This window comes from Agrobacterium larrymoorei (genome assembly GCF_037722385.1).
GTDB classification, from domain to species: domain Bacteria; phylum Pseudomonadota; class Alphaproteobacteria; order Rhizobiales; family Rhizobiaceae; genus Agrobacterium; species Agrobacterium larrymoorei_C.
This window is the reverse complement of sequence record NZ_JBBKAQ010000020.1, coordinates 282,816-339,040: the sequence shown is the minus strand read 5'-3', so window position 1 is coordinate 339,040 and position 56,225 is coordinate 282,816. Positions and strand designations below refer to the sequence as shown.

General features: G+C 57.8%; 55 protein-coding genes, 1 tRNA gene and 1 other RNA gene (1 of these 57 only partly in view). 39 read left to right on the top strand and 18 right to left on the bottom strand.

Annotated elements, in window-relative coordinates; genetic code table 11:
* Together WKI41_RS20615 and WKI41_RS20610 are read left to right on the top strand one after the other, a co-directional pair.
* Nucleotides 1-300, top strand: the final stretch of a protein-coding gene (locus WKI41_RS20615; RefSeq protein WP_340195299.1) for an FAD-binding oxidoreductase. 1,110 nt of this gene lie to the left of the window's left edge; 300 of the gene's 1,410 nt are visible here — the last part of the coding sequence; its start codon lies beyond the left edge, outside the window; it ends in the stop codon at nt 298-300.
* Between the two features lie 94 nt (nt 301-394).
* Complete coding sequence (locus tag WKI41_RS20610; RefSeq protein ID WP_340195298.1) at nt 395-4,099, top strand: AsmA-like C-terminal region-containing protein; 3,705 nt, start codon at nt 395-397, stop codon at nt 4,097-4,099.
* A gap of 49 nt (nt 4,100-4,148) precedes the next feature.
* Here the strand turns inward: WKI41_RS20610 and WKI41_RS20605 are convergent, their stop codons facing one another.
* From WKI41_RS20605 to ssrA, 4 genes are all read right to left on the bottom strand, one after another.
* Entirely contained in the window at nt 4,149-4,361 is a 213-nt protein-coding gene (locus WKI41_RS20605; protein WP_340195501.1) for a ribbon-helix-helix domain-containing protein, read from the bottom strand.
* Nucleotides 4,362-4,877: 516 nt separating this feature from the next.
* Nucleotides 4,878-5,075 (bottom strand): DUF4169 family protein, encoded by a 198-nt coding sequence (locus tag WKI41_RS20600; RefSeq protein WP_340195297.1) that lies wholly within the window; start codon nt 5,073-5,075, stop codon nt 4,878-4,880.
* Between the two features lie 48 nt (nt 5,076-5,123).
* Nucleotides 5,124-5,633 carry an SspB family protein gene (locus WKI41_RS20595; protein WP_340195296.1) on the bottom strand — a complete coding sequence of 170 codons (510 nt, stop codon included), beginning with the start codon at nt 5,631-5,633 and terminating at the stop codon, nt 5,124-5,126.
* 189 nt (nt 5,634-5,822) lie between these two features.
* Nucleotides 5,823-6,195: a transfer-messenger RNA gene (ssrA, locus tag WKI41_RS20590) on the bottom strand.
* Nucleotides 6,196-6,329: 134 nt separating this feature from the next.
* Between ssrA and WKI41_RS20585 the strand changes: the two genes are divergently transcribed.
* The 11 genes from WKI41_RS20585 (at nt 6,330) to WKI41_RS20535 (ending at nt 17,266) form a co-directional block, all read left to right on the top strand.
* Nucleotides 6,330-6,638 carry a DUF2853 family protein gene (locus tag WKI41_RS20585; RefSeq protein WP_340195500.1) on the top strand — a complete coding sequence of 103 codons (309 nt, stop codon included), beginning with the start codon at nt 6,330-6,332 and terminating at the stop codon, nt 6,636-6,638.
* A 92-nt stretch (nt 6,639-6,730) separates the two neighbouring features.
* Nucleotides 6,731-7,525 carry a thymidylate synthase gene (locus WKI41_RS20580; protein ID WP_340195295.1) on the top strand — a complete coding sequence of 265 codons (795 nt, stop codon included), beginning with the start codon at nt 6,731-6,733 and terminating at the stop codon, nt 7,523-7,525.
* Nucleotides 7,522-8,049 (top strand): dihydrofolate reductase, encoded by a 528-nt coding sequence (locus WKI41_RS20575; RefSeq protein ID WP_340195294.1) that lies wholly within the window; start codon nt 7,522-7,524, stop codon nt 8,047-8,049. The genes WKI41_RS20580 and WKI41_RS20575 overlap by 4 nt, the downstream gene beginning before the upstream one ends.
* 145 nt (nt 8,050-8,194) lie before the next feature.
* Nucleotides 8,195-9,331, top strand: a complete 1,137-nt coding sequence (hflK, locus tag WKI41_RS20570) for an FtsH protease activity modulator HflK (protein ID WP_340195293.1) — start codon at nt 8,195-8,197, stop codon at nt 9,329-9,331.
* A gap of 1 nt (nt 9,332) precedes the next feature.
* Nucleotides 9,333-10,283: a protease modulator HflC gene (hflC, locus tag WKI41_RS20565; protein WP_340195292.1), complete on the top strand. Its 951-nt coding sequence runs from the start codon at nt 9,333-9,335 to the stop codon at nt 10,281-10,283.
* Nucleotides 10,284-10,502: 219 nt separating this feature from the next.
* Complete coding sequence (locus WKI41_RS20560) at nt 10,503-12,050, top strand: Do family serine endopeptidase (protein WP_340195291.1); 1,548 nt, start codon at nt 10,503-10,505, stop codon at nt 12,048-12,050.
* A gap of 374 nt (nt 12,051-12,424) precedes the next feature.
* On the top strand, nt 12,425-13,777 hold the full coding sequence (locus WKI41_RS20555) for an NtaA/DmoA family FMN-dependent monooxygenase (RefSeq protein WP_340195290.1): 1,353 nt from the start codon (nt 12,425-12,427) through the stop codon (nt 13,775-13,777).
* A gap of 9 nt (nt 13,778-13,786) precedes the next feature.
* Nucleotides 13,787-14,635 (top strand): ABC transporter permease, encoded by an 849-nt coding sequence (locus tag WKI41_RS20550; RefSeq protein ID WP_340195289.1) that lies wholly within the window; start codon nt 13,787-13,789, stop codon nt 14,633-14,635.
* A gap of 44 nt (nt 14,636-14,679) precedes the next feature.
* On the top strand, nt 14,680-15,660 hold the full coding sequence (locus WKI41_RS20545) for an ABC transporter substrate-binding protein (RefSeq protein WP_340195288.1): 981 nt from the start codon (nt 14,680-14,682) through the stop codon (nt 15,658-15,660).
* A 10-nt stretch (nt 15,661-15,670) separates the two neighbouring features.
* The gene (locus WKI41_RS20540; protein ID WP_340195287.1) at nt 15,671-16,438 is read left to right on the top strand and encodes an ABC transporter ATP-binding protein; all 768 of its coding nucleotides are present in this window, start codon (nt 15,671-15,673) and stop codon (nt 16,436-16,438) included.
* 78 nt (nt 16,439-16,516) lie between these two features.
* Nucleotides 16,517-17,266, top strand: a complete 750-nt coding sequence (locus tag WKI41_RS20535) for an SDR family oxidoreductase (protein WP_340195286.1) — start codon at nt 16,517-16,519, stop codon at nt 17,264-17,266.
* A gap of 25 nt (nt 17,267-17,291) precedes the next feature.
* Here WKI41_RS20535 and WKI41_RS20530 read toward each other — a convergent pair whose 3' ends face one another.
* Both WKI41_RS20530 and serB read right to left on the bottom strand, forming a co-directional pair.
* On the bottom strand, nt 17,292-17,852 hold the full coding sequence (locus WKI41_RS20530; protein ID WP_340195285.1) for a GNAT family N-acetyltransferase: 561 nt from the start codon (nt 17,850-17,852) through the stop codon (nt 17,292-17,294).
* Entirely contained in the window at nt 17,849-18,739 is an 891-nt protein-coding gene (gene serB / locus WKI41_RS20525; protein WP_340195284.1) for a phosphoserine phosphatase SerB, read from the bottom strand. Before serB ends, WKI41_RS20530 begins: the two co-directional genes overlap by 4 nt.
* Between serB and miaA the strand changes: the two genes are divergently transcribed.
* Nucleotides 18,738-19,634: a tRNA (adenosine(37)-N6)-dimethylallyltransferase MiaA gene (gene miaA / locus WKI41_RS20520; RefSeq protein WP_340195283.1), complete on the top strand. Its 897-nt coding sequence runs from the start codon at nt 18,738-18,740 to the stop codon at nt 19,632-19,634. The genes serB and miaA overlap by 2 nt on opposite strands.
* Before the next feature lie 5 nt (nt 19,635-19,639).
* Here miaA and WKI41_RS20515 read toward each other — a convergent pair whose 3' ends face one another.
* Entirely contained in the window at nt 19,640-21,598 is a 1,959-nt protein-coding gene (locus WKI41_RS20515) for an ATP-binding protein (protein WP_340195499.1), read from the bottom strand.
* 386 nt (nt 21,599-21,984) lie between these two features.
* On the opposite strand from WKI41_RS20515, the gene WKI41_RS20510 reads away from it, so the two are divergent.
* The 3 genes from WKI41_RS20510 to WKI41_RS20500 all read left to right on the top strand — a co-directional run bounded on the left by WKI41_RS20510 (nt 21,985) and on the right by WKI41_RS20500 (nt 26,647).
* Nucleotides 21,985-23,778 (top strand): acetolactate synthase 3 large subunit, encoded by a 1,794-nt coding sequence (locus WKI41_RS20510; protein WP_340195282.1) that lies wholly within the window; start codon nt 21,985-21,987, stop codon nt 23,776-23,778.
* 21 nt (nt 23,779-23,799) lie between these two features.
* Entirely contained in the window at nt 23,800-24,372 is a 573-nt protein-coding gene (gene ilvN, locus WKI41_RS20505; protein WP_062426570.1) for an acetolactate synthase small subunit, read from the top strand.
* Nucleotides 24,373-24,724: 352 nt separating this feature from the next.
* On the top strand, nt 24,725-26,647 hold the full coding sequence (locus tag WKI41_RS20500; protein ID WP_340195281.1) for a methyl-accepting chemotaxis protein: 1,923 nt from the start codon (nt 24,725-24,727) through the stop codon (nt 26,645-26,647).
* 125 nt (nt 26,648-26,772) lie between these two features.
* Here the strand turns inward: WKI41_RS20500 and WKI41_RS20495 are convergent, their stop codons facing one another.
* Entirely contained in the window at nt 26,773-27,618 is an 846-nt protein-coding gene (locus WKI41_RS20495; RefSeq protein ID WP_340195280.1) for an aldo/keto reductase, read from the bottom strand.
* A gap of 142 nt (nt 27,619-27,760) precedes the next feature.
* Here WKI41_RS20495 and WKI41_RS20490 point away from each other — a divergent pair, with 142 nt between their 5' ends.
* On the top strand, nt 27,761-28,354 hold the full coding sequence (locus tag WKI41_RS20490) for a LysE family translocator (RefSeq protein ID WP_340195279.1): 594 nt from the start codon (nt 27,761-27,763) through the stop codon (nt 28,352-28,354).
* 31 nt (nt 28,355-28,385) lie between these two features.
* Here WKI41_RS20490 and WKI41_RS20485 read toward each other — a convergent pair whose 3' ends face one another.
* Both WKI41_RS20485 and WKI41_RS20480 read right to left on the bottom strand, forming a co-directional pair.
* Nucleotides 28,386-28,868: a DUF2269 family protein gene (locus WKI41_RS20485; RefSeq protein ID WP_340195278.1), complete on the bottom strand. Its 483-nt coding sequence runs from the start codon at nt 28,866-28,868 to the stop codon at nt 28,386-28,388.
* Between the two features lie 8 nt (nt 28,869-28,876).
* Entirely contained in the window at nt 28,877-30,157 is a 1,281-nt protein-coding gene (locus WKI41_RS20480; protein ID WP_340195277.1) for an SDR family oxidoreductase, read from the bottom strand.
* Nucleotides 30,158-30,296: 139 nt separating this feature from the next.
* On the opposite strand from WKI41_RS20480, the gene WKI41_RS20475 reads away from it, so the two are divergent.
* A complete protein-coding gene (locus WKI41_RS20475; protein WP_340195276.1) occupies nt 30,297-31,424 on the top strand; it encodes an ATP-dependent DNA helicase in 1,128 nt (375 codons plus the stop codon).
* Between the two features lie 15 nt (nt 31,425-31,439).
* Here the strand turns inward: WKI41_RS20475 and WKI41_RS20470 are convergent, their stop codons facing one another.
* Nucleotides 31,440-32,204: a MerR family transcriptional regulator gene (locus WKI41_RS20470; protein WP_340195275.1), complete on the bottom strand. Its 765-nt coding sequence runs from the start codon at nt 32,202-32,204 to the stop codon at nt 31,440-31,442.
* 236 nt (nt 32,205-32,440) lie between these two features.
* Between WKI41_RS20470 and WKI41_RS20465 the strand changes: the two genes are divergently transcribed.
* Nucleotides 32,441-33,196, top strand: coding sequence for a pyridoxine 5'-phosphate synthase (locus WKI41_RS20465; RefSeq protein ID WP_340195274.1), 756 nt, complete (start codon nt 32,441-32,443; stop codon nt 33,194-33,196).
* A gap of 82 nt (nt 33,197-33,278) precedes the next feature.
* On the top strand, nt 33,279-34,565 hold the full coding sequence (locus tag WKI41_RS20460) for an NAD(P)/FAD-dependent oxidoreductase (protein ID WP_340195273.1): 1,287 nt from the start codon (nt 33,279-33,281) through the stop codon (nt 34,563-34,565).
* A 63-nt stretch (nt 34,566-34,628) separates the two neighbouring features.
* On the opposite strand, the gene WKI41_RS20455 is transcribed toward WKI41_RS20460, so the two are convergent.
* The gene (locus WKI41_RS20455; protein ID WP_340195272.1) at nt 34,629-35,675 is read right to left on the bottom strand and encodes an NAD(P)-dependent alcohol dehydrogenase; all 1,047 of its coding nucleotides are present in this window, start codon (nt 35,673-35,675) and stop codon (nt 34,629-34,631) included.
* A 187-nt stretch (nt 35,676-35,862) separates the two neighbouring features.
* Between WKI41_RS20455 and WKI41_RS20450 the strand changes: the two genes are divergently transcribed.
* The gene (locus WKI41_RS20450; protein WP_340195271.1) at nt 35,863-36,777 is read left to right on the top strand and encodes an AraC family transcriptional regulator; all 915 of its coding nucleotides are present in this window, start codon (nt 35,863-35,865) and stop codon (nt 36,775-36,777) included.
* Nucleotides 36,778-36,828: 51 nt separating this feature from the next.
* Here the strand turns inward: WKI41_RS20450 and WKI41_RS20445 are convergent, their stop codons facing one another.
* On the bottom strand, nt 36,829-37,716 hold the full coding sequence (locus WKI41_RS20445) for an SDR family oxidoreductase (protein WP_340195498.1): 888 nt from the start codon (nt 37,714-37,716) through the stop codon (nt 36,829-36,831).
* Nucleotides 37,717-37,826: 110 nt separating this feature from the next.
* On the opposite strand from WKI41_RS20445, the gene WKI41_RS20440 reads away from it, so the two are divergent.
* From WKI41_RS20440 to ilvC, 3 genes are all read left to right on the top strand, one after another.
* Nucleotides 37,827-38,255: a winged helix-turn-helix transcriptional regulator gene (locus WKI41_RS20440; protein ID WP_340195270.1), complete on the top strand. Its 429-nt coding sequence runs from the start codon at nt 37,827-37,829 to the stop codon at nt 38,253-38,255.
* Between the two features lie 155 nt (nt 38,256-38,410).
* On the top strand, nt 38,411-39,064 hold the full coding sequence (locus WKI41_RS20435) for a TetR/AcrR family transcriptional regulator (protein WP_340195497.1): 654 nt from the start codon (nt 38,411-38,413) through the stop codon (nt 39,062-39,064).
* Nucleotides 39,065-39,107: 43 nt separating this feature from the next.
* Nucleotides 39,108-40,127 (top strand): ketol-acid reductoisomerase, encoded by a 1,020-nt coding sequence (ilvC, locus tag WKI41_RS20430; protein WP_296014809.1) that lies wholly within the window; start codon nt 39,108-39,110, stop codon nt 40,125-40,127.
* Nucleotides 40,128-40,175: 48 nt separating this feature from the next.
* On the opposite strand, the gene WKI41_RS20425 is transcribed toward ilvC, so the two are convergent.
* Together WKI41_RS20425 and WKI41_RS20420 are read right to left on the bottom strand one after the other, a co-directional pair.
* A complete protein-coding gene (locus WKI41_RS20425) occupies nt 40,176-40,742 on the bottom strand; it encodes a hypothetical protein (protein WP_340195269.1) in 567 nt (188 codons plus the stop codon).
* 8 nt (nt 40,743-40,750) lie between these two features.
* Complete coding sequence (locus tag WKI41_RS20420) at nt 40,751-41,203, bottom strand: RbsD/FucU family protein (RefSeq protein ID WP_340195268.1); 453 nt, start codon at nt 41,201-41,203, stop codon at nt 40,751-40,753.
* 241 nt (nt 41,204-41,444) lie between these two features.
* On the opposite strand from WKI41_RS20420, the gene WKI41_RS20415 reads away from it, so the two are divergent.
* The 6 genes from WKI41_RS20415 (at nt 41,445) to WKI41_RS20390 (ending at nt 48,645) form a co-directional block, all read left to right on the top strand.
* Nucleotides 41,445-42,689 carry a PLP-dependent aminotransferase family protein gene (locus WKI41_RS20415; protein ID WP_340195267.1) on the top strand — a complete coding sequence of 415 codons (1,245 nt, stop codon included), beginning with the start codon at nt 41,445-41,447 and terminating at the stop codon, nt 42,687-42,689.
* A 155-nt stretch (nt 42,690-42,844) separates the two neighbouring features.
* Complete coding sequence (locus tag WKI41_RS20410) at nt 42,845-43,678, top strand: PhzF family phenazine biosynthesis isomerase (protein ID WP_340195266.1); 834 nt, start codon at nt 42,845-42,847, stop codon at nt 43,676-43,678.
* Nucleotides 43,679-43,767: 89 nt separating this feature from the next.
* Nucleotides 43,768-44,754, top strand: coding sequence for an ABC transporter substrate-binding protein (locus WKI41_RS20405; protein WP_340195265.1), 987 nt, complete (start codon nt 43,768-43,770; stop codon nt 44,752-44,754).
* Nucleotides 44,755-44,763: 9 nt separating this feature from the next.
* On the top strand, nt 44,764-46,458 hold the full coding sequence (locus WKI41_RS20400) for an ABC transporter permease (RefSeq protein ID WP_340195264.1): 1,695 nt from the start codon (nt 44,764-44,766) through the stop codon (nt 46,456-46,458).
* Nucleotides 46,446-47,474 carry an ABC transporter ATP-binding protein gene (locus tag WKI41_RS20395; protein ID WP_340195263.1) on the top strand — a complete coding sequence of 343 codons (1,029 nt, stop codon included), beginning with the start codon at nt 46,446-46,448 and terminating at the stop codon, nt 47,472-47,474. The genes WKI41_RS20400 and WKI41_RS20395 overlap by 13 nt, the downstream gene beginning before the upstream one ends.
* Before the next feature lie 61 nt (nt 47,475-47,535).
* Nucleotides 47,536-48,645 carry an endonuclease/exonuclease/phosphatase family protein gene (locus WKI41_RS20390; RefSeq protein WP_340195262.1) on the top strand — a complete coding sequence of 370 codons (1,110 nt, stop codon included), beginning with the start codon at nt 47,536-47,538 and terminating at the stop codon, nt 48,643-48,645.
* 8 nt (nt 48,646-48,653) lie between these two features.
* Here WKI41_RS20390 and WKI41_RS20385 read toward each other — a convergent pair whose 3' ends face one another.
* Nucleotides 48,654-49,259, bottom strand: coding sequence for a DUF4269 domain-containing protein (locus WKI41_RS20385; protein ID WP_340195261.1), 606 nt, complete (start codon nt 49,257-49,259; stop codon nt 48,654-48,656).
* Nucleotides 49,260-49,310: 51 nt separating this feature from the next.
* The gene (locus WKI41_RS20380; RefSeq protein ID WP_340195260.1) at nt 49,311-49,544 is read right to left on the bottom strand and encodes a hypothetical protein; all 234 of its coding nucleotides are present in this window, start codon (nt 49,542-49,544) and stop codon (nt 49,311-49,313) included.
* A 227-nt stretch (nt 49,545-49,771) separates the two neighbouring features.
* Between WKI41_RS20380 and WKI41_RS20375 the strand changes: the two genes are divergently transcribed.
* The 7 genes from WKI41_RS20375 to WKI41_RS20350 all read left to right on the top strand — a co-directional run bounded on the left by WKI41_RS20375 (nt 49,772) and on the right by WKI41_RS20350 (nt 55,136).
* Nucleotides 49,772-49,847, top strand: a tRNA-Thr gene (locus WKI41_RS20375).
* A gap of 940 nt (nt 49,848-50,787) precedes the next feature.
* Nucleotides 50,788-50,919: a helix-turn-helix transcriptional regulator gene (locus WKI41_RS21770; protein ID WP_425341077.1), complete on the top strand. Its 132-nt coding sequence runs from the start codon at nt 50,788-50,790 to the stop codon at nt 50,917-50,919.
* A gap of 1,121 nt (nt 50,920-52,040) precedes the next feature.
* Nucleotides 52,041-52,244 carry a hypothetical protein gene (locus tag WKI41_RS20370; RefSeq protein WP_340195259.1) on the top strand — a complete coding sequence of 68 codons (204 nt, stop codon included), beginning with the start codon at nt 52,041-52,043 and terminating at the stop codon, nt 52,242-52,244.
* Nucleotides 52,219-52,488 carry a hypothetical protein gene (locus WKI41_RS20365; protein ID WP_340195258.1) on the top strand — a complete coding sequence of 90 codons (270 nt, stop codon included), beginning with the start codon at nt 52,219-52,221 and terminating at the stop codon, nt 52,486-52,488. The genes WKI41_RS20370 and WKI41_RS20365 overlap by 26 nt, the downstream gene beginning before the upstream one ends.
* A gap of 652 nt (nt 52,489-53,140) precedes the next feature.
* Nucleotides 53,141-53,542, top strand: a complete 402-nt coding sequence (locus WKI41_RS20360; protein ID WP_340195257.1) for a hypothetical protein — start codon at nt 53,141-53,143, stop codon at nt 53,540-53,542.
* A 377-nt stretch (nt 53,543-53,919) separates the two neighbouring features.
* A complete protein-coding gene (locus WKI41_RS20355; RefSeq protein ID WP_340195256.1) occupies nt 53,920-54,219 on the top strand; it encodes a hypothetical protein in 300 nt (99 codons plus the stop codon).
* Nucleotides 54,220-54,533: 314 nt separating this feature from the next.
* Nucleotides 54,534-55,136: a J domain-containing protein gene (locus tag WKI41_RS20350; RefSeq protein WP_340195496.1), complete on the top strand. Its 603-nt coding sequence runs from the start codon at nt 54,534-54,536 to the stop codon at nt 55,134-55,136.
* A 122-nt stretch (nt 55,137-55,258) separates the two neighbouring features.
* Here the strand turns inward: WKI41_RS20350 and WKI41_RS20345 are convergent, their stop codons facing one another.
* On the bottom strand, nt 55,259-55,888 hold the full coding sequence (locus tag WKI41_RS20345) for a DUF922 domain-containing Zn-dependent protease (protein WP_340195255.1): 630 nt from the start codon (nt 55,886-55,888) through the stop codon (nt 55,259-55,261).
* Here WKI41_RS20345 and WKI41_RS20340 point away from each other — a divergent pair.
* Nucleotides 55,887-56,096 carry a hypothetical protein gene (locus tag WKI41_RS20340; protein ID WP_340195254.1) on the top strand — a complete coding sequence of 70 codons (210 nt, stop codon included), beginning with the start codon at nt 55,887-55,889 and terminating at the stop codon, nt 56,094-56,096. The two genes, WKI41_RS20345 and WKI41_RS20340, sit on opposite strands and share 2 nt — an antisense overlap.
* Nucleotides 56,097-56,225: the final 129 nt, after the last annotated feature.

Genomic DNA, 56,225 nt, shown 5'->3' with positions numbered 1-56,225 from the left:
CAGAAAAACGACATGCTGGCACCGATCGTCGGACACGCTGGCGATGGCAATTTCCACGTTCTCGTGCTCTTCGACGGCAAGAACGCCGACAGTGTTGCGAAGACGGAAGCCTTCGTCGCGCGTCTCAATCGTCGTGCACTTTCCATGGACGGCACCTGCACCGGTGAGCATGGCGTAGGGCAGGGGAAGATGAGTTTTCTGGAAGAAGAGGCGGGTCCCGCACTGGATACGATGCGCGCCATCAAGCGGTCTCTTGATCCAGATAATATTTTCAATCCGGGCAAGCTCTTTCGCCTTTGATCTGGTTAGACGGCAAAAGCTTTCAACCAAATGATGCTTGCCCTAGGGCGAAAAACCGCTAGTTTTCAGCGGTGATTATGGGAGACGACGGGTCGTGCTCGGACGCATACTGGTTTTTCTGGGCGGACTGCTGGTCGTAGCGCTATTTGCAGCGCTTTTGATTCCCTATTTTATCGACTGGACCGACTTCCGCCGAGACTTCGAGGATCAGGCAAGCCGCATTCTCGGCAAGAAGGTCGTGGTCCATGGACCGGTCGAAGCCCGGCTTCTGCCATTCCCGTCTGTCACATTGCATGATGTGCGGGCAGGCACCGATGCCGATGGCTCGCCGCTCATCCAGGTCGCGCGTTTCTCCATGGATGCCGAACTCGCGCCATTTTTGTCTGGAGAAGCGCGCATCTTCGACATGCGCATCGAAGAGCCGAAGGCTAAGATTCGACTGCTGAAGGACGGCACGCTCGACTGGATGCGGGGTGGTCGCGCCGAAATTCCGGCCCGCACCGTGGTGCTCGAAAGCGTCAACATCGAAGACGGGCAGATCGAGTTCATCGATGAGCAGTCCGGGCGCAATCGAACCATCACCGCGCTGAATGCTGCGATGTCGGCCAAATCGCTTGCCGGTCCCTGGCGTGCGGACGGGCGTGCGGCGATCGACGGTCATGCCGGCTCTTTCTCGCTGACCAGCGGCGAGCCGGACCCGACGGTCGGTCGCATGGGCTTGCGCCTTCGCATGCAGCCGGACGAATATCCCGTCGAGATTGATCTGGATGGCGGCATTGGCGCCACGGCTGGCCGTCCGGTGTATAGCGGCTCCTTCGCCTTCAATTTTCGCCGGGACGACAATCAGCAGCAAAAGGGACAGCAGAAGCAGGATCAATCGATCTTTTCTGCGCCCCGCACGCGTGGCAGTTTCGAACTGACCAATGGCCGCGTTCGCATTCCGAGCTACCGTATGGAACTGGGTGCGGTTGATAACCCCTATATCGTCACCGGTGAAGCGACGCTTGATACGGGTGCCGCACCGGAATTTTTGCTGACCGCCGATGGGCAGCAGATTGATTTCAACCGCTTCACGCCGGTACCGACACCGTCCAGCGGCAAGACCTCGCGCGTGCCGACCGTCTCAGTGCGCCAGCGCATCGAAGCTTTTGCCGATCTGATTGCCCGCATTCCGGTGCCGCAGGTGCCGGGCAAGGCCAGCATCAGTCTGCCCGCGCTCGTTTCGGATGACACGACTATTCGTGATATTCGTCTCGACGTGCGGCCGGACGGGGCAGGCTGGCAGGTGGTCAACGCCGTTGCCGTGCTGCCCGGACGCACGCAATTCGAAGCGAAAGGATCGCTGACGCTCACCGACGGGCCAGCCTTCAATGGCGATCTTCTGGTGGCCTCCAACCAGCCGTCGGGTCTTGCCAACTGGCTGACGGGCAGCGTCGATCCGGCCATTCGCCAGCTCAATGCTGCTGGCTTCTCATCCAAGGTGTCGCTAACGACCAAGGCGCAACGCTTCGACAACCTCGAGCTTGCCATCGGTCAGGCTTCGTTGCGCGGCAGCCTGCTGCGTCAGGCTTTGGACAAGGGATCGAGTATCGATATCGACCTCGCAGGGAACGAGATCGATATCGATGCTCTCAAGGCGCTTGGCAGTCTGGTACTCGGCGATCAGAACGGCACATCCGTTTTCGATCATCGCATCAATGCCAAATTCAAGGCTGACAGGTTCAATATGGCGGGCGTAACCGCCAACAAGGTGGAGACGGCCTTCACTGTCTCTCAAGGCGTTCTCTCACTTGAGACGATGACGGCCGGCGATATTGCCGGTGCCGAGGTTCACGCCAAGGGAGAGCTACAGGGCACGCTGCTGAAATACGGCGGCAAGGGAACGATCAATCTGCGTGCGGCAGACATGCAGCCGGTGCTTGAGTTGATCCGCCAGAAGCTGCCGCACCATCCGCTGCTCGATCGTCTCGTAAAAAGCGCCCCCTGGTACGCCAATTCGGATGTCACCGTCGATCTCTCCGTCGATAGCAACAGCGGTGGGGCGAATGCAGCGGTTTCGGGTACCATCAATGGCAGCCGTCTCTCGGCGGTTGCAAAATTGCCGGACTTCTTCTCGATCACCGATGATACGGCGCTGACACTGGAAGCGGTTCTCAAGAACCAGTCCACCGCAATTCTCTTCGGCCAGGCTGGGCTCGATCCGCTGCCGTTCGATGCGGATGGCGAAGGTCTGCTTTCGGTCAAGCTGAATGGCAGCCTAGGCTCGGCAATGCAGACGGATTTCCGCTTCTCGACTGAGCGCACCCACTTCAGCGCCGGTGGCAGCTTTTCTCTTGCGCCTGAGACCTTTGGCGAAGGAAGTGCCGATCTTGCGCTCGAAAGTGCGGATATCGAACCCTATCTCATCATGAACGCCGTTGGCCTTCCGCAGCTTGGTGGCGGCATGTCGACCAAGGTCAACGCCAAGCTTTCTGTCGATAAGGAAAAGGCCACCTTTGCCAATCTCAACGGCCAGGTAGGCGGCAACGCCTTTTCCGGTAATGTCGCAGTATCGCGTGCCGCGCCCTACAAGTTGACGGGTGACGTTTCTCTCGCGAGCGTGGACATGGCTTGGCTTGGTGATGCCATGTACGGCCCGGTGATCGATCCGGAAAATGGCGGATTGAATGCCAAGCCGGTGGCACTTCCATCCTTCCCGAAGATCGAAGCCGCACTTTCCGTCAAGACAGCGAAATTCGAGGCGGGACCTTTTGGTACCGTCACCGGATCATCGTTCGCACTGACGCATGGAAACGGCACGCTGTCGCTCGACGATGTTGCCGGCGACTGGATGGGCGGCAAACTGTCCGGCAGAATGGCGATGGCGACGGGCGAAGGGGCCGGAATCTTCCGCACCAAGCTTTCGATTTCCGGCGCCAATCCGGAAGGCATCATCTGGAAGAGCGGCAACAGCCCGGTGGCCACCGGTCGCTTTGGCGCTGAGCTGACGGCGGAAGCAACCGGTAAGAGCGTTCGCGAATTGCTGACGTCCGCCAGTGGCTCGGGTGAAATTCGCACCAATGATCTGGTCCTGCGCGGGATCAATCCCAATGCCTTCCAGCCTTGGCTTCAAGCGGCCGCGGGCCTTCAGGGCAATATCGACGCGGCGAAAGTTCGCCCGCTGGTGGATCAGCAACTGTGGCAGGGAGATGTGTCGCTCGGCCAAATCTCGATGCCGTTCACTATCGGCGATGGCAGCCTGCATATGCAGAACGTCACGGCATCCACGGATCAGCTCTCCCTCAAAGGTGATCTGTCGCTCAACATTGCAGATGAAACGCTCACCGGTGGTGTCGAGCTCGATTATAAGCCGGGCACCGAGGAGCTCGCCGGCGCTACACCGTCCATCCGGCTGAACTATGTCGGCCCTCTGGCGCAGCCAGCCTTGACGACGGATGTCTCGGGGCTGACAGGCTATCTTTCCCTGCGCGCTTTCGAGAAGGAGCGCCGCCGGGTCGAAGCGCTGCAGGCTAGCGTTCTGGAAAAGCAGCGACTGAGGCGCGAGGTCGCGCTTTATCGATTCCAGGCGGCAGAGCGGCAGGCTGCAAAGGAGCGTGCAGAGGCAGAAGAACGAGCAAGGCAGGCGGAAGAGGAGCGTTTGCGGGCTCTGGCACAGGAGCGCCTGCAGGCCGAGAAGGAGCAGCAGGAACGTTTGCAGCGGGAACAGCAGACACCTGAGGCCACACCGACCCTAAAAGTTCCACCGACGCAGGATGTGATCAGGCAATTCTCCAACCCCTCGAACGATTCTCCGCCGTAAGGCGACCAATCGTTGCTAACTTGGCGGGTGGGCGAAGGCGATCGATCCGCTACTTCTGGCTTTTCATCCAGGTCAGCACATAGACCCTCAGGGCAGAGGACAGGTTGCTGCTTTCCGATCTGTTATCGTCTATCTCCGCCAACAGGGACGCGAAGCTCATTTTGCGCTTTTCCGCTATGGCGCGAAGTTCGTCCCAGAACGCATCCTCTAGTGAGATGCTCGTGCGGTGACCATGAAGAGTCGTGGAGTGCTTGCGTATCAAGGTCGCTGCTTTCCAAGCCGATTCAAGAGGGTGCCAATCTGATTCATTCGGTGCCTGCAAGTCCATGATATGTCTAGGACCTTGCGTTCGATAACGCTGTTATATCCGCTCGGTTCCACCACTTCTTTCCAAGGTTTAGCGATATCGAAAGAGAGGCCGAAAAAGGTCGGTTACAGGTGCCGCCGCTAGCGAGTGTCTGTATTGGAGGCACATCCGAAATTCAGTGGGAATGTTCAGTCCTTGCGCGCCGCTAAAGCCCAAGGGCATACCAAAGCGGCTGCAGTCACGCGGCAGGCGGCAAACGCGGTCCACGATCGAGGTGTCGAGTGGGAAGTTCTAGATCGGAACTGGGCAGAGGCAGTTGAGTGGAAGTAGCTGGGAGAAGGGCTGGGGCAAGTCACCTCGGCAAGTTCTCAAGCATGTCGCGCAAAACTGTGCAGCGGTCTTACATCAGCGACATGCGGCACAAGAAGGAACTAAGGCGTAGGGAGCGAATCTGAAGGACAGCGACAGGCCTTAGTCCGACTTGTCGTCCTGACGATCAAGCCTGCCCTGATCCAGTCGACGCTTAGCCTTGTCGTTCAAGGCTGCCGTCAGAGACTTTTCGGATTTCGTTCTGCCGAAAGACAGGCGGTTTTGCTCCGCCTGTTTGTCCTTGTCGGAGCGCGCCTTCTGCTTGCGGAACTGGCGCAGGTTCACGACATCGCCCGTCATGATGCAATCCCCGTGTTCAGTATAGCGTAGACGACAGAGCCGACCGCCTTACTTGTTCTTGCGGAACGCATCCAGCGATACGACCGAGCCGGCCTTCTTTTCCTCGTCCGTCTTCTTCTCGTCAGAAGGCTGAACCTTGCCTTCAGCGGGTGCAGGATAGGCGGTAATTTCCGCTTCCTGAACCTCTTCTTCTTCGGCCAGAGGCACGTCGAATTCGAGTTCGAAGTTGACCGACGGATCATAGAATCCACGGATGGCGTTGAATGGGATGACCAGCTTTTCAGGCGTGTCGGAGAAAGACAGGCCGATCTCGAAAAGGGTCTCGGTGACCTTCAGGTCCCAGAACTGGTGTTGAATGACGATCGTCATCTGTTCTGCGTACTTCGCCTTGAGGTGCTGTGAAATCCGCACACCCGGCGCGCCCGTCAGGAACGTGATGAAGAAGTGGTGATCGCCCGGAAGCCGGCCGGTGGCCGCAACCTCGCTCAGAACCTTGCGGATAACGCCGCGAAGGGCATCCTGTGCGAGAATGTCGTAACGGATATGATCCTGCCCCATACGGTCCTGTCTTTCCTTATTCGAACGTCTTTTACCTAAGTATACGCAATGTCTTAATGCGCAGCAATGAAAAAGCCTTTGCCGCTTCCAGCATGTTCTACCCATCAACCGCGGCAAATATATGCGCAATGACGAGGAGCCGAAAGCGAGTCAGACGCACCCTATAACGAATTTCAAAAGAGGAGAGAAGGTGGAGGTTTCTGTTGCCAGGTACCTCCGAACCCCGCCTTACGGGGCTAACCGTAAGGACTTAGAGCGGAATTCCCGCACCGCCATTAGGCAGCGAGAGCGTATTCCTTAGCGTTGTTGTCATTTGCAACTACACTTGTGACCCGATAACGGCGGTATCATGCCGAGCAAAAGTTCGATCTTTACGCCCTTGTCGATCCTATTTCGCCCCCATCAAAAGCCGGCCTTATCACAAGAAGCCGCCGGTTTTTGGTGGAGGCGCCGGGTACCGCCCCCGGGTCCAATAGGTTTATTCCATCGACCGTTTATCGCCATAGCCGGATTTGCATCCGGCAAGGGTGATATAGGCATTTCTACGCGCTTAGAAAAGAGGGCTTGTGACATTTCGATAAAGGAATGAACGACGTTCGGTTGGACGAGATTCTTGACGCGGTTGCAGGGTTGGAACATCTTCTTCTTGAAGTGGCCGTGGACACGATCCGGCCGCTTAACATGGAGGATAAGGACATGACGGACTATCTTGCAGATGTGAAGACGTACGATCCCAATGCCGATGAAGCCGTGGTCAATAAGATCGTCAAATATTTGGGCATTGCGCTTCGCAATCGTGACTCGGCGCTCGTGTCGTCGTCTGACCCAGAGGAGCTTGCGAGAGTGAAGAGCGGATGGTGCGCCAAGAAGCTCGGCGTGGATGGCGCTGACGCTGATGCGGCGATTGCCGCGACAGCGAAGGAGATGGCGGCCGACCGCACGAAATCCCGTGTGACTTTCTACTACCTCGTAGCCAAGCATCTCGGGAAGCTGGAGACGGTCTAAGCAAAAGTTTTGGAGAACCAAGTCCATCGATTGGTTCCGCTGCCGGGAAGGGGTATAACACAGACCTCTTAGAGACTCGGTGGCGGAACGACATGAAGCAATATCTCGATCTTCTCAAGCATGTGATGGAAACGGGCAGCGATCGCGGCGATCGCACCGGTACGGGCACGCGCTCCGTCTTCGGCTACCAGATGCGTTTCGACCTGTCCGAAGGCTTCCCGGTGCTGACCACCAAGAAGCTTCATCTGCGCTCGATCATCCATGAGTTGCTGTGGTTTTTGAAGGGCGATACGAACATCGCCTATCTCAAGGAAAACGGCGTTACTATTTGGGACGAGTGGGCCGATGAGAAGGGCGATCTCGGGCCTGTTTATGGCGCGCAGTGGCGCTCCTGGCCCGCACCGGATGGGCGGCACATCGACCAGATCCAACTTCTCATTGAAGGGCTGAAGACCAACCCCAATTCGCGCCGTCACATCGTTTCGGCGTGGAACCCGGCGCTGGTGGACGAGATGGCGCTTCCGCCCTGCCACTGCCTGTTCCAGTTCTATGTGTCGGATGGCAAGCTCTCCTGCCAGCTTTACCAGCGATCCGCCGATATCTTCCTCGGCGTACCCTTCAACATAGCTTCTTACGCCTTGCTGACGCTCATGGTGGCGCAGGTCACCGGTTTGAAGCCCGGCGATTTCGTCCATACGCTTGGTGACGCGCATATCTATGCGAACCATTTTGAGCAGGCCGAGTTGCAGATGACCCGCACGCCGAAGCCTTTGCCGACCATGCGTCTAAACCCGGAGGTGCGCGATCTGTTTTCCTTTAAGTTCGAAGACTTTACGCTGGAGAACTACGAAGCCGATTCAAGCATCAAGGCGCCGATTGCGGTATGAGCGAACCTCGCATCATTCTAATCGCTGCCGTTGCCCGCAACAACGTCATAGGGCGTGACCTGGACATGCCCTGGAAGCTGTCGTCCGATCTCAAGCGGTTCAAGGCGGAGACCATGGGCAAGCCGATGATCATGGGGCGGAAGACGTTTCTCTCGGTGGGCGAGCGCCCATTGCCGGGTCGTCCTCATATCATCGTCAGCCGTGATCCCGATTATCAGCCAGATGGCGTCGAGGTTGTCTCGTCGCTGGAAGATGCTTTTTCGCTGGCAAAAGCGAAGGCTCGAGACCTTGGCGTGGACGCCGTTTATGTGGCTGGTGGCGGTGAGATTTACCGTCAGGCCATGCCCTTCGCCGATCAACTTTCCGTCACCCATGTGGAGGTTGAACTGGATGGCGATACTCATTTTCCGAAAATCGATCCGACCGTTTTTGAGAAAACCGACGAAACTGCCCTGCCAGCCGGGGAAAAGGACGATTACGCCGTGCGCTTCTCAACCTACCAGCGTCGCGCTGCGGCAAAGTGAACTATTTGGGCCGTACGGGTATTAAGTTACCGCCCCCGCGTTGAAACGGACGCTTCGCCTTCTTATAACGAGGACGATATTCCCGCCGGCTGTGCAAAAGCACAATGGAGAGGGAGCGGGAAGTTTTTATAACGAAGAGGTATGAATGCCCTGGAGCAATCAGAACGGCGGCGGCGGCCCTTGGGGCGGCGGCGGTAATAATGGTGGTGGAGGAAACAACAACCAGGGTGGACCTTGGGGACAGGGTCCAAACCGACCACGCGGTGGCGGAGGCGGCGGTAACGGCAATGGCGGCCCGCCCGATCTCGAAGAAATCATCCGTCGTAGTCAGGATCGTTTCAAGCACATGCTCCCCGGCGGCTTCAACGGTGGCGTCGTTGCCATCGTCGCGCTGGTCATTCTTGCCTTTATCGGCATTCAGTCGATCTACACGGTCCAGCCGGATGAGCGCGGCGTCGAGCTTCGCTTCGGCAAGCCGAAGAACGAAGTATCGATGCCGGGCCTGCATTATCACTTCTGGCCAATCGAGACTGTCGAGATCGTCAAGGTGACCGAGCAGCAGCAGAACATCGGCGCGCGTGCGACGTCCTCGTCGGCGGCCACGGGCGTGATGCTGACCGGCGACCAGAACATCGTCAACGTGCAGTTCTCGGTGCTCTACACGGTCTCCGATCCAAAATCCTATCTCTTCAACGTCGATACTCCGGCTGAAACCCTTCAGCAGGTTTCTGAAAGCGCGATGCGCGAAGTCGTTGGTCGCCGCCCGGCGCAGGACATTTTCCGTGACAATCGTCAGGCGATTGCTGCGGATGTTCGCAGCATCATCCAGGCGACGATGGACAGCTACGGCGCTGGCATCTCCATCAACGCGGTTGCGATCGAAGATGCGGCACCGCCGCGCGAAGTCGCCGATGCCTTTGATGAAGTACAGCGCGCCGAGCAGGATGAAGATCGTTTCGTCCAGGAAGCCAACCAGTATGCCAACCAGAAGCTTGGTGCGGCACGCGGTCAGGCGGCACAGATCGTCGAAGAGGCGAATGCTTACAAGAGCCGCGTCGTCAACGAATCTCAGGGTGAAGCGCAGCGCTTCATCTCGATTTACGATCAGTACCGCACGGCACCGGAAGTAACGCGTGAGCGTATGTTCATCGAAACGATGGAGCAGGTGCTCAAGGGTTCGAACAAGATCATCATCGATGAAAAGCAGGGCGTGGTGCCATATTTGCCTCTGAACGAAATGATGCGCGGCAATACCGGCGCAGCACAGCAGGGAGGCAACTGATATGAGCAATCGTCTTACGGCAATTCTCGTCGGCCTCGCGGTCCTGTTCTTCCTCGTCTACTCGTCGGTGTTCGTCGTGAATGAGCGGCAGCAGGCGATCGTCGTTCGCTTCGGTCAGATCCAGGATGTGAAGACGCAGCCAGGCCTGTACTTCAAGCTGCCATTCGCCTTCATGGATGCCGATCGCGTTCAGTATATCGAGAACCGCGCATTGCGCTTCGACCACGACAACATTCGTGTTCAGGTGTCGGGCGGCAAGTTCTATGAAGTCGATGCCTTCGTAGTCTATCGCATCACCGATGCACGCCGCTTCCGTGAAACGGTATCGGGCGATCAGCTCTCGGCGGAATCGCGTCTGCGCACCCGTCTCGATGCGTCGCTTCGCCGTGTCTACGGTCTGCGTGGCTTCGAATCTGCGCTGTCGGATGCTCGCGCTTCCATGATGCAGGAAGTGCGCGACGATCTGCGTCCTGACGCCGAGTCTCTCGGTATCAGCATTGTCGACGTTCGTATCCGTCGTACGGATCTGACGCAGGAAGTCTCCCAGCAGACCTTCGAGCGTATGAAGTCCGAACGTCTGGCAGAAGCCGAACTGATCCGCGCGCGCGGTAACGAAGAGGGCCAGCGCCGTCGCGCTATCGCCGATCGTCAGGTCGTCGAGCTCGAATCCGACGCTCAGCGCCAGTCTGAAGTGCTGCGTGGTGAAGGCGACGCGGAACGCAACCGCATCTTCGGTGAGGCCTTCCAACGTGATCCGGCTTTCTTCGAGTTCTACCGCTCGATGACGGCTTACGCCAACTCGCTGAACGGCAGCGGGACGACTCTGGTTCTTTCGCCAGATTCGACCTTCTTCCGCTATTTCAACAACATCAACGGTACGCAGCCCCAGGGTGCGGCTCCCGCTGCTCCAGCAGCGCCCGGCACTGCGCCGACGCCGGCGCCAGCGAACTGATTGTTGGATTGATAAGATTGAAAAGGCCGCCTCGAGCGGCCTTTTCTTATGGAAGAAAGTCCGTGTGATGGTCGGGGCTTTAAGATAGGCCTTTATTTTCAGTGGATTCTCGTGACGATTCGCGTCCGCTTCACGAAAAGGTTTTTCACACTTCATCATTCCGCCTTATGCTTGGTTCCTAAAGCTTGAGGCTACTATTTGCAGATGCGAGGACGCTTGATGCCCGTGACCCGATTTTCGCCCTTCCGCAGCAGCGTTGCCGGTTTGGCCGCCTTCGCCATCGTGACCGGTGGTGTGGCCGTGCCTGTGGGGGCGATGGCGCAGACCAATGGGCCGGCGTCTGTTGCCGATCTTGCCGCACCGCTTCTCGATGCGGTGGTGAACATCTCGACCTCGCAAAGCGTCAAGGCCGAGGGCAAGGGTCCGACGCCGCCGCGTATTCCCGACGGGTCACCTTTCCAGGAGTTCTTCAAGGACTATTTCGATAACCAGAAGCCCGACGGCGGCGAGAAGGTCAACTCGCTTGGCTCCGGCTTCGTCATCGATCCGGCGGGTTACGTCGTCACCAACAATCACGTTATCGAAGGTGCAGACGATATCGAGGTCATCTTCCCGAACGGCAACAAACTGAAGGCAAAGCTTGTCGGCACCGATACCAAGACGGACCTTTCCGTTTTGAAGGTGGAGCCGAAGACACCGCTCAAGGCTGTCAAGTTTGGCGACTCGCGGACGATGCGTATCGGTGACTGGGTCATGGCGATCGGTAATCCTTTCGGCCTCGGCGGATCGCTGACGGTAGGTGTGGTTTCAGCCCGTGGCCGTAACATCAATGCCGGACCCTATGACAACTTCATCCAGACCGATGCTGCTATCAACAAGGGCAACTCAGGTGGTCCGCTCTTCAACATGAAGGGGGAGGTCATCGGCATCAATACCGCAATCATTTCGCCGAGCGGTGGGTCGATCGGTATTGGTTTTGCCGTTCCGACAGAGCTTGCGCAAAACATCGTGCAGCAGTTGATCGAGTTTGGAGAAACTCGCCGTGGCTGGCTTGGCGTGCGCGTTCAGCCGGTCACAGACGATATCGCCTCCAGCCTTGGCATGGATAGCGCCAAGGGTGCGCTGATTTCTGGCGTGGTGAAGGGCGGACCGGTTGAGAATGGACCTATCAAGCCGGGCGACGTGGTGCTGAACTTCGATGGCAAGCCGATCCAGGAAATGCGCGACCTGCCACGGATCGTCGCCGAAAGCCCTGTTGGCAAGGAAGTCGATGTCGTCGTACTTCGCGATGGCAAGGAAGAGAAGGTCAAGGTCAAGCTTGGCCAATTGCAGGACAATGCCGAAGAGCAACAGCCGGGTGCCGGCAGCGACGACGCCATGCCGGAAGATGGCGAAGGCGGCGAAATGACAGCGCCTGAGGAGAAAAACGGCGAAACCGAACAACAGGCGCCAGACACGCGCGAGGCAGCGCAGACCGTGCTCGGCATGAACCTTGTGACGCTGACCGATGAGTTGAAGACCGAGAAGGGTGTCGCAGAAAGCGTGGAGGGCGTTTATGTGGCAAGCGTCGCGCCGGGTTCGATTGCAGAGCAGAAGGGCGTCAAGGCTGGTGATGTGATCGTCGAAGTCGGGCAGGATTTCATGGAAGTGCCAGGCGATGTGATGGTTCGGGTCAATGGTTTGAAATCTGCAGGGCGCAAGAACGCCCATATGATGATTGCCGATGCGCAGGGCAATCTGCGTTTCGTCGCAATACCGCTGGAATAACCCGCCCCAATTTTGAGACGTCTGCTTTTTGCGAATACATCTTCAAGGCCGTCCGTTTCCCGCGGGCGGCTTTTTGCTGGTCCGTTGGTCATTCCAAAGGCGCGAGGATTTGGCAGTTCGCCAGGGCCGAGCGTTCTCAGCCAGTAAAAGCAAGTGTGCGTGTATCGGAACATATTTGCTTGCGTTCTGTCTGCTCGCTCTAAAACAGAAATATTTTTGCTCTCTATCCGTAAACGAGCAATCTCCTTTCTATATAAAAATAATAGACAATGTAGGTTTCTTCTCAAGCGGCACGTGGTGAACGGGTGCTGCGGCTGAACAGCCCGTATCTCCGCCTGATGGCAGATGCGGCAAAGCTTCAAAGCGAGGGACCAATGGCACGAAAGATCAGACTAGGCGCATTCCTGCCGGGTGGTGGGCAACATATTGCATCATGGCGTCATCCCGATCAGCCGGTGGATGGCGCGGTCAGCTTCGAGTTTCACAAGCAACTGGCGCAGACCGCCGAACGAGGGCTCTTTGACGCTTACTTCCTGGCGGACAATCTCGCCGTCGGCTTCGGCGGAGCGCGAGAGGGCGGTAATGCCAGGGTGGCCGGTTTCGAGCCGACGACGCTGTTCTCGGCGCTGGCACCCTTCACCACGAACATCGGCTTTATCGCCACGTCGTCGACGACATACGAGGAGCCTTATCTGACGGCGCGCAAGTTCGCCTCGCTGGATCTGATTTCTGGTGGAAGGGCAGGGTGGAACGTGGTGACGACCACCGGCGACTCCGCCGCCCAGAACTTCAATCTGGATACGCAACTGCCCCATGCCAGCCGCTACAAGCGCGCGGCCGAGCACGTTGATGTCGTCAAGAAGCTCTGGGACAGTTTTGAGGATGATGCCTTTATCCGCGATGTGGAAAGCGGCGTCTTCTACGACAAGGCCAAGCTGCATGAGACCGACCACCGCGGAGAGCATTTTCAGGTGCGCGGTCCGCTCAACGTGCCGCGCTCGCCCCAGGGCCATCCCGTCATCGTGCAGGCTGGCCAATCGGATGATGGGCGGGATCTGGCGGCCGCAACAGCCGAGGTGATCTTCACTGCGCACCAGCATCTGGAGACGGCCCAGGAGTTTTACCGCGACATCAAGACCCGCGCTCGCCGTCTCGGTCGTGATCCGAACCACATCCTGGTGATGCCGGGTGTTTCGCCCTTTGTCGGCAGAACTCAAGAGGAAGCGCAGGAGAAGTATGAGAAGCTTACCTCGCTCATCCTTGAAGAGGATGGCGTCGGCCTTCTTAACGGGCTGACAGGCGGTACGCTCGACCTCAAGGGTTACGATCTCGACGGACCGCTACCCGTTGCGCCGCCGACGGAAGGCATGAAGAGCCGCCAGGCGCTACTGCGTCAGATCGCCGATGAGAACAACTTCACCATCCGCCAACTCTATCAGTGGGTCGCTTCCGCTCGCGGGCATTTCACCATCGTCGGCACACCCGAAACCATCGTCGATACGCTGCAGGAATGGTTCGAAAACGAGGCGGCGGACGGCTTTAACATACTGCCACCATGGCTCCCGACAGCGCTCGACGACTTCGTCGATCTCGTCATTCCAGAATTGCAGCGCCGTGGACTGTTCAGGACGGAATATGAGGGCACCACGCTTCGTGAAAATCTCGGTCTGCCATATCCCGTCAATCGCTGGTCGGTTCAGCAGCCGGTCGCCCAGGCAGCGGAGTGAGGTGCGATCATGTCCTATGACGAGGTAAAATCCAATCCTTCAGGGGTTCTGCACTATCGAGGCGAGAGGCGCACGCCCGTCGCCCTCCAGGTGGCGAACCGATATGTTGCACCGTTCCTCTCCCGCTACGGGCTGGTGCTCGGCTTTCTGGCGGCGTGGCAAATATCGAGCGCGCAGGGGTGGATCAACCCCGCGGTCTTTCCACGGCTCGACGTTATCGTTGCGGCTCTCTGGAAGGGCATCGTTGGCGGGGCACTGCTCGATGACATCGCGATCAGCCTGCAGCGATCCGGCATCGCCTTCGCAGCCGCCGTCGCCATCGGCATTCCGCTCGGCCTCTTCATGGGGCAGGTGGCAGCGGTGGAGCGCGCACTCGACCCACTGCTGCAGTTCTTTCGCCAGACATCGGCCTTAGCGCTCTATCCTGTCTTCATTCTGATGCTGGGGCTCGGTGAAGCATCCAAGGTCTTCGTCATCTTCTGGGCGACGCTCTTCCCCATCCTGCTATCCACCATCGGCGGAGTGAAGGAAGTGGATCGCAAGCTCGTCGAAATGGCGCGGACCTATGGCGCAGGGTCGATCGCGATCTTCCGTCGGGTCATCCTGCCGGCATCCGTTCCGGCGATTTTCGTCGGCTTGCGCCTTTCCGCGACCACTGCGCTCCTCTTGCTGATTGCTGCCGAAATGATCGGCGCCAACAAGGGTGTCGGCTTCCAGGTGATGAACGCCCAGTACAATTTCCAGATTCCGCTGATGTATGCGTCGATCCTTCTTCTGGCGCTTCTCGGGCTCGCGGCCAATGCCGGGCTCGTGCTGCTCCAGCGCAAGCTTTGCCGCTGGTCCGCGCCGTCCCATTGATCCCCGTATCGCTCCATCACTTTTAAATTCAAAGGATACGACCCATGAGCTTCCATTCCCGTAAGCTGCTGCTTTCGGCAGCCATCCTCTTCGGCCTCACCAACATTGCTTCGGCGGAAGAGGTGAAGCTCCGCTACCTCGCAAGCCAAGGCGGTCTTGCCGCCCACGAACTTGCCGAAAAGCTCGGCTACTTCAAAGGAACCGGCGTCAGTGTTGAAAATGTCGGCTATGCCCAAGGCGGCCCGGCTTCTCTCTTTGCGCTGGCGTCCGGCGATGTCGAGATCGGCAGTGCTGCGACATCGGCCGTGTTGAACTCGATTGCAGGTGGAAACGACTTCGTCGCCGCATATCCTTCAAACGGCATCAACGACCAGGTCCAGTCAGTCTTTTATGTCCTGGACGACAGCCCGATCAAGACGATCAAGGACATTGCCGGCAAGACAATTGCGGTCAATACGCTCGGTGCCCATCTCGATTACACAATCCGCGAAGCGCTACATTCGCAGGGTCTGCCAGCCGATGCCGCAAAGCCGGTGGTGGTGCCGGGACCGCAGCTGGAGCAGGTGCTTCGTTCCAACCAGGTGGATATTGCTGCCTTCGGTTATTGGCAAACAACCTTCGAGGGCCTTGCCAAGAAGAATGGCGGCATTCGCCCCGTCTTCGATGATACCGATGTTCTCGGCGATATCGCCGGCGGCTTCGTTGTGTTGCGCCGCGACTTCATCAAGGCGCACCCGGAAGCGGCAAAGACCTTCGTCGAGCAGTCTCAGCGTGCCCTCGATTATGCGCGCGAGCATCCGGACGAAACGAAGACAATCCTGGCCAAGGCTCTAGAAGAGCGCGGCGAGAATCCAGAACTGGCTCAGTACTTCCTCGGCTACGGCGTGCGCCCCGGCGGCAAGGCGGTCGATCGCGACCTACAGTTCTGGATCGACGTGCTCACGCGCGAGGGGAAGGTTCAGCAGGGCCAGCTCGTGGCCGAGAAGATCCTTTATTCGTCCGAAACCGCAACTGCCAGCAATTGAGGCTGATGTCATGAGCGCAGTTCAATCCCTACGAGGAGAGGTGGCGATCCGCCACCTCTCCAAATCCTACCAGCTGAACGGCAAGCCGTTTCAGGTGCTGAAAGACTTGAACCTGACGATCCGCTCCGGCGAAAGCCTCGCCATCGTCGGTGCCAGCGGTTCGGGCAAGACGACACTGCTCAGGGTATTAGCGGGCCTTGAAGAGGCCGATCGTGGCGACGTGCTGATCGACGGTAACGTTGTCCGTGGTGTTGGTCGAGAGCGCGCCGTGATCTTCCAGGAACCGCGGCTTCTGCCCTGGTTGACCGTCCTCGACAATGTGGCCTTCGGGCTGGAGACGCAGGGGCAGAGCCGCGAAGAAGCGCGTGGCCATGCACGACGATACATCAACCTTGTCGGCCTGCAGCAATTCGAGGATGCCTATCCAAGGCAACTTTCCGGCGGCATGGCACAGCGGGTTGGTATCGCTCGCGCGCTCGCCGTTCAGCCGGAAATTCTGCTGCTCGACGAGCCGCTCGGTGCGCTGGACGCGATGACCAAGATCGGTATGCAACAAGAACTCGCACGCATTTGGCGCGAGGAGGACGTGACAACGCTTCTCGTGACGCACGATCTGGAAGAGGCACTTTATCTCGCCGACCGGATTTTGATCCTACCACGCGAGAAGGGGGCTATGCCGAGGCTGATCGACGTCGATCTTCCACGCCTATGCGACCGGAGCTCTGCAGCCTTCGTTCGCCAGCGCGAGGAGCTGCTCAACCTCTTTGGCCTGCATTAGCGCAAGTGCATGAAACGGGTGGCTGTCAATCGAGGTGCGCTCTAAGCCTTGGCCTTCATCAAATGGAGGTCCGAGGCTGTGACACTGCTGAATAACAAAGTCGCAATCATCACTGGCGCATCATCCGGTATTGGCCGGGCGACGGCGCTGCTTTTCGCCGCACAAGGTGCCGCAGTCGTCATCAATGCGCGTGGCGAGCGGGCGCTGAATGAGGTTGCCGAAACGATCGCGGATCTGGGCGGCCGGGTGCATGCGGTGGTCGGCGACGTGGGACTTGCGCAGACCCATGAGCGATTGGTTCAGGCGGCGGCGGATCGGTTCGGCGGCCTTGATATTGCCGTCAACAATGCGGGCGCTGTGGGCGCGATTAAGCCGCTTGCCGAACTTCCGCTCGAAGAATGGCATCACACATTGAACGCCAATCTGACCTCGGCCTTTCTGGGTGCCCGTTCCCAGGTGCCATCCATGCTGGCGCGCGGCGGCGGGGCGATTGTCTTCACCTCCAGCTTTGTTGGCACGAGCGTTGGCCTGCCCGGAATGGCCGCCTACGGCGCGGCAAAGGCGGCGCTCATGGGGCTGGTAAAAGGTTTGACCGCCGACTATGCGGTGAAAGGTATCCGCGTCAATGCTTTGCTGCCAGGGGGTGTGGATACGGCGATGGCTGGAGATGACGCACAAAAAGAATGGGCCGCTGGTCTTCACGCGATGAAGCGCATCGCAAGCCCCGGGGAATTGGCGCAGGCGGCGCTCTTCCTGGCAAGTCCAATGGCGAGCTTCGTGGCCGGATCCGCCCTGTATGCCGATGGTGGTAATGCCGCCGTGAAGTGAAGATGATTGGCAGCGGGATGCGACGTTATCGCGCTCGCCATTCCTCCAGCGTCAGCGCGTAGGTGACGTGGGGACGTAAATGCGGGTGTGTCTCTTCCGGCACACGCGGATGATCGAAATCGCGCGAGGGGTCGCGTTTCAGTCCGATGCGCTTCATCACGGCGGTGGAGCGGTGGTTGTTGTAGACGGCAAACGAGACGATTTCGGCAAGGCGCTTGTCGTCGAAAGCCATCGATAGCAGTGCCTTTGCCGCCTCCGTCACGTAGCCTTTGCCCCAGTACCGCGTGGCAAGACGCCAGCCGATCTCCATCGTGCCAGGCGCAAAGACCTCGTCGACCGTGACAGGAGCGACGCCGCAAAAGCCCATAGGCTCCCCTGTTTCACGATTTTCCATTGCGTAGAAGCCGAAGCCGGTGGCGTGGATCATGGCGTTTATCCGTTCCATCATGGTGTCGGACTCTTCATCTGTGCGACGCACGGCGAAGAACTCCATGACCACGGGATCGGCGTTGATCTCGCGGAAGAGATGGCGGTCGCTTTCTTTCCAGTCGCGTAGGATCAGGCGCGGTGTGCCGTGGATGATCATGCGGTGACGAAATCCGACTTGCGATAGCCCTGAAGATAAAGAAGGGCGGTCAGATCGCCGTGATCGATGCGAATCTTGGCTTCTGCCGCGACGGCTGGTTTGGCATGGAGCGCCACACCGCTGCCGGCAAGATGCAACATGCCGAGATCGTTTGCGCCATCGCCAACGGCAAGCGCATCTTCCGGGGAAATGCCGAGCGTGTTGGCTATATCGTTCAAGGCATCGACCTTGGCCTGTTTGCCGAGAATGGGTTCGGCAACGGTGCCGTCCAGCAGCCCATCCTGTTCACCCAGAAGATTGGCGCGATTTTCCTGGAAGCCGATCATCTCCGCGACGCGTGCGGTAAACACGGTGAAGCCGCCGGAAACGAGAGCAGTATAGTAGCCCTTGGCCTTCATCGTCGCCACGAGTTCCTTGCCGCCTGGGGTGAGGGTGATGCGTTTTTCAATCACCTCATCGATGACCGAAACTGGCAGGCCCTTGAGCAGCGCGACGCGCTCTCGCAGTGCGGGCTCGAAGGCGATCTCGCCATTCATCGCACGCGCGGTAATCGCCGACACCTTGTCCTTCAATCCCACTTCTGCCGCCAGTTCATCGATGCACTCCTGGCCGATCATGGTTGAATCCATATCTGCGATCAGGATTTTCTTGCGGCGCGTATCCTGATCCTGAATGACGATATCTATCGGCAGGCCTGCTATCGTGGCGGACAAGGTAATGCGGGCAGCGTCAACATCGGCGCCTTCAGGCAGCACGATATCGCAGGCAACACCGTCGGCCAGCCAGTAAAGCCCGGAGGCGCCGACGACCTGCGCCGCCGTTTCACCAAGGGCTGGGCCAAGAACAGGATTTGACGGATTGGCGATAAGCGTGGCAACGAAAGCCATGATGAAAAACCTTGATGAACCATTCGATGCGATCCTGATAACTGGCCCAACGGCAAGCGGCAAGTCCGCGCTTGCTCTTCGTCTGGCGCGGGAACATCGCGGCGTCGTCATCAATGCAGACAGCATGCAGGTCTACGACACGCTGCAGGTGCTGACAGCCCGTCCCTCCCTCGACGAAATGGAGGGCATTCCGCATCATCTTTACGGTCACGTTCCTGCCAACGCGCTTTATTCGACCGGCGATTGGTTGCGCGATGTCACGTCGCTTCTGCATGAGGTGAAGGAGCAGGGGCTGCTTCCTGTGATCGTTGGAGGCACGGGGCTGTACTTCAAGGCTCTGACCGGCGGATTATCTGACATGCCAGCAATCCCGCCCGGAATTCGGGGAGGATACCGGCAGCGGCTTTTGGATGACGGAAGCTTCGATCTCTATCGCGAATTGGAGAGGCGAGATCCGGAGATGGCGGCGACGCTGATGCCAACGGACGGGCAACGAATTGTGCGTGCGCTGGAAGTTCTTGAGGCGACAGGACGATCGATCAGGTCGTTTCAGTCTGCAACGGGTCCAATGATCGTCAATCCCGATCGTGCTCGCAAGATTGTGGTTCTACCGGAGCGTAGCGTCTTGCACGATCGCATCAACCGCCGTTTTGCCGGGATGATGCAGACCGGAGCGGTGGATGAGGTAAGGGCGCTTCTGGCTCTGGAATTGCCTGCGGACTCGACTGCCATGAAAGCGATTGGCGTATCGCAGATCGCCGAGATGCTGGCCGGTCGCATGCCTGAGGATGAGGTAATCGAAAAGGCCGCAGCCGCGACCCGCCAATATGCCAAACGGCAGATGACCTGGTTTCGAAACCAGATGGGCGAAGACTGGCAACGCGTCAGCCCCTGAATGTTTCAATCCTTTTTGTAGAGACTGCCGAGAGGCTTCTTGAGCAAGGTCTCCCGGATGGAGGAGCGCGTCTCATTGGTAAAGAAGGGACGCGTGGTGTCAGCAACTGGATGGGGTGGTTGCTGTTGTTCGAGCTTGTGCGCGGTCGTCTGGATGCTGCGCGGCAGCATGTCCGGGCGGTAGGGTTGGCAATCACCGCCCACGTCCTCGGACGGGTCATAGGGCCAGCTTTCCGTTTCGATTTCGCCGGCATCCTTTGCGACCGTCGCGTCATAGCTCTGGCGAAAGCCGGAAATGTCTGGACCGGAGAGCGCGCGCATCCTTTTGACGATGGAGCGCAGGTCAACATTGTCCGGCACATCTTCATGATGGTGGCTGATTATACCATTTGCCTTTGGCAGCATGTGTGGCGGCAGGCGGTTGAAGCGCATGCGCATCGGCACGTTGATCGCCTCGCCGAAGGCGATGGCTTCTCCATTGCCAAGTGAGGAGAGGAAACTGATCGTTGAACTCGACGAGGTCGAGATCGCCGAACGGATGATGTCCTGGTCGTTGTCGTTCGACAGGCGCATGGCGAAGACGGTGGAGCACTGCGACAGGATCGTCTGGTCGAGTTCACCAGGGCGCTGCGTGATGATGCCGAGCGAGACGCCGTATTTGCGGCCTTCCTTGGCGATGCGGGCAATGGCCTGACGCGTGGGGAAGAAGCCGAGTTCCGGATTGGCCGGCACGTAGCGGTGCGCCTCTTCGCAGACCACTAATGTGTGGATCGATCCCTGGCCCCATAGAGCCAGTTCGAAGGCCATGCGGCACAGAACCGAGGCGACGGAGTTGACGACCTCCGAGGGGATGCCTGCCAGCTGAAAAACCGAAATCGGCTTGCCGTCTCCCGGTACCCGGAAGATGTGCGCCACCGTTTCCATAATCGTGTCGCTGATGGTGCTGTTGGAGAACATGAAGTGGTAGCGCGGATCGTTGATCGCAGCCATGATGCGTAGCTTCAGCGTGCGCAAGACCGGCTTTTCCCCACGACCCTCCAGCCGTCCGATACGCTCGTCGATGAGCGCAAGAAGGTCGGCGATGCGGTAAGGGACCGGTGTGTCGGCGGTAAGCGACGTCTTCTCCGAGGCGCGGCGCATGGGTGACGCATCGGAACCACGGAAGGCCCGTTTTGCCTCGGGGATGAGATCACGCAGAATATCAAGTTCATCGACAGGCGGCTTTTGGCCGCGAAATAGCACTTCGGTGAATTCTTCAAGCTTCATCAGCCAGAACGGCAAATCCAGCGTATCGGTATCGATCACGACCGAGGTGTTGGGGAAAGCTGCGGCAAATTCATTGTGTGGATCGAGGATCAGGACCCGAAGCTTTGGATCCTTCTCGATCGCCTTGTTGAGAAGTAGGGTGACCGCTGTCGTCTTGCCAACGCCGGTGGAGCCAACGACCGCAAAGTGCTTGGACAGCATTTCCGGAATGTTGATCATTGCGTCTACGGTCTGATCCTGGCTCAGCTGGCCGACGATGCAACTGCCCCTCGCGCTGTTCTCATAGATGCGGACGAGATCGCTGGCGCGGATGCGGTGTGCGATGGCGCCGAGATATGGGTAACGGGTAATACCGCTTGAAAACTGCTCGATGCCTTCCGGGGTGGAGTATATTTCGCCGAGCAGTTCCACATCGATGAGCAGCGTATTTGGTTCACGTTCGGACCAGAGCGGACCGTCGACATTCATAGCGTAGGTGAGAGCTGCAACGCGGGTCTCGCCGAGATCGATCGAGATCAGACGGCCGACTGACCACAATTGCGCAAAGCCCGGATTGCCGCTGTCGGTGGTTACGGAAATTCTGGCCTTCGAGCCGCTGCAGAAAATCACGCGCCCGAGCATGCGGTTGCCCGCAGTTTGTCCGTCGCGTCGGTCGTGTTCGCCGGCTTTTGCCGATGTGTGCAGATCGTCGTTGAGCACGTTTTGTCCCTGCCAGGTCGATGCTGAAGTCTTCACAAGGTCGGCTTCTTCTTGTCAGCAGCTATAGCCCTTGTGACTTTAACAACCGGTGTAACGGGCACGCATCTTTGTTTCGTTGCGCCGTGGTTCCTCGCAATAAAGTTAAGAACGGGTGCATTTTTTCGGCATTTTGCGTTGACGCCAAACGGGTTTCTGTCTAACACTCCGCTCCATGAAAAATCTTAACGTACTTATCGTGGTGGGACGGCGCATGGGCAGGATGGTGTAACCATCCGGCGAAAGCACCCATGCGCGGAACGAGGCTCCTCTAGGGGCCTTTTTTTATGTCTCCACTTGGGCGGTCACGCCCAGCGATATCCAAAAGCCAAATCGGGATGGAACAGGCAATGACGGATAAGGATACCACGGACAACGGCAATCGCATGACCGGCGCGGAGATCGTTCTGCGCGCGCTGAAAGACAATGGCGTCGAGCATATTTTCGGCTATCCGGGTGGTGCGGTTCTTCCGATCTACGACGAGATTTTCCAGCAGGAAGAAATTCAGCACATTCTGGTTCGCCACGAACAGGGTGCAGGCCATGCTGCGGAAGGCTATGCGCGCTCGACCGGCAAGGTCGGCGTCATGCTTGTTACGTCCGGTCCGGGTGCGACGAATGCTGTTACGCCGTTGCAGGATGCACTGATGGATAGCATTCCGCTGGTCTGCATTTCCGGCCAGGTTCCGACCACGCTCATCGGCTCCGATGCCTTCCAGGAATGCGATACCGTCGGCATTACACGCCCGTGCACCAAGCACAATTGGCTGGTCAAAGATGTCAACGAGCTGGCGGGCATCATTCATGAAGCCTTCCGCATTGCCCAGACAGGCCGTCCAGGTCCGGTCGTCGTCGACGTTCCGAAGGATATTCAGTTCGCCACCGGTACCTACACGCCGCCATCTGCTGCCGTTCAGCAAAAGAGCTATACACCGAAGGTTCAGGGTGACCTCAATGCCGTCAAGGCAGCTATCGAGCTGATGTCGAAAGCGCGGCGTCCGGTCTTTTATACCGGCGGCGGCGTCGTCAACTCCGGTCCGGAAGCCACTCGCCTGCTGCGCGAGCTGGTGGAGCTGACCGGCTTCCCGATCACCTCTACGCTGATGGGGCTGGGGGCCTATCCGGCATCCGGCGACAAGTGGCTGGGCATGCTCGGCATGCACGGATCCTACGAAGCCAACATGACCATGCATGATTGCGACGTCATGGTCTGCATCGGTGCGCGTTTCGACGACCGTATCACCGGTCGCCTGAATGCCTTCTCGCCGAACTCCAAGAAGATCCACATCGACATCGACCCGTCGTCGATCAACAAGAACGTTCGCGTCGATGTTCCGATCATCGGCGATGTTGGTCATGTTCTGGAAGATATGGTTCGTCTGTGGCGGGCACTGCCTGCCAAGCCTGAAAAGGCGCAGACGCAAGAGTGGCACAGCCAGATCGCCCGCTGGCGGGCGCGCAACTCGTTTGCCTACAAGAACTCCAACGACGTCATCATGCCGCAATATGCGCTGGAGCGCCTGTCTGCTGCAACCAGGGACCACGACACCTATATCACCACCGAAGTCGGTCAGCACCAGATGTGGGCGGCACAATTCCTCGGCTTCGAACAGCCGAACCGCTGGATGACATCCGGTGGTCTCGGTACCATGGGTTACGGCTTCCCTGCGGCCATCGGCGTACAAGTCGCCCATCCGGACGCATTGGTTATCGATGTTGCCGGCGATGCCTCGATCCAGATGTGCATTCAGGAAATGTCCTGCGCCATCCAGTACAATCTGCCGGTCAAGATCTTCATCTTGAACAACCAGTATATGGGCATGGTCCGCCAGTGGCAGCAGTTGCTTCACGGCAACCGTCTGTCCAACTCCTATACCGAAGCCATGCCCGACTTCGTCAAGCTGGCGGAGGCCTATGGTGCGGTCGGCATGTATTGCGACGATCCGAAGGAGCTGGACGACAAGATTGCCGAGATGATCGCGGTGAAGAGGCCGGTTATTTTCGATTGCCGCGTTGCCAATCTCGCCAATTGCTTCCCGATGATCCCGTCTGGTAAGGCACATAACGAGATGCTGCTGCCCGACGAAGCAACGGACGAAGCAGTTGCCAATGCCATCGATGCCAAGGGCCGCCAGCTCGTCTAAGCGTGGGAAGAGGATAAAGACATGAACGCACACCTACAGCCCACCGGCTCCGCCTACTTCATCCAGACGGAAACGGCGATGGTCGAAAACCACACGCTTTCGGTTCTCGTCAACAATGAGCCGGGCGTCCTTGCCCGCGTCATCGGTCTGTTTTCCGGCCGCGGCTACAACATCGAGAGCCTGACGGTTTCCGAGACCGAGCATGAGGCGCATCTGTCGCGCATCACCATCGTCACGCGCGGCACACCGGGTGTGCTGGAGCAGATCAAGGCGCAGCTTGAGCGGATCGTTCCGGTTCACCGCGTGGTGGATCTGACCGTGCGTGCCCGCCAGGCAGGGCAGGAGCGTCCGATCGAGCGCGAAGTTGCGCTGATCAAGGTGGCTGGGCGCGGTGAGGACCGTGCCGAGACCTTGCGTCTTGCGGACGCCTTCCATGCCAAGGTGGTGGATGCAACGCTCGACCACTTCATTTTCGAGATCACCGGCAAGTCTTCCAAGATCGACCAGTTCGTTTCGATCATCAAGCCGCTCGGCCTGATCGAAATTTGCCGCACGGGTATCGCGGCAATGAACCGCGGTCCGGAGGGCATGTAAGTTCAAGAGATACAGGCTCCGATAAACGGGGCCTGTTATTTCTGCCAAATCTTATATTCAGACGGCCGACATTTGCGCGATGTGAGCAGCCCCCTGGGCTATCATCAAGGCTGACGGCTTTTGCCTTTCGCTACGTAAGTTATTCATTTCATCACGTTTTCTTGCTTTTTTCGCACGCGTTGCTGTCCCTTGGTTAAACTTTTATACATGGTCGAATTGTAGATTTCGGACATTCCTCGCTCCATGATGGAGCGTATCATCAAGATCGGCAAAGCAATGGCTGAACCAGCCCCTGGAGGAGGTTGGTGCAAGCACGCTATTGCCATCAGGTAGCTTGCTTATGCGGGGACACATGTCTTTTCTTGAGAATGCAAAAATTCGCACGAAAATCCTTAGTCTGATCATTCCGGTGTCGGTGGTTGGGCTCTGTGGCGTCGGCGTGGTCGCGATGAATTACAAGAGTGCCGATCAGGCCTATAGCGACCTCATCACAAAAGACAGCAATGCTACGACGGAGCTTTTCCGCGCGAATACGTCGCTCTTGGCATTGGGCTATGACACGACTTTGGGTCTGCTCGCGTCCGAACAGGGCCGCAAGCCAACTGATATGCAGGAGACATACAAGAAGGATGTCGCAGCACTTCTTACAAGATTGGAGAATGCGCCCAAGCTCGTACCCGGTATGAAGGACGGTCTTGCCGATATATCGAACCGCGCCAATGACATCATCAAGGCTACCGACGAAGTTTGGGTGATGATGAAGAACGGCGATTTTTTGACCGCCCGCCGCAAGCTCACCGAGATCAATACCATGATCGCCAGTTGGCGTGTGGACATGCGGACTTTCAACGAAGCGACGCTGAAAGATGTCAACGCCAGATCAGGCGATCTCTCGGCACTGACGAATTCGACGATCCTGTATTCTCTGAGCGCGCTTGCCGCTCTTTTCGCTGCTGCCATTGCCATGTCGCTTTTGGTTTCCGCCCGCGGCATCACAGGTCCGATTACGAGCCTCTCCGCACGTATGGTTTCGCTCGCTGGTGGTCAGACGCGTGAGGAGATCGACGGTGTCAACCGCAAGGACGAAGTAGGACAGATGGCGCAGGCCGTCGCCGTGTTCCGCGAAAATGCCCTGGAGCGTATCCGTCTGGAGCAGGAAGCTGACGCCAATCGCAGCCTGTCGGAGAAAGAGCGGATCGCCCGCGACGAACAGAAGGCCAGGGAAGCCGCGGATACGCAATTTGCCGTCGACAATCTGGCGAATGGTTTGTCGCGACTGTCAGAGGGCGATGTCTCCTACCGGATCGGGCAGCCATTCGTCGCCCATCTCGATGTCGTTCGTGAGAACTTCAACGCCTCTGCCGAGAAGTTGCAGTCGGCTCTGACCCGCGTGGCGGAAAATGCTCGCGGTATCGATGCCGGTGCGAATGAAATTCGTGCCGCAGCCGACGATCTTGCCAAGCGTACCGAACAGCAGGCAGCCTCCGTCGAAGAAACAGCCGCGGCGCTGGAAGAAATCACGACGACCGTGAAGGACTCCACCCGTCGTGCGCAGGAGGCCGGTCAGTTGGTTGCCAAGGCGCGCACCGGTGCCGAACAATCGGGTGAGGTTGTTCGCAAAGCCGTCGTTGCCATGGAGCGGATCGAGAAGTCGTCCGGTGAGATTTCCAACATCATCAGCGTCATCGATGAGATCGCCTTCCAGACCAACCTTCTGGCTCTGAATGCCGGCGTGGAAGCGGCACGTGCTGGTGAGGCGGGCAAGGGCTTCGCGGTCGTTGCCCAGGAAGTGCGTGAACTGGCACAGCGTTCCGCCAGTGCTGCAAAGGACATCAAGGGTCTGATTTCCACCTCCAACACGCAGGTTCAGGAAGGCGTCGAGCTCGTTGGTGAAACGGGCCGTGCGCTGGAAACCATCGTGGCGGAAGTGCAGGAGATCAACCGCCACGTCATGGCGATCGTGGAAGCGGCACAGGAGCAGTCCTCCGGTCTGCAGCAGATCAATACGGCTGTGAACCAGATGGATCAGGACACACAGAAGAATGCAGCAATGGTGGAAGAGACCACGGCAGCAAGCCACGGTCTTGCCCGCGAGGCCTCTTCGCTGAACCAGCTTCTCGGTCAGTTCAAGCTATCTGCGACTTTCGAGGCACCTATCCGTGCGGCCGCAGCTACCGAACGTCCGGCCGCGTCACCAGCCCGGGCACTTGGCCGCAAGCTTGCAACCGCCTTTAGCGGCAATGCAGCGGTCAAGCAGGACTGGGAAGAGTTCTGAAAAAACCGGAATGCAAGTTCAAATGATAAAGCCGGGCGTCGCAAGCGCCCGGCTTTTCGTTTGGTTCTGATGTGCGCTACCTCAGAAATTGATTCTGCAGGCGACGCTAAGTATGTGAAATAAAATCATAACATCGCCAGAGATGTCTTTCTGGTCGGCGGCGGAAATGCAGCATCGAGGATTGTCCAATCTTCATCGCTGATATCCAGATCGGTCGCGCCGCGATTTTCCTCCACCCGTTCAGGCTTGGCGCTTTTGGGGATGGCGAGAACGCCGTCGCGTTCCAGGAGAAAGGCGAGCGCCACCTGTGCTGGCGTTGCCTGATAGGCCTTGGCAATACGTATCAGTTCACGATTATTGAGAATGCGCCCCTGTTCTATGGGCGAGTAAGCCATGAGTGGTACGCCCTTTTTCTGGCACCAGGGAAGAAGATCATATTCCACGCCGCGCCGCGACAGGTTGTAGAGAACCTGATTGACCGCGCAGTTGCGACCGTCGTCTACCTCGAACAGTTCTTCCATATCTTCCGTATCGAAGTTCGACACACCCCAATCTCGAATCTTGCCGGCCTGCTTCAGCTTTTCAAAAGCGGCTACCGTTTCCTTCAGCGGGTGAGAGCCACGCCAGTGGAGAAGATAAAGATCCAAATGATCGACCCCGAGACGCGTCAAGCTGCGTTCGCAGGCTTCGATCGTTCCGGACGAACTTGCATTGAAGGGATAGACTTTGCTGACGAGAAACACATCGTCACGTCTATCCGCAACAGCTTTTCCGACAACTTCTTCCGATCGTCCGTCCGCATACATTTCTGCAGTATCGACGACCGTCATGCCGAGCTCGACGGCCATGCGGATGCTCGCCACCTCCTGTGCTTCATAGGCTTTGCTCTCGCCCATGTTCCAGGTGCCGATGCCGAGTGAGGGGATTTCCCGTCCCGAAGGCAGGGTCAGCGTTGGGATATCGTCATACATGAAGGCCTCCTCGAAGATTGCTGAGACAGTAAACCAGAAGGGATCTCTCTCGATCCATCAAAACTTGTGCGACGTGCCATTCGTGCTGATTGCTGGTTTTCCGTTTGGCTGGCGAATAGGATGAACCTTCAAGGGGACATTCATGACAATCGAGACTTTCATCGCGCTTCTGGTCTTCGCGTTCACCACGTCGATTACGCCTGGACCCAACAATATGATGCTGTTTGCATCGGGCGTGAATTTCGGCTTTCGCCGCACCATTCCGCACATGTTAGGGATCGGGGTGGGGTTCCTGTCGTTGCTGATTGGAGTGGGGCTTGGACTTGGCGCGCTGCTGCACTCGGTCCCCGTGCTATACACCGCGCTGAAATTTGCCGGAGGCGCCTATCTGGTCTGGATCGCCTGGAAGATCGGCACCTCCCGTAGTCTTGGTGACGGAAAGGCTGGCGCCGAGCCGATGACGTTTCTCGGTGCTGCCGCGTTCCAGTGGGTCAATCCGAAGGCGTGGGTGATGGCGGTCGCTGCCATGGCGACCTACACGGATGAAAACCAGTACACGCTGACGGTGATGCTTGTTGGTCTTGCCTTTGCCGCGGTCAACCTGCCGAGCGTTTCGACATGGGCGGGATTTGGCTCCGTGCTGCGCGAATGGCTGTCCGTTCCTGCGCGGTTGAAATGGTTCAACATCACGATGGCCGTATTGCTTGTGCTGAGCCTCTGGCCAATGTTGAAGTGAATGAACGTCCTGGTGGGTTCCGCTTGTCGCGCTAGCCGATCCCGAAAGTGATCTCAGGCTTTGTCAGCATCAGCCAGAGAATGGCGATAACCGCGAAGAAGGCGGGAAAGCCGCAGGCGAACCAGATGCGGTAAAGACGAAACCATTGCGGAGGAAGTGCTGATCGCTCTGCTGCCGCGGCTCTGGCGATGTCGCGCAGCCTGATCTGGATCCAGACGACGGGCAGCCAGAAAAGACCGACGAAGACGTAGAGAAGGAGCGAAAGCCAGACCCAGCCTTCAGTCAGTGGCCAGCCAATCAGGCGCGCCAGAAAGTAGCCGGTGATCGGCTGGAAGATGGCGGCTGTGGCGGTAAAGATCGTATCGGCAATCACCACCGTTCCTGCAACATGGGCAATCAGCGTCGGGTTCTCTGTACGACGCGCCAAGACCATGAAGAAGGCAATGCCGGCACCGGTTCCCAGCAGTACGGTCGCGCCGATCACGTGGGCGAGGCGGAGCAACTCTTCCAGCATCGCACCGCTTACCTTTCTTCCAGCGTCGCCAGGGCAACGAGAGTGAGAACGATCGATGGCAAGACTTTCACAAGCGGTCCGAGCGGGTCGAGCCAAAGTGAGGGTTCGAGAAGCGTTGCACCGAGAAGATAGGATGCCGTCACCAACACCATGCCCAGCATGGCCTTTCGCGAAAAGCGCCTGATGACGACGGCAATGCCGAGCGCGATGTCGAGTGCGCAGGTGGCAATTGTGAGCGCGGTCGCTCCAGTTTGTGGCAGGAAAGGCAGGAAGTGGCTTGCCGCGCCATCGATATTTGCCAGCGGAACGAGGCCTGACAGCAACCAGAAGAGCGACAGGGAGAGAATGATGATGGGTTTGAGGAGATAGAGGCGAGCGAACCAGAGATCCTGCACGGCGGATGGATGACGCGCCAACGTTTCGGCTGCCGTTGCAACCGAAAGCGTGTTTGTCTGCGCTTGCGTCGAAACGCCTTCCGACATCACCGCCATGGCCGTGGATCGAAGTGGCGAGCGCCAGCCCAGATAACCCGCGAGATCCGCCATCACGCTGACGGGCTTGGCGATCGCGGGTGAGAGCGAGACAAACCTTGCAGGAGGCAGTCCGAGCCATTGGCGATGCAGCGCGACGAGCTCTTTCAGCGTCACGGTCTCATCGGCTGCCAGATGCAGGTCGCTTGCCGGCGCGATGTGTCCGCTGACGGCGCGCGATACCGCAGAGGCGACATCATTGACCGAGACGACGCGAACCGGGCTCTCCGCGTGCGCGAGAGGAACGAAGCGGGGCAGACCGGCCAGAGCCCGAATGAGTGCTGTGCCGCCATGGGCGTTGCGGCCGATAACGAGGGCAGGGCGGAAGATGACGTGCGGCAAACCACTGGCGGCAAGCGCTTCGTCAGCGCCGCGCTTTGTCGCCAGAAACGGCAAGTTGGATGCAGTCCCCGAGGTTTGCGCAGAAATTTGAATGATAAGCCTGCCGCGCGCCAGAATACACGCTTCATAAAGCGCCAGCATCGCATCCAACTGCGTGGCGGAGAGATTGTCGGCTAGACCATCCTGAAGCGCGCCGGCGCAATTGACGATGACCTCATGGTCAGCCACCAGCTCAGTCCAACTGCTGGCATCTTTCATCCGCGCCAAGTCGCCATCGATCCAGTTGGCGAGAGGGAATTTCCGCCGGGCGGAAACAGTGTTGCGCGCGAGACCCGTGACCAAATGGCCGTCATTGTGCAGTCTGCGAAGAATGTCCGAGCCGATGAAGCCGCTTGCACCGAGAATCAATATCTTCATGCGTCTATCTAATCAAAAGTGACGTGGGATGCCATTACCTGCCTCCGCCCGTTGCGTTGTAGGGACGCGTCTGGGTGGAACATTCTTCTTTCGTTCTTTTTCTGTTGCGCTCACTGTTAGAATCCTGCGAAGAGGAAGCATGCAATTTTCTCCGCAACAGGATGAAGCCCTCAAGGCTGTTTCGCGCTGGTTGAAGGAAGGCCGTTCGCCGGTGTTCCGTCTCTTCGGCTATGCCGGTACGGGCAAGACCACGCTCGCCAAGCATTTTGCCGAGCATGTCGATGGAGAGGTACTGTTTGCCGCGTTCACCGGCAAAGCCGCCCAGGTTTTGCGCTCGCGTGGCGCGTCGAACGCCCGCACCATTCATTCGCTGATCTACCGGCCCCGTGGCGAAGAAGCCGTCGAGGACGAGGAAACCGGCAAGACCTCAATTGCGCCGATGTTCACCATCAATCGCCAAAGCCCGCTTGCCAAAGCAGCGCTCATCATCATCGATGAATGCTCAATGGTGGATGAGCAGCTAGGTAAGGACCTGATGAGCTTCGGCACGCCTGTTCTGGTGCTGGGCGATCCCGGGCAGTTGCCGCCGGTTTCAGGCGGTGGTTACTTCACCGAGCAGGAGCCGGATTATCTGCTGTCGGAAATCCATCGTCAGGCGAAGGACAACCCGATTATCCAGCTTGCCATGGATGTGCGAGAGGGACGCGAGATCATGCGCGGCGACTATGGGACCGCGCAGGTGATTTCCAAGTCGGAGGTCACCCAGTCGCTGGTGCTGGACGCGGATCAGGTTCTGGTCGGGACGAACCGCACGCGCAAGCGCTACAATCAGCGGCTTCGCGAGTTGAAAGGGTTTTCGGCAGAATATCCACAATCCGGCGACAAGCTGGTGTGCCTGCGCAACGACCCGGCAAAGGGCTTGCTCAACGGGTCCCTCTGGCAGGTGATGAGTTCGTCTCGGGAGACGGTCAAGCCGGGCATCAATCTGATGATCAGGCCGGAAGACGACGATATGGATCGCGGTGCGGCGAAGATCAAATTGCTGAAAGCCGCATTCGAAGAGACCGAAACGGAAATTCCGTGGTCAACGCGCAAGCGATACGATGAGTTCGATTACGGCTATGCGCTGACGGTGCACAAGGCGCAGGGTTCGCAATGGAACAATGTCGTGCTGTTTGATGAGAGCTACGCTTTTCGCGATACACGCGAGCGCTGGCTCTATACGGCCGTGACACGTGCGGCTGAAACGCTGACCATCGTCCGGTAGGATTTCTCAGGCTTATCAGTGCTGGATGATGCCCATCGTCAGCGCCTTAGCAACGACCTGAAATCGATTATTGACGCCGAACTTACCGAGAAGGTCTTCTTCCAGACCGCTCAGTTCATCGGCCGACATGCCAAGTGTGCGGCTCAGACGGGTCGATGAATATCCTTCCGCCATTAATTCGAGGCAGCTCTTTTCCTTGTCTGTCAGATCGACAACGACATCGTAAAGCGGCTCTGAATAGCTGTCGTCCGATACGTCCATAAGGTTGCTGATCTGGTCGATCTGGCGGTGAACGGTGGAAATCTCCAGTGTCAATTCGCGCTTTCGCGTTTCAAGCGCGCTCTGGAAAATATCGTCTGCTTCTTCCTGAGAGGAGGCGTGATCGAGCTTGTGCATGATGTCTTGAATGGCCGCAACCGCAACGCCGATATCGCGCAGCAGGTTGATGACCGCCATGCGGTGAACATCCTGGTGGGAATAAATGCGCATGAGGCCCATGCGGCGAGAGGAGAGGATCTTCTTTTCTTCGTAGAAATGCAGCGTCCTGTGCGTGACGCCAAAGAGATTGGCCATGTCTGCGATGACAACCGGCTCAGGTGGAAGTGAAGACGGTACCTTAACGTCGGGGAGAAAGCCTTTCGAGCTCTTCGATCCCAGCATTGCGGTTGTCTCGCTGCCCTTGCGCATGGACTTGTTGCTCCATGACCCGGTTTTAAGGACCACTGCCTCGTGGCCAACCTTGCCTGACACGATCATATCCGGGACAGCCAGATCTGGCATGGCCGCCGCACCCATTTCACTGACGAAAGCCGTATCCAAATCGATATTAGAATCTTCTAATGAAAATGATTGTGTCATCTGGGTCCCCGATCCTCAGGCCTAATGCGCTCGCCGCAGGATGGTTCCACTTAAATCGCAATTTTTTTTGGTAGCTTGCGTAATGACGCGATAATGACGAAATGGCGGGCAACAAACGCGCAACTTAATGTTCTTCATCATCAGAGCCGGGGAATGAAATGCCGACCAAACTGTCCGTCAATCTGAATGCGATTGCTATGCTGCGCAACAGGCGCGACTTGCCCTGGCCTGATGTTGCCGCGTTTGGACGTATCGCGCTGAAAGCGGGTGTCAGTGGGCTGACGGTTCATCCACGACCTGATCAGCGTCATATCCGCTTTTCCGACCTGCCGGTGCTGCGGGCATTGATCGACGACGAGTTTCCGCACGCAGAATTCAATATGGAAGGTTATCCGACCGAGGATTTTCTTCTTCTTTGCGAAGAGAACCAACCGGAGCAGGTGACACTGGTACCGGATGATCCATCCCAGGCAACCTCTGACCATGGTTGGGATGTCCGCGAGCATGGTGATTTTCTCAAGCAGGTCACATCACGTCTCAAATCACGCGGTATGCGCGTTTCGTTGTTCGCGGATGGCGATGCAGATCGTTCCGTCATGGAATTGGCAGCAGCGACGGGTGCTCAGCGCATCGAGCTTTACACCGGTCCCTATGGCGGCTGCTACGATGATCCAGCGGCGGCCCGAATCTGGGTTGAGAAACTCGGACAGACTGCTGACTTTGCTGCGGAATTTGGGCTTGGGGTCAATGCTGGCCATGATCTGACTGTGGACAATCTACCGGCTTTGGTGGCGCGTATTCCTCAGCTTTCGGAAGTGTCTATCGGCCATGGCCTTACTGCGGATGCTTTGGAATACGGTATGGCTGAAACCGTTCGGCGTTTTTGCAGGGCCTGCGGTCAGGCTATTTCATAACTCACGTCATTTTTTGCCCCTACAATGAAACCGCGTACAACCTGCGCGGTTTGATTTTCTGATTGTAATGAGGGCAAGTCCTATGCAGGAACATCATGTCGTCGTCGTTGGGGGAGGCTTCGGCGGCCTACAAACTGTACACGGCCTGAAGGGCGCGCCGACACGCATCACCCTGATTGACCGCCGCAACCATCACCTTTTTCAGCCGCTGCTTTATCAGGTGGCCACCACGGCACTTTCGACATCTGAGATCGCCTGGCCGATCCGCCATCTGTTTCGTGACAGGCCCGAAGTCTCGACTGTGCTTGCCGAAGTATCCGGCATCGACCGGACGACCCGCACCGTTCACCTGACCAATGGCGAGATCGTCTCCTTCGATACGCTGGTGCTTGCGACCGGTGCGCGCCACGCCTATTTCGGCAATGATGCCTGGGAAAAATATGCGCCCGGTCTCAAGACGCTGGAGGACGCGACCACCATTCGCAGGCGGCTACTACTCGCCTTCGAGCGCGCCGAGTTGGAGAAGACGGAGGCGGTCAAACAGGCCTATCTCACCTTCGTTGTGATAGGCGCCGGGCCGACGGGCGTGGAGATGGCGGGCATGATCGCCGATCTTGCCAAGAAGGTTCTTCCACCGGAGTTTCGCAACATCGATACGCGCACGACGCGGGTCGTTCTGGTGGAGGCAGGAAAGCGCGTGTTGCCTGCCTTTACCGAGGATCTCTCGGAATACAGCAAGCGAGCGCTGGAAAGACTTGGCGTGGAAGTCATGCTCGGCGCGCCCGTCACGGATTGCACTGAAGAGGGCGTGAAGATTGGCGACGACTTCATTCCGGCGCGCACGATTATCTGGGGGGCGGGGGTACATGCCTCTCCCGCCGCGCAATGGTTGAATGTCAAAGCGGACCGCGCAGGCCGCACCGAGGTGGGGCCTCATCTCCACATAGCCGAGGATCCGAACATCTTCGTCATCGGCGATACGGCATCGGTCCGCCAAGGAGAGGGCAAGACGGTCCCTGGCATTGCGCCAGCCGCCAAGCAGCAAGGTGACCATGTCGCCAAGGTGATCAAGGCGCGACTGACCGGAAAGGCGGGGCCTGATCCGTTCAAATATGTGCATCAGGGAAATCTGGCCACGATCGGCAAGCGGGCCGCCGTCATAGACTTCGGCAAGATCAAGCTGAAGGGAGTTATTGCCTGGTGGATATGGGGGATCGCCCATATCTACTTTCTTATCGGCACGCGCTCGAGACTCGCTGTGGCCTGGAGTTGGCTGTGGATTTATCTCAGCGGCCAGCATAGTGCGCGCCTGATTACCCAGCGTGATACGCTGAAGGACGAGACGCAGCCTGTCGGGAAGGCGCAGTAAAAAGAAGGGCGGACTTCGGTTAAAGCTCGCCCTTCTTTCTTCTTGGGTTTTATGCCCTTAAGTTCACGCGTCGAGTGTCGCCATGTCAATGACGAAGCGGTAGCGCACATCGCTCTTCAGCACGCGCTCATAGGCCTCGTTGACGTCCTTGATGTCGATCTTCTCGATCTCGGAGACGATGTTGTGTTGCCCGCAGAAATCCAGCATTTCCTGGGTTTCCTTGATTGAGCCAATCATCGAGCCGGAAAGGCTCTTGCGGCCTGGGATCAGCGAGAAGGCGTGGACGGGAATGGCGTTTTCAGGCGCGCCGACCACGACCATGGAGCCATTGACCTTGAGCATGCCGAGATAGGCGTTCCAGTCGATTTCTGCGGAGACGGTGCAGATGATGATGTCGAAGGTGCCGGCAAGCTTCTCGAAGGTGGAGGCATCGCTGGTGGCGTAGTAATCCTTCGCGCCGAGCTTCATGCCGTCTTCCTTCTTGGAAAGCGACTGCGAAAGCACGGTGATATCCGCGCCCATGGCGGCGCCGATCTTCACACCCATATGACCGAGACCGCCCATGCCGACGATGGCGACCTTCTTGCCGGGACCGGCATTCCAGTGCTTTAGCGGTGAGTAGAGGGTGATGCCGGCGCAAAGCAGCGGGGCAGAGGCGTCGAGTGGCAGGTTTTCCGGAATGGAAAGAACGTAGCCTTCCTTGACGACGATGTGGTCGGAGTAACCGCCCTGCGTCGCAGTCTTGCCGTCACGTTCGACCGAGTTGTAGGTCTGGACGAGGCCCGGCATGTATTGCTCATTATCGACGTCGCGGGTGGCGCAGCCAACGCAGCTATCGACGAAGCAGCCGACGCCGACATGGTCGCCAACCTTGAAGCGGGTGACCTTGGAGCCGACGGCCGTTACGATGCCAGCGATTTCGTGGCCGGGAACGATCGGGTACACGGCGTTCTTCCATTCATTGCGAACGGTGTGAATGTCCGAATGGCAGATGCCCGCATATTTGATGTCGATGACGACATCGTCTTCGTTCGGCTCACGACGTTCGAAGGTAAAGGGTGTGAGCGGCTTGGATGCGTCTGTTGCAGCATAACCTCTTGCAGTAGCCATCTGAAGTTCCTTTCAGCTGTGAAATGGGATGCATGATCATGCATCTGGAAAGCAAAAGAGCGTTAGAGCAATCCTCCAAGCTTCTTGCATAATTCTACAAAAGTGAGGCGCGCCCTCTTTGCGGCGACAGGAAGGCATTTTAGATATGTCTGAACGGAACTGCCGTTTGCCCTAAGGTTTTCGCCCCATGACGCTGCCCTTCAGCCCTTACCAGGAAATCGTCTCGATTGCTGCCCGTTACGCGCGAGGAGAAGGCGAGGTGACGACCGACATCGAGGCGTTAAGGCTCAGCAAGCGTTCAAGCCCGAGTGCGCCTTGCCACGGCAGTTACCATCCCTGTTTTGCCATGGTCATTCAGGGCGCCAAAAGCCTTCAGCTCGGCACCGACACCATCAACTACGGCGCGGGAGATTATCTCCTGACCTCCTTCGATCTGCCGGTGGCGTGGCGTGTGGTGGAGGCAAGCCACGAGGTGCCGCATTTTTGCATTTCGATTGCGATCAACAGTGAGAAGCTTCTCGACGTGATGAGCCGGGCGCAGATCGCCCGCCCGCCGACGACGGTCCCCAGCCAGCGTGGCATCGTGGTCAATGCGGCTACGCCTGAACTTCTTGACGCGACGACGCGGTTGTTGCGCTTGCTCGATCGTCCAGCCGACATCCCTGCCATGGCACCGCTGATCGAGCAGGAAATCCTCTACCGCATTCTCACTGGTCCTGCGGGTGGACAGTTGATGAACATCCTGGCGGCAGACAGCCATGGCAACCGGATTGCCCGTGCAATCGCGTGGCTTCGTGCGAATTACGCTCGCCCGATCCGCATCGAGGATGTCGCAGAACGGGTCGGCATGAGCGTCTCGTCCTTCCACCAGCATTTCAAAGCGGTCACGGCAATGACGCCGGTGCAGTATCAGAAGCAGTTGCGGCTGCATGAGGCGCGCCGTCTGATGCTGTTGGAGCGACTGGATGCCGGAACCGCTGGCCACAGGGTCGGCTATCAGAGCCCGTCGCAGTTCAGCCGGGAATATGCCCGTGTCTATGGCTTGTCGCCAGCGCGCGACGTGGAAGCCTCGCGCGAGAGCATGAGTACCGCAGCAGAGTGATCTGGCTTCCCATACCCCGGCTCTGCGCCGAGATATGGGCTGGTGAACGCATCAGCCGATCAATGCGGCCCTGTGGGCCTTGAAGAACTCTGCAGAGGTTTGTGGCTTCTTGCCGGTCAATGTTTCGTAGTCATTGGTCCGAATCTCGAAGTTACCGGCTGCGATATTGGCATCTGCCGAGGCCAGCATCTCGGCGACGAAAGCGGGAAGGCCCACACCTTCGATGCCCTTTCTCAGATCGTCAGGCGTGACTTTGACCGCCGTCAGTGGTTTGCCGGTTGCCTCCGAAACCAGTGCGGCAATCTGATCTGCATCGAGCAGTTCCGGTCCCGTCAGCGTGTAGGTCTTGTTTTCCGCCTTACCGTTTGCAAGAGCTGCCGCGGCTGCGCGGGCGCAGTCATCCCTGGAGATATTGGACACCTTGCCGTTGCCCGATGCCGTGTACCACTGACCACCTGCCAGATTATGCGGCATGCCGTGAAGGTAATTGTCCAGATACCAGGCATTGCGAATGATCGTGTAGGGCAAGCCACTTGCCTTGACCGCTTCTTCCGTTCCCAGATGATCCGGCGCGAAGGTGACGAGCGATTTGTCCGGATTTGGCATCGAAGTGTAGGCCAGATGCTTGACGCCGACTTTGGTCGCGGCGGCGACGGCTGCCTTGTGCTGATTCAAGCGCTGGCCTGGAACAGCGAGAGCGTCGGTGGAGATGATGAGCAGCGTGTTGATGCCTTCGAACGCCTTCTCGAGCGAGGCCGTGTCGTCAAAATCGGCTGCGCGCGTCTCGACGCCCTTTGCGGCAAGGCCTGCGAGTTTGGATGTATCGCGGCTCGCGGCGACAACATCGGAGGGCGGGACGTGATAGGTTTCCAAGAGATGACGGATGACGGCCTGGCCGAGATGGCCGGAGGCACCTGTCACGAGAATCTTGCTCATAATGTCTGTCCTTTGCTGGTCTCGAAAAGAGAGTAGCTCTAAAATAGGAATTGACTGACCCCTGTAAAGAAGGCAGTTCTTGCGCCCTACGTTACCAGAAGGGAACCACCGCCATGAGCGCGACAGTCTCACGCTTGAAACCGGCCGCAACCTCGGCTCCAGCCCAATCGTCGGCACCCCTGCCAGATTTTGCCAATCTCGATTTCGACAATTGCCCGGTGCGCGATCTGCTCAATCACATTGGCGGGAAATGGTCGACGCTGCTGTTGCAGGCGCTCGCTGAGCGCCCCTATCGTTTTGGTGAGTTGCGCCGCATGGTGCCCGATATCTCACAACGCATGCTCACTCAGACACTGCGCGACCTGCAGCGGGATGGCTATATTCATCGCGAGGTGTTTCCGACCAAGCCGCCAAGCGTCGAGTATAGCATGACGCCGCTAGGGCGGTCCCTCTATCTGCCACTGTCGCAGGTGATCAACTGGGCGCTGGACAATCATGATGCGGTGAAGCACGCAAGATCAGAGTTCGACGCTACCGCGTAAGTAATTGGAAACGTTTACGATTTCTCCAGACCTCATATTGCGGCGCGTCAATTCGCACACTTCGTCCAAAAATCCTCTTGACCCTGACTAGCGCTCCGCTTAAATGTCGCTCGAACCGTACCGTACGGTACATAATCGAGAGTGGAGTGGACAAGGTGGGGACCGATCCGATCACAGCGCAGGAATTTTCGCCGCGACAGAACGCCGTTCTGGAGCAGGCATTGCGTCTTCTGGTCGAGGGTGGAGAAAAAGCGCTGACGACCTCTGGTCTGGCACGCGCTGCCAACTGTTCTAAGGAAAGCCTCTACAAGTGGTTCGGCGATCGCGATGGTCTGCTGGCAGCGATGATCAGCTTCCAGCAGAGCAAGGTCCGAACCTTCGAGAAGGCGGGCGATCGCGTTACGGCGCCGCAACTCGTCGATCATCTTGAAGTCTTTGCCCATGATCTGCTCGACGTTTTGGCAGGCGATGTGTCGCTGGCGTTGAACCGTCTTGCCATCGGGCAGGCGAGCCGTGAAGGCTCCAAACTCGGCAATCTTCTGCTGGAGCGCGGGCGTCGCCAGATCGACAAGCGTGCTCGTGGTCTGATCGAGGCTGGTCGCCGTTGCGGTTACCTGCGCTTTGACGACCTGGAGGACGCCTATCGCAGTTTTTACGGCCTGATCGTTACCGATCTGCATGTGCGCATGCTGCTCGGCGAAGCGCAGGCCAAGGATTTTTCCGCCCGGGCGCGCAAGGCGGTTGCCGCCTTCCTGACGCTTTACGGGACGGAAAAGGTACATTCGGAAAAGGGCGGCAAAGCCGCCTGAGTTCCGGTCAATCATCTGGTTTTGAATAGGGAAGGACCAAGAAATGCGCGTTTACTACGATCGTGATGCCGATCTCAATCTCATCAAGGCGAAGAATGTCGCCATCGTCGGTTATGGTTCGCAGGGCCGGGCGCATGCGCTGAACCTGAAGGACAGCGGCTCCAACAACGTCGTCATTGCCCTGAAGGCCGGTTCGCCGACCATCAAGAAGGCAGAAGCCGACGGCTTCAAGGTCATGACGGTTGCCGAAGCTGCCAAGTGGGCCGACCTGTTGATGATGGCAACGCCTGACGAACTTCAGGCCGACATCTACAAGGCTGAAATTGCCGGCAACATCCGCGACGGCGCTGCCATCGCATTTGCCCACGGCCTCAACGTTCACTTTGGCCTCATCGAGCCGAAGGCTTCGCTCGACGTCGTCATGATCGCACCGAAGGGCCCAGGCCACACGGTTCGCGGCGAATACCAGAAGGGCGGCGGCGTGCCTTGCCTCGTTGCCGTTCACCAGAACGCTTCCGGCAATGCTCTTGAACTTGCACTCTCCTACGCTTGTGGCGTTGGCGGCGGCCGCTCCGGCATCATCGAAACCAACTTCAAGGAAGAGTGCGAAACCGACCTCTTCGGCGAACAGGTCGTTCTGTGCGGCGGTCTCGTCGAACTGATCCGCGCCGGTTTCGAAACGCTGGTCGAAGGCGGTTATGCGCCTGAAATGGCTTACTTCGAGTGCCTGCACGAAGTGAAGCTGATCGTCGACCTGATCTATGAAGGCGGCATCGCCAACATGAACTACTCGATCTCCAACACGGCCGAGTGGGGCGAGTACGTCACCGGTCCGCGCATCATTACCGCAGAAACCAAGGCTGAGATGAAGCGCGTTCTGCACGACATCCAGACCGGCAAGTTCACCTCCGACTGGATGCAGGAATACCGTTCGGGTGCAGCCCGCTTCAAGGGTATCCGCCGCATGAACGACGTTCACCAGATCGAAGAAGTCGGCGCCAAGCTGCGCGGCATGATGCCTTGGATCGGCAAGAACAAGCTGGTCGACAAGGCTGTCAACTAAGTTACACCACTATTAAAGTTAGAAGGCCGGAGCAAAAGCTCCGGCCTTCTACATTTCGTATGACGATCCCAGATATACGCCTTCAATGCTGTCGGAAACGCTTTCAATATAGTTATTGATGGCGCTCAGCAGGTCTATCAAAGAAAAATACTTCCGTTCAAATTTATCAGATTTGATCGATATCGCCGTGTCTATTTCTTCTTTCGTATCGAGCCACTTAATCAAGTCGATCTCACCCACGGCGTAGTTCATGGTTCCAAGGTCTTTGAAGACCTTCATCTCGTTTCCATGAATGATATTTCCAATTATGTTCCAAGCACTGTTTGATCGGGTGCCGCCCTGAGATTTTGCAACATCGTCTGAAATGGAAACAGTCCGCGATTTCAACTCCGACACGGTGTTTGTAATCTCCGCGAATCTACGAGTAGAAATACACAGGATTAACAAATCCTTCCTGCAAAGATTCTCAGCAATATTGTAATATTCTCCATAACCTAAGGCTTTCAGGCTTCTGGAGGTCGCATAGGAAGCCAACCGACTTATTGATTCAATAGTGTCGGCATAGGCATGCTTACAAAGGTCTCTGTCCACTCTAGGGACGGATTTCCCGGTCATCGCTTTTGTCACGTCGCTGGGTAAATAACGCCCTTGGTCAGAATGAAGCAGCCGTAGAAACGCAGCTCACCGGTGGTGATGATGCAGTAGGCTTCCTTGGCCTTTTCATAAAAGGCGAAACGTTCGATCCCATACATGGGTGCCGACTTGCCTTCGGCGGCATCGATTTCCGCCTGAACTTCTTGTTGGACCGGCTCTATCTGATCCGGTGCGCCCATGACTTCCATTCGGCCGACGGAAGGCTGCAGCGGCGTGTCGAGCGGGAAGACCGAGAGGATGGCCTTGATCGCCTGGGCGGAGGTGAGGTTTTCCATGCGCAGCACCTGGCCGACGGCGGTGTGCTGGGCAATGCTGTCCGAAGGGAAGTTGGTGTCGGTTACGACGAGCGTGTCGGCGTGGCCCATGGCGCGCAAAGCGTGCAGGACGTCGGCGTTCAGCGCGGGGTGGATATTCTTGAGCATTTTGTCTCCTCCGGACAGCAAATCAGTTGGGCCGCAATCCACCCGGAAAATCTCGGCTCGTCAATCCATCGCCAAGCAGATTGTGAAGTGTTTGAAGAGATTGTATTGGATGTCGACACATCGGGAGCGGACGCAAAAAATCTTCAAAAACCGTACCGGAAACTGATAAGTCAGTATTGCTGACCTATCGATGTTTCTGTACTCATTTGCGTCATAAAACGAAATATGAGGAAACAGACCCATGCTTGATTGGGAACAAATCTTCGCCACGCGTTCATCGCGGATGAAAGCATCTGAAATCCGTGAGCTTCTGAAGCTCTTGGATCAGCCGGATATCATTTCCTTTGCAGGCGGCATTCCCGATCCGGCGCTGTTTCCCGATGCTGACTTCAAGCAAGCCTACTCGGATATATTCTCCGGTTCCCAGGTGAATTCAGCGCTGCAATATTCGGTGAGCGAAGGCTACAAGCCGCTGCGCGAATGGATCGTCAAGGACATGGCAAAGATCGGCATCGACTGCTCGGTCGATAACGTCTTCATCACGTCCGGTTCGCAGCAGGCGTTGGATTATCTCGGCAAGCTGTTCCTGTCGCCGAACGATACAGCACTCGTCACATGGCCGACCTATCTTGGTGCGCTGTCTGCGTTCAACGCCTATGAGCCGAACTACGACCAGCTCAACCCCGGCGGCAATCGCACGCCTGAGACCTATCGCGACAACGCGACCAAGGCGGGTGGTTCGGTCAAGTTCGCCTATCTATCTGCCGATTTCTCCAACCCGACCGGTGAGACCGTCGATCTTGCAGGCCGCAAGAAGCTTTTGGAACTGGCCGATGAGCTCGATATTGCGGTCATCGAGGATGGCGCCTATCAGAATCTGCGTTTCGATGGCGAGCCAGTCACGCCGATCCTGGCGCTCGACATCGAGCGCAAGGGCGGTATCGAAAAGACCCGCACTATCTATTCCGGCAGCTTCTCCAAGACGCTGGCGCCAGGTCTTCGCGTCGGTTTCGTGGTTGCTGCCATGCCCGTCATCCGCAAGCTGGTGCTGATGAAGCAGGCGGCGGATCTGCATTCCTCGACGATCAACCAGATGGCGATCGAGCATGTCGCATCGCGCGGCTTCGACAACCAGGTCGCCAAGATCAAGGCGGCCTATAGTGCGCGCCGCGATGCCATGCTGACTGCGCTCGACAACTACATGCCGAAGACGGCGCGCTGGACGAAGCCGGAAGGCGGCATGTTCATCTGGGTAACGCTGCCGGAAGGTCTCGATGGCGCGGAGCTTCTGGCGCAATCGCTTGCCAGCGAGCGCGTCGCTTTCGTTCCGGGCAAGGCTTTCTTCGCCGATGGTTCGGGCAGCAATACGTTGCGCATCAGCTTCTCATGCGCCAATGAGCAGATGATCGATGAGGGCATCAAGCGTCTCGGCCGTCTGATTGCCAATGCCGAGACCTCGACCAAGGCGACGATGCCGATCGTGTGAGGCAAGGGGCGGGTTTGTTCCGCCCTTAAACCGACGAGCCTCTGCTGGCCGACTTGAAGAGCGGCCAGCATCAGAGGTGATGCTTTGCTCCGTCATCCCGCGATGTTGCGACGCTTCGCACAGACACAACGCCTCCCAATCGAAGGATATGCGCCATGGCGAGAACCTACCCCTTCCATCAGGTCGATGTCTTTTCCGCCGAGCCTCTGAAGGGCAACCCGCTTGCAGTGGTTTGCGACGCGGATGACTGGTCCGATGAGGAGATGGCGGCTTTTGCCAACTGGACCAACCTCAGTGAGGCCACGTTCCTGATGAAGCCGACAGTGGCTGGCGCGGAATATCGGGTGCGAATCTTCACCCCGAAAGGAGAGCTGCCTTTCGCCGGTCATCCGACACTTGGCACGTGCCATGTCTTTCTCTCGCATTCCGGTCAGAGCGGCAAAGGCGAAATCGTCCAGCAGTGCGAGGCCGGTCTGATCAAGATCAGGATAACGGGTGAGAGACTGGCTTTTGCCGCGCCGCCATTGCGCAAGTTCGGACCGGTCGACCCGACCTCTGTTTCGCAGGTCGCGGCGGCACTGGCGCTGGCACCAGAGGTGATCCTGGATGCAAGCTGGACGGATAATGGTCCGGGTTGGGTATCGCTGCTTCTCAGAAGCCGTGCAGATGTTATCGGCATCGAGCCGGACTTCGTCGCGCTCGGCGGGTTCAAGGTGGGCGTGGTTGCGCAATGCCAGCCGGAAGATGGGATCGATGCCGATTTCGAAGTTCGCGCTTTCTTCGAAGGTGGCGAAGACCCCGTGACTGGCAGCCTCAACGCTGGCGTTGCGCAGTGGCTCATCGGTGCTGGCTTGGCTCCGGAGCGCTATGTCGCCAGCCAGGGCACGGTTCTTGGCCGGGCAGGGCGTGTCAGCGTTGACAAGATCGGTGACGATATCTGGATCGGCGGGCAGGTAACAACGTTGATCGAGGGAAAGATCACGCTTTAACGGAGAATGTGACAGACAAATCCTGTCTGTCACATACATGTTATGCAGGTATGTTTTAGCGGTCCCAATTCTAAACAGGGACTGGGTTCATGAAAACGCTTCTTTCCGCCTTCACCGCCATCGTGTCGCTCGGCTTTTTGATGAGCGCCGCGAATGCCGCAGATCTGGTGCTTTACACCAGCCAGCCGAATGAAGACGCCCAAGCGACCGTCGACGGCTTCAAAGCTGCCAACCCCGGCATCGAGGTCGAATGGGTCCGTGACGGAACGCCAAAGATCATGGCTAAGCTGATGGCCGAGATCGAGGCGGGCAATCTGGTTGCCGACGTTCTTTTGATTGCCGATACGGTGACGCTGGAACGCATGAAGCAGGCCGGTCAGCTGATGGCCTACAAGTCGCCGGAGGCTGCCCATTACGATGCCACGCTTTATGATGCGGATGGCTACTACTATTCCACAAAGCTCATCACCACCGGCATCATGTACAATACGCAAGCTGCGATGAAGCCGACGAGCTGGAAGGACCTGGAAAAGCCGGAGGCTAAGGGGCTGGTGACCATGCCAAGCCCGTTGACCTCGGGCGCAGCACTCATCCACGCGCAGACGATTGCCGCTGTTCCAAGCCTCGGCTGGGATTACTACAAGGCGCTGAAGGACAACGGTGCGATTGCCGCCGGTGGTAACGGTGCTGTGCTGAAATCCGTCGCTTCCGGTGAGAAGGCTTATGGCGTGGTTGTCGATTACATGCCGATCCGCGAGAAGGCCAAGGGCGCTCCGGTCGAGTTCGTCTTCCCGACAGAAGGCGTGTCCGCCGTCACCGAGCCAGTCGGCATTCTGGCTCACACCAAGCATGCCGATGCCGCCAAGAAATTCGTGGACTATGTGCTTTCGACGCAAGGTCAGGAAGGCTTCGTCAAGCTTGGTTATATTCCGGCGCGCAACGATGTTGCCCTGCCGGCGGGCATCCCGCAGCGCGACCAGATCAAGGTGCTGCCACTGAACCCGGCTGAGGCGCTGAAGAATTCCGAAAAGGACCTCAAGACCTTCTCCGATATCTTTGGCGGCTCCAAGGGCTGATTCCTCTTCATGCCAGCCTTTTCAACTCATGGAAGCAGCCAGCCGTGCTGGCTGTTTCCATTTGTCATTATCGTCGTCTTCATGCTCAGCGCTTTGCCGCTGGGACGGTTGGCCTATACCGGCATCCTTTCGTCACTAAAGGGTGACATATGGCCGCTTTTCAGCGATCCGGCACTGTGGCAGGCCGTGGCCAACACGCTCTCCACCTCGTTGTTCGGCATGCTGATCTCGCTTGCGATCGGCGGTGGTTTTGCGCTGACGCTGACGCTCTGCAATATTCGCGGCAAGTCGATTTTAAGCTTCCTCTTCATGCTGCCGATGATGATCCCGCCGCAGGTGACGGCGCTTTCCTGGATCGGCATGACCGGACCGTCCAGCACGTTGTTGAAGGCCATTGGGATGGCGCCGGCCCTCGGCTCTGCCCAGCCGCTTTATTCGATCTTCGGGATTTCGCTGCTTCTCGGCGTCCAGCATGCGCCGCTCGTCTATCTCTCGTTGCGTTCAGGGCTGTTGGCGCTGCCGCAGGATGGAATCGAGGCGGCGAAGCTTTCGGGTGCATCGTCCTGGCAGGTGCTGAAGGATATCATCCTGCCGCTCTCCATGCCGGGGCTGATTGCGGGCGCAGCCATCGCTTTCGTTTCTGGCGTCGGCAATTTCGGCATTCCCGCCATCCTCGGCATACCGGCCTCCATCTTCACCTTGCCGACGCTGATCTACAGCCGCTTCTCCAGCTTCGGCAGCAGCACCTTTGGCGACATTGCGATGCTGTCGGGCATGATTGCCATCATCTCCGTCCTCGGCCTTGCCATTCAGGAACGGGCAATGAAGGGGCGGGACTATCGCATCATCGGTCTGTCCGGCAGGGCAGCGACCTTCCAGCTCGGCGGCTGGCGCTTGATCGTTGAAGCGCTCCTCTGGCTCGCCATCCTCGTTATCCTCGTCGCACCATTGGCGGCGCTGGTGGCAAGCTCGCTAGCGCCCGCTTATGGCGTGCCGCTGACGTTGAAGACGGCGACGATCCATGCCTATCAGGAAATCCTGTTTCGTCAGTCGGGGACGCGCACGGCTTTCGTCAACTCGCTGTTTCTCGCGACGGCCACATCCATATGTCTCCTTCTGGTGACTGTGCTGACCGCTTATTTTCTTGTGATGGGCAAAAGCCGGTTTATGTTCCTGCTGTCGGCGCTGGTCGATGTTCCCTATGCGCTGCCCGGCGTGGTGATTTCCGTCTCCTATGTGTTGCTCTTTGCTGCACCCATCCCGCTTGTCGGCATCACGCTTTACGGCACGCTGTGGATCATTCTGCTTGCCTATTTCTCCTCCTTCTTCGCCGTCAGCCTGAAACCGATGGTCAGCGCCTTTACCCAGTTCGATCCCGTTCTGGAGGAAGCCGCGCGGCTTTCCGGTGCCGGCTTCTGGCGAAGGATGAAGGATATCATTCTGCCACTTGTCGGTCCCGCCGCGGGTGCCTCCGTCATTCTCGTCTTTCTGATTGCCTGCAATGAACTGACGGTCTCTGCGTTGCTCTGGTCGGCAGGCACCCAGACGCTCGGTGTGGTGATCTATAATCTCGATGATAGCGGCAGCTTTGATCTCGCCTCGGCACTCTCCGTTCTGGTGGTGGCGATGGTGATCGTGCTGATGCTGCTGCTCGAACTGCTCGGCCGCCAGCTGCCGAAGGGAGTGGTGCCTTGGCGAAACTGATCCTCAATCGCCTCTCGAAGAGCTTCGGCGGCGGCAAGCCCGCCGTCAACGATGTGTCGATGACGATCCGCGAAGGCGGTTTTCTCGCTCTGCTCGGCCCGTCCGGCTGCGGCAAGACCACGGTGTTGCGGATGATCGCCGGCTTCGAGCGGCCAAGCGACGGCGCAATTCTGCTTGGCGAAAGGGTGCTGGCCGATGCCGGCAGCATGGTGCCACCGGAACGGCGCAATATGGCGATGGTCTTTCAGTCCTACGCGCTCTGGCCGCATATGACGGTGGTGGAGAATACAGGTTATCCGCTGAAGGTGCGAGGCATTACCGGTGAGCGCTATCGCCGCAAGGTGATGGATGCGCTAGCAACCGTGCGCCTCGATGCCTATGCAGATCGTCGCCCGTCGGAGCTTTCAGGCGGACAGCGTCAGCGTGTGGCGCTTGCGCGCTGCCTCGTCACCGAGCCGGATGTGGTGCTTCTGGACGAGCCACTTGCCAATCTCGACCGGCATCTGCGCCAGGAGATGGAAGAGACCTTTCGCGAGTTCCACGCCACCTCTGGTGCTACGATGGTCTATGTGACGCATGATCAGGCCGAAGCCATGGCGCTCGCCACTGATGTGGCGGTGATGTCGGAAGGAAGGCTGTTGCAGATGGCACCGCCTGCAGAGCTTTATGCACGACCGGAAGGACGGCTGGTCGGGTCGCTTGTCGGGCAGGGCGCTATTGTCTCACTCCATCTCAACGAGACCGCGGCGCGGGCGCTGACCTGGGATGTGTTGAAACCAGCCTTGCAGGCCCAAGTACCGACGTCCCTATCAAGTGACATTCTGGTTCGCCCGCAGGATGTGTTGCAGGATGCCGAGGGCATTGCCTGCCGGGTCAGCAATATTCTCTATGAAGGCGAGAGATACGCCCTGCGCCTGACGCTGCCAGATGGGCAGGTGCTGCGTGCTTACTCTCGGGAGCCGGCAGCGCTTGGGGCGACCTATCCCGTTATCATCCGCTCGGCGTGGCGGTTGTAACGCCGGCGACTTGGCTTCCCATCGAAACCGGCTAAGCTGGGTGTTCATATGGGAATGATTCATGTCGCTTCGGCTTGCCACCTTCAATATCGAAAACCTGATGACCCGCTTCGATTTTACCGGGTTTCGTAATCAGACCCGACGCGACCGCGCCATGCAGCTCTTCGATGTGCGCGACGAGGCGACCTACAATGCGCTGGAAAGTGCGCGCATGCTAGCGTCGACGGATGACATGCGCCAGCTTTCCGCACTCGCCATTGCCGATGCGGATGCCGATATCCTTTGCCTGCAGGAAGTCGACAACATGGCCGCCTTGCAGGCCTTCGAATATGGCTATCTGTATCGTATGGTCGGCAATGGCTATCGGCACAAGTATCTGGTGGAAGGAAATGATAGCCGAGGGATCGATGTGGCTGTCGTCATGCGCGATGAAACACGCGATGGCGAGAAGATCGAGCTTATCGATATTCGCAGCCATGCAGCGAAAACCTATCGCGATTTCGATCTCTTCAATGACGAACTGGCGCTCACCAACGCCATAGACGACAAGATCTTCAAGCGTGACTGCCTGGAGCTTGACCTGAAGATCGGCGGAAAGCCTTTCTCGCTCTTCGTCACCCATCTGAAATCGATGAGCAATGCCCGCGAATCGACCGATGCGAGGCTTGGCACCATGCCTGTGCGCGAGGCGGAGGTGCGCGGCATTCGCCGCATTATCGAGGACCGCTTCGGCGTCGATCAGGCGCGGCAGGCCAACTTCGCCATCTGTGGCGATATGAATGATTATCAGGAGCGGATCGTCATCAAGGGCGACCGCCGAAGCGGCTACAGTTTCACGGCGGTGACGGAAGAGCGCAGCGCGCTGGATCTTCTCACGCGAGACAGCTTTGTCATAAACCCGATGCAACGCCGTGATGTGATGGATCGCTGGACGCTCTATCATTCCAGAGGGCCGCAGGAGCAGCATCTTTGCCAGTTGGACTATATCCTGCTGTCGCAAAGCCTTGCGCAGCGGAATGTCGAGCGCGTGCCGGAGATCATCCGCGCCGGGCAGCCCTTCCGTACAGTCTTTCCTCCCGGGCAGGAGGTGGAGCGTTATCCACGGACCGGCTGGGATCGCCCCAAGGCATCGGACCATTGCCCCGTGGTGATGACGCTGGATCTAGGGTAAGGTTGCAGTTAGGCTTCAGGCGAGGCTGCGTCGCAGCAGAAGCCAAGGCGAATAAGTTTTTGGCGAAGCTGATCGTCTGTTGCCTCACTCATTGATAGCAATCCTTTATACGGATCGCCTTCTTCCTGGAGCGCCGACCAGAATGCCGGCTCCGTCTTCAGGCCCTGCTGTCTAAACCGCATGATCGCCCTCTTGAATTCGTCTCCACCGAGCGAAAGCAGACGCTTTTCGATCTGGAAGTGACGCCAGCCGGTTTGTGTTGAGACCGGCTGAGGACTGGCGAAGATTTCGAAATCCCAACCATGAATGTGGAAGGTGACGATCACCGGACGATCTTTCGAGATCCACTGCCATATGCGCAGGCTGTCCATTGCGCCATAGAGACGCTGTATGTCGTTCAGAAAGGCACCCGCATCCGGCGCGTGGCAAAGAATATCAATGTCGCTCTTGTCGGTCTCGAGCCCAAGAGGTGGTGTGCCAGCAATCCTTGGATCATAAGCGGACAAGGCGTCCAAGACGCCCAGACGCGCCACCGCGATTCCGAAATGAGGTCTTGTGATGGGCATCATTTCCGCTTGCGTCGCTGAGAGGATAGCCACGCCGACCGGCAGCATCAAGCGCGCTGCTTTCTAAAAGCGTGACGCGTGGAAACGGAAAGCGGCGTTTTACGCGCCTTCAAACTTCACGGTCACGCCGCGCTGGCGGAAATAGGCCTGCATCAGCTTTCGACCGGAGCGGTTGTTGTGCGAAAGCTTGGCTGGGTCGAAAGTTGCTTCTTTCACACCTTCATGCTTCAAAGCAGCCTTCAGGTTGGCGATGTGAAGATCGAGGTCGGCATTGTCTGCGCGCAGCGATTCGTAAATGCGATCTGTCGCGTCTGCTACCGTCAATTCGCTCATCGTCATGCTCCTGTTTACACTGGCCACGCTTAGCGGCCCATTCTGTTCTGTCAGAGCCATACTTTCTCTGCCAACGCAAGCCTTTACCCGCCGAACTCGCAGGAGCGCTCTGTGCTCGGAGGAAGGTCGATCCCCATCATTTAAGCCTAGCGCGTTCGTTTTTGACAAAGCCAGCAAGTTTTTCCTTTACATGAGAAGGGAATCTGATAATTCGGCGGCACTGGATTGCCCTTGTAGCTCAGTTGGTAGAGCACCTGATTTGTAATCAGGGGGTCGCGGGTTCGAACCCTGCCGGGGGCACCAGTAAAATCAACCACTTGAGTGATGTTGATGAGACGCCCACCCGCTTCCGGGGCACAAGGGGGCAAACAAGCTGGCAAAGACCACCTTCCCAACACGTCTCGCCGAACAATTCCGATATGATGACGAGCAAGCTCGATCCATTATAGCGTTGCTTGCGCCTTCGAAAGATTGACTGGAGATGAACCGCGTCGAGATCGAGTTCAAGGGCTCTGACGAGATCCGTGTCCTAATGCTTTTTAACGAATCGCTGATCGCTTCTTGCACCACTCCCTTCTCACGCTTAGTCCAAAACCAAAGAAGGCCGAGAGGGATTACGTGGAACCGATGGACCGGCATCCCACTACGTTGCTCCAGCTTATCGCGGGCACTACCGGCTTTGATGGCACCATTGTCGACCGCTGTAATTTTCTCGAACGAGTTTCGACGAAGCGCGGCAAGCCTATGTCGGGCCACCAACACCGCGACATAGTCCGCAACTCTTCTTCCTCTCCAGTTGGTCGCGCGCATGCGTTTGAGTACCGATCTGGTTCCTACAAAGGACGAAGAGGTCGAGGATATTCAGTAATGCAGAGACACCTCCCCGGCTCTGCTACCTTTCAGATATCTTAACCGCATATCGGAGGGTCACAGGAAATGAGCCAACCGCCACGCTTCCTGGCTCGAAGGAAGGCCAACGGATGAAGCGAGGCATGGAACTGCTATTTTACCGCCGCTAATTCGGTGTTGAATGCCGACAGGCCAGGGCTTCTCAATCCAGAGAGTGCGCGCAAGGAAATTCAGACAATAAAACGCTTGTGGGAACAGAGGGTAAGCCTCGAGATGACTTACCTTGGTCCTGATTGGGCTAAACATTCCGAGCTGTTTCGGTAAGAAATAAATCGGTATTTTTCGCCCCTAGGCGCCCATTTTAGCATTCTGTCGCAAAAGACGGAGTGCCAAGATGGCCAATCGCGTTCTCGCTGGCGAAGAAGTAATTCAGAGGGCTGGCTTAAGCCGTCATACCTTTTACTCCGAAATTTCGGAAGGTCTTTTTCCCAAAGGCGCGCAGCTTACTGCACGTCGTGTGGGCTAACCCAAGACTGATGTTGATCGCTTGATCGAGAGCAAGATCGCAGCAGATGAAGGGGTGGCCGTATCATAGGCACCGACCACGAACACGAACACGAACACAGTGAAACCGTCAACCAAGCAGTGCAATGGCTGGCAGAGCAGAAGCCAGCGCAGACACCAATCACTCCAGCGATCCGTGAACGCTTTGGCATCAACGCTTGGGGCGTGCGAGGCAACGGCCTTGTCGAACAAGTACAAGGTTTGGCAGAGGGCGCACGAATGAGAAAATTCGCGTCAATTCCCCTTGGATGTGGCAGGCCGATTTGAAGCCCGTGCGGGGGATCCTGAGGCAATAGCCGTTTACTTTCACCTCACCATCAGCGGCCATGCGGACATGCCTGGGCCTTTACTAGGTGCCGATCGCCTACATTGCCCATGAGATCGAATGCTCTCAAGACTAGGATTCTAGCGCTTATTGAAGCGGATATTTCCTCGTATGACTTCAAGCACGAAGTCGCTTGGGTACATGACATGGCTTCTGACCGGATAGGGCCTCAACCTTTGGAGAAGGACAAGCGCGTGAAGGGCGTAGCGAACCAGCTTGAAATGCTGCCTATCTGCCCGATAACGCTCGGCGTTTATGCAAAGTAACGCATCACACTTCACCTTCACGAAGAACGAAATCTGGCTGATTTCGAGAGTGCGGCTGGCGACGTTGACAAAGCCCCTTCGAAGCAAGGAACAGGAGAAGGACCTAGAAACAGTAACAGGATCAGTTAGCTTAGGAACCGAAAAAACGCTCAGCCTGCTCGCTTTCAAATGGGAGAGCCTTGTCCAGTGACATCATTATTTGCAGAAGCGAAAACGTTCCTCCCCGATTTAGGCGCTCCTGAAAGTTGTCTGGATGAATGTGTCCGCTTGCTGATGGGGGGAAACTTCTCTCCGTTTGAACTGGGAGGAACAATCGATGGAGCGAGGAGTGCGGCATGAACCAGCTTGATCTAGTCCAGTGGGCCGAGGATCGACCGAGCGCGAAGGTCATCGACATCATGTCGGCGGTCATCAAAGCATATGTGTGCAGCCTTATCCCTTCCCATGAAAAGACGGCGAACGCATATCGCTGCAGTCAAGGAGGAAGGTGGCATGAGTTTGATGGTTGTTGTGCGCGGAGCAGGCGGTGGCACTGGTTACTTCGTTGTTGAACAGCCCGACGACGTAACAATCGCGAGGCCATTCAACACCCATCGCGCAGCTTGGCGGTGGATCGACCGGCACGAAGGACGCCCCGTCTCTCGCAGCAAATCTCTCGGGATATTCATTCGTGAAAGCAATGGAGGCGTTGCATGAGAAATCATCTACATCCATGCGGCGCGGCATCGTGCATGGCGGCAAGGTGCTGGCTCCAATGCTGGGAAGCGAGCTCATCCGTCCCGGTGGCGCTTGCTCGTATGCGGAGGTGTGTGACCGGACAAAAAGAGGCTGGGCCAGGAAGCACGGCATCGGCTGGCAGGCTGGCAAGAGCGGCACGCTGAAGACATCTCTTTCCGCGCTCCTGATGGTGGTGGACGATCAGCTTGAGACGCTTGTGTAGGTGACTGGGATCATCCAGTCGTCAAGTTCTACATCCGCCGTGCCGTCAGACTTCAGGAAGAAGTGAAGGTTCTTAGAGAGCTGAACCGGAGGCGCTCAGTTCTCGCTGAAATGCGTTCGAAAGATTCTCAGAGATGAACTTGTTCAGGGCGTTTTGCTACTGTTCATAAAAACTAGTGTAGTATTCTGGCGCATTTAGGGAGTCCGATCATGGTCATTCGCAATAAGCGGCTTTTCACGGCAGTTGTCTTGCCTGCCCTCGTCCTTCAGCCTCTAATCGGTAGCGCACAAGAGTTCGAATTTAGCTTCGGTCGAGATCGACGCGGGGAGGAGGAGTATGGGGGCGGGTGCAGTCCACGACAAGCGCTCAGAGTAGCACGCCGTATAGGCGTTAAAGACGCGCAGATTTCGTCCATCACGGGACGACAAATTATTATCGATGGCTACGGGTGGGAGAATGAGTATGTTCAGCTTTATCTAGCGAATCGATCTGGCTGCCCTCGGATAAGATAGGCGCGCAGTGGTTTTGATTTAGGCGTCCGATGGGCGCCTTTTTCTCGCCGGCTGATAGAAACTTCCGCAAAGTTCCAAATCCTTCAAAAGACGCTCGATAGGCTATCGTGGTCTTATGGTTCTCAACAAAGGAGAACCGAATGAGCAAGCGAGCCGCCAGACTGGATGCTCGAATTTCCGAGACGTTCGCAGGTGACGAAACCTCCCAAGCAATTGCCGTTCTGCTTCAGGAAGTCCAGCAGGCCAGCACTGACGTCGGGGCCACCGGCGAGGCCTCTGAGCAGCGCGTGCTTAATCCCCGCTTGCGTCCCGCTGAAGTCGATGCCACCCGCAAGGGAATGGAAGAGGCTAATTTCCGGAGCAGCGTCTGGACGCTGCAGTCAAGCAGCTTACCGATCTTCTCAGCAACGCAAAGCGCCGAGAAGCCCCGCCGAGCGAGCCGTAGAATACAAAGTTGCCAAGGCCTAACGCGACGAGTTGGTGAAGGATCTCGCGGCCTACAAAGCACGCCGCTGCCGTTCTGCCGTTGCTTGATCGTTTAATCCGCAACAATGACCGGATCCAGAAGGCGAACGTCGGGCGATCGTCTGCGACATGGCCCTGCTCTGCACAGATGGGTGCCATCCCGCCAGACTTCAAAGTTTCCGCGGTTAAGCAAAAGAACCTGCAAGGGCTTTGCCAGGTCTGGAGGCCGGATTTCGACGCCGGCCGAGTAACCAAGATTATATATTCGTACACATGGGACGGTGGCACCGATGCCTATTCCGTGGTGCCTGGGGATTGCAAATAAGCGACAGAGCACGCCGTCCGCGAGTTCACGAAAGGGAGGCTGAAGTCGGCAATCTCTCACACGCCTCTGATAGGATGTTTCAATTGCAGCCATAGAATGGGCCTCGCTGTCGTCACCTGGAAGAAGAGAATGTTCGAAGTCGCTTTCGTGATCGTTTGGGGCCTGATTTACCTGGCCTGCTGGCTGCTGCCTTTTCAGCTGTCCACGCGTATCGCGATGCGCCCCTATGGGGGTTGGCTCCGTTTTCTCGTTGTTCTCCTGTGTTCGGTTCTGGCCGCAGCGATTTGTTTTGTCAGCACCATTACCGTATTCGCGTATGATATTGCTCCCGCCGGGACCTTCATGGAAACGCTGTTCATCGGCATCGGGCTTTCCATTTGGGCGACGATGCGCGGCGAAAAGCGTGTGCCTGCTGCTGTTTTCGAATGAGTGTCTGAAACTTGGCCTGTCAGACTTCATCAGGCATCGCCGTCCACATCGCTCTTGATATCTTTATTGCCGGGGCTTTCCACAATTTTGTCCCTCCTTCGCCTATCATGGTCACGCGCCGGACAAATTTGGGGGCGATTGGCTCCGGCGCGCGTTTCAGTTGCCACGCGCCCTACGGTGGATTTGGCGTTTTACGTTCAAAACTGCTGGCGAGGGGTGCCGTGGCTGGTGAAAATTGCGTATGATCCCGCCATCGCTTGTGCGTGGTATCACCCGCCAAGGCGGATTTCGGTAATGCGAGTACAGGTGTTTCGGTGATCGATCCTTATGTTTTGCTGGGTGTGGAGCGCGAGGCGGATGAGGCTGCGATCAAGGCTGCCTATCGCAAGGCGGCTAAGAATGCCCATCCGGACAGCGGCGGCGATGCCGACCAGTTCGCCAAGCTACAACTGGCCTACGAGCTGCTGAAGGATCCGGTGCGTCGCAAGGTGTTCGACGATACCGGTTACGATCCGCAGCTGGCCGATCCGAAGGATCTCAAGGGTCTCCTGATGCTAGAAACGCTGGTGAACGAGTTCGTTCTCGACGAGCGCGAGCCTGGCAGTTTCGATCCCGTCGCGGCGATGCGACGCAAGCTGACGGACGATATTCTCAAAAGCCGCTTTCACATTCTCGAGCTTGAGCGCCATCGCACCCGCGTGCGTAAGCACATGGACCGGCTTGGCATGAAGCCGGAAACCGATGTGCTGGGCTCCATGCTGCGGGCGCGCAGCCAGTCGTTGGCCGATGCGATCCGCAACGCGGAAAACCAGATCGAGGTCATCGAGCAGGCCTATACGATGCTGGAAGGCTATTCCTATGAGCTCGAGCGAGCGATTGCGGCAGAGCCCGTGTTGAAGGGCGAGGCGGCGGAGTAGGGCTGCCAACCGGCAGTACGCTTAGGGCGTCCCACGATCTTTCCGGGCTGCGCCCCTATCTTCAGCCGCTCGTCCTTCCGCATGTCCTGATCGCACCGCTTCGTGCTGCGACATGTATAATCTCAAGGGCCGTTCACCAAAGCCAGAATAAGTTGATGAACCGCGCCGCCATCGGTCAGTTCCTGGCGGTCGAAATCGCGTCCGCGCTGGCGTTGCTCGTCCGACAATTCCTTTAGTCGCTGCTGCAACACGGCGCGGACCTTCTGGCATTTCGGATCGTCTTCGGCCCGAAGGCCGACGCTATAGGCCTCGATCTTCCGCACCATGTCGAGAATATGCTCGCCATGCACCCGCTCATGCTTTTCCACACCGGCGATGAAGCGTTGCCAACTTGCAGCCACGTCTGGCGGCAGTTTCCCCGGCGCTTTCGGCCAGGTGTAGATGATCGTGAGGTTCGGCCGCGCCGTCGCAAGCACGCACGCGCCGTCTGCCTGCGGGCGGTACTCGCGCCGCCATGTCAGCTTGAACGTCGTGTGTGCCACCGCCTGGACACCTGCCTGCGGCCCCCGTTCGCCGATTGAGCGATAAAGCTCGATGCCGGAATTGCCCGAGATCGCATAGGTCTTGATCTGCTCCGAAGGCTTCCAACTCCCGCTCTGGGCTTCGGCGGTGAGCGGTATCAGAAGAGCGGCGAGAAAGCCGGCTACGGCGGCGTTAAAGCGGAAAGCGGGCAACGGGGAAGTCCTGTTCATGATGCGCCGGACGATAGGCGAATTCGAGGCTGGCGGGCAAGCAACCTTTCGGGTCTTCCTAAAGCTTTTCGCGATCTCTCAGACCCGTTCGTACGCTTTAGGTGCCGATTATCGTATGTCGTTCTTGCAGGAACGCTGCGCGCTTTTGCGCGACATGCTTTGGGCCATCTCCGTGATGGAGCCGCCTGCCGACAAGATCGGCCAGTAGGGCATCTCGAGGTGGGGAGGCACGATGCTTATGGCGTCGGAGGAGCGCTTTCGGTGTGCCGACCGTCTTGCCTTCGACAAGAAAAAGGCCCCTGCACGTTAAGCGCAGAGGCCTTTGATCAATCGCCCG

Excerpts from the sequence above, each read along its gene's own strand:
- WKI41_RS20600 (WP_340195297.1), bottom strand. The coding sequence starts at position 5,075 with ATGACGGGCGATGTCGTGAACCTGCGCCAGTTCCGCAAGCAGAAGGCG.
- WKI41_RS20595 (WP_340195296.1), bottom strand. The coding sequence starts at position 5,633 with ATGGGGCAGGATCATATCCGTTACGACATTCTCGCACAGGATGCCCTT.
- WKI41_RS20585 (WP_340195500.1), top strand. The coding sequence starts at position 6,330 with ATGACGGACTATCTTGCAGATGTGAAGACGTACGATCCCAATGCCGAT.
- WKI41_RS20580 (WP_340195295.1), top strand. The coding sequence starts at position 6,731 with ATGAAGCAATATCTCGATCTTCTCAAGCATGTGATGGAAACGGGCAGC.
- WKI41_RS20575 (WP_340195294.1), top strand. The coding sequence starts at position 7,522 with ATGAGCGAACCTCGCATCATTCTAATCGCTGCCGTTGCCCGCAACAAC.
- hflK (WP_340195293.1), top strand. The coding sequence starts at position 8,195 with ATGCCCTGGAGCAATCAGAACGGCGGCGGCGGCCCTTGGGGCGGCGGC.
- hflC (WP_340195292.1), top strand. The coding sequence starts at position 9,333 with ATGAGCAATCGTCTTACGGCAATTCTCGTCGGCCTCGCGGTCCTGTTC.
- WKI41_RS20560 (WP_340195291.1), top strand. The coding sequence starts at position 10,503 with ATGCCCGTGACCCGATTTTCGCCCTTCCGCAGCAGCGTTGCCGGTTTG.
- WKI41_RS20555 (WP_340195290.1), top strand. The coding sequence starts at position 12,425 with ATGGCACGAAAGATCAGACTAGGCGCATTCCTGCCGGGTGGTGGGCAA.
- WKI41_RS20550 (WP_340195289.1), top strand. The coding sequence starts at position 13,787 with ATGTCCTATGACGAGGTAAAATCCAATCCTTCAGGGGTTCTGCACTAT.
- WKI41_RS20545 (WP_340195288.1), top strand. The coding sequence starts at position 14,680 with ATGAGCTTCCATTCCCGTAAGCTGCTGCTTTCGGCAGCCATCCTCTTC.
- WKI41_RS20540 (WP_340195287.1), top strand. The coding sequence starts at position 15,671 with ATGAGCGCAGTTCAATCCCTACGAGGAGAGGTGGCGATCCGCCACCTC.
- WKI41_RS20530 (WP_340195285.1), bottom strand. The coding sequence starts at position 17,852 with ATGATCATCCACGGCACACCGCGCCTGATCCTACGCGACTGGAAAGAA.
- miaA (WP_340195283.1), top strand. The coding sequence starts at position 18,738 with ATGATGAAAAACCTTGATGAACCATTCGATGCGATCCTGATAACTGGC.
- serB (WP_340195284.1), bottom strand. The coding sequence starts at position 18,739 with ATGGCTTTCGTTGCCACGCTTATCGCCAATCCGTCAAATCCTGTTCTT.
- WKI41_RS20510 (WP_340195282.1), top strand. The coding sequence starts at position 21,985 with ATGACGGATAAGGATACCACGGACAACGGCAATCGCATGACCGGCGCG.
- ilvN (WP_062426570.1), top strand. The coding sequence starts at position 23,800 with ATGAACGCACACCTACAGCCCACCGGCTCCGCCTACTTCATCCAGACG.
- WKI41_RS20500 (WP_340195281.1), top strand. The coding sequence starts at position 24,725 with ATGTCTTTTCTTGAGAATGCAAAAATTCGCACGAAAATCCTTAGTCTG.
- WKI41_RS20495 (WP_340195280.1), bottom strand. The coding sequence starts at position 27,618 with ATGTATGACGATATCCCAACGCTGACCCTGCCTTCGGGACGGGAAATC.
- WKI41_RS20490 (WP_340195279.1), top strand. The coding sequence starts at position 27,761 with ATGACAATCGAGACTTTCATCGCGCTTCTGGTCTTCGCGTTCACCACG.
- WKI41_RS20485 (WP_340195278.1), bottom strand. The coding sequence starts at position 28,868 with ATGCTGGAAGAGTTGCTCCGCCTCGCCCACGTGATCGGCGCGACCGTA.
- WKI41_RS20480 (WP_340195277.1), bottom strand. The coding sequence starts at position 30,157 with ATGAAGATATTGATTCTCGGTGCAAGCGGCTTCATCGGCTCGGACATT.
- WKI41_RS20475 (WP_340195276.1), top strand. The coding sequence starts at position 30,297 with ATGCAATTTTCTCCGCAACAGGATGAAGCCCTCAAGGCTGTTTCGCGC.
- WKI41_RS20470 (WP_340195275.1), bottom strand. The coding sequence starts at position 32,204 with ATGCCAGATCTGGCTGTCCCGGATATGATCGTGTCAGGCAAGGTTGGC.
- WKI41_RS20465 (WP_340195274.1), top strand. The coding sequence starts at position 32,441 with ATGCCGACCAAACTGTCCGTCAATCTGAATGCGATTGCTATGCTGCGC.
- WKI41_RS20460 (WP_340195273.1), top strand. The coding sequence starts at position 33,279 with ATGCAGGAACATCATGTCGTCGTCGTTGGGGGAGGCTTCGGCGGCCTA.
- WKI41_RS20455 (WP_340195272.1), bottom strand. The coding sequence starts at position 35,675 with ATGGCTACTGCAAGAGGTTATGCTGCAACAGACGCATCCAAGCCGCTC.
- WKI41_RS20450 (WP_340195271.1), top strand. The coding sequence starts at position 35,863 with ATGACGCTGCCCTTCAGCCCTTACCAGGAAATCGTCTCGATTGCTGCC.
- WKI41_RS20440 (WP_340195270.1), top strand. The coding sequence starts at position 37,827 with ATGAGCGCGACAGTCTCACGCTTGAAACCGGCCGCAACCTCGGCTCCA.
- ilvC (WP_296014809.1), top strand. The coding sequence starts at position 39,108 with ATGCGCGTTTACTACGATCGTGATGCCGATCTCAATCTCATCAAGGCG.
- WKI41_RS20425 (WP_340195269.1), bottom strand. The coding sequence starts at position 40,742 with ATGACCGGGAAATCCGTCCCTAGAGTGGACAGAGACCTTTGTAAGCAT.
- WKI41_RS20420 (WP_340195268.1), bottom strand. The coding sequence starts at position 41,203 with ATGCTCAAGAATATCCACCCCGCGCTGAACGCCGACGTCCTGCACGCT.
- WKI41_RS20415 (WP_340195267.1), top strand. The coding sequence starts at position 41,445 with ATGCTTGATTGGGAACAAATCTTCGCCACGCGTTCATCGCGGATGAAA.
- WKI41_RS20410 (WP_340195266.1), top strand. The coding sequence starts at position 42,845 with ATGGCGAGAACCTACCCCTTCCATCAGGTCGATGTCTTTTCCGCCGAG.
- WKI41_RS20405 (WP_340195265.1), top strand. The coding sequence starts at position 43,768 with ATGAAAACGCTTCTTTCCGCCTTCACCGCCATCGTGTCGCTCGGCTTT.
- WKI41_RS20400 (WP_340195264.1), top strand. The coding sequence starts at position 44,764 with ATGCCAGCCTTTTCAACTCATGGAAGCAGCCAGCCGTGCTGGCTGTTT.
- WKI41_RS20390 (WP_340195262.1), top strand. The coding sequence starts at position 47,536 with ATGTCGCTTCGGCTTGCCACCTTCAATATCGAAAACCTGATGACCCGC.
- WKI41_RS20385 (WP_340195261.1), bottom strand. The coding sequence starts at position 49,259 with ATGCTGCCGGTCGGCGTGGCTATCCTCTCAGCGACGCAAGCGGAAATG.
- WKI41_RS20380 (WP_340195260.1), bottom strand. The coding sequence starts at position 49,544 with ATGAGCGAATTGACGGTAGCAGACGCGACAGATCGCATTTACGAATCG.
- WKI41_RS21770 (WP_425341077.1), top strand. The coding sequence starts at position 50,788 with ATGGCCAATCGCGTTCTCGCTGGCGAAGAAGTAATTCAGAGGGCTGGC.
- WKI41_RS20370 (WP_340195259.1), top strand. The coding sequence starts at position 52,041 with ATGAGTTTGATGGTTGTTGTGCGCGGAGCAGGCGGTGGCACTGGTTAC.
- WKI41_RS20360 (WP_340195257.1), top strand. The coding sequence starts at position 53,141 with ATGAGCAAGCGAGCCGCCAGACTGGATGCTCGAATTTCCGAGACGTTC.
- WKI41_RS20355 (WP_340195256.1), top strand. The coding sequence starts at position 53,920 with ATGTTCGAAGTCGCTTTCGTGATCGTTTGGGGCCTGATTTACCTGGCC.
- WKI41_RS20340 (WP_340195254.1), top strand. The coding sequence starts at position 55,887 with ATGATGCGCCGGACGATAGGCGAATTCGAGGCTGGCGGGCAAGCAACC.
- WKI41_RS20345 (WP_340195255.1), bottom strand. The coding sequence starts at position 55,888 with ATGAACAGGACTTCCCCGTTGCCCGCTTTCCGCTTTAACGCCGCCGTA.